A 57,671-nucleotide genomic window follows, 5' to 3' on the forward strand; every position below is an offset into this window, starting at 1 on the left:
AAATACATATAAAAGAGCCTGAACATACAATGACTCGGCGTCCAGGCTCTTTTGTTACGTCTTTCAATCTGTATCCGTTATTTAGAATTTCGTACTTCATATACAGCTTTATGCTTTATTTAGAAAGTTATCCTTGTAGAACGTCATGCTATATGTTTCATTTAAAACTGCCTACTTTGTTGAAAGTTCCGCCTATCGATCGTAGATCGTACTACAATATCAACGTCATTGATCTACATTGATCTACGTTTATCGATCTACATTGATTGATTCGATCATTTGGTTCAGGCGACTGTTCTTCCATGTTCAATCCGGCCGTTCCAGCAAATAATAATAGATTAGACACAAATGGCATACAAACTGCTCATGTACATCATTCAGATCAAAGCCTGCAATCTCGCGTATACGCTCCAGTCGATATTTAACCGAATTACGGTGAATAAATAACTGTGCCGCTGTATCCATCAGACTGCCGCGACTTTCCAAATAAAAGAACAGCGTGCGTAGCAGATCACTATTATGCTCCTCATCATATTGCTTGAGCTTGCCCAGCTTGCGGTCAAATAGCTCACCAAAGCCGCGCTCATCCACCGTCGCCCGTAACAAATGATAAATCTCAATATCTTTATAGGCTGTCATCGCCCCGCCGCCGCTTAAGCGATTGGAAATAGCTAACGAATGCCGTGCCTCGCTGTAGCTCTCGTGAATATCCCATAGCCAGGTCGGACGCCCAATACCTGCACGATATCCGGTCAGCCTCCCCTGACGATCGTCCAACCAGCCGCCCACAATAGTTGTCCACGGAATTAGCTCCTGCTTGCGTCTGACTTCATGCTCATCCGCAGCAGCCGGCGTTGGTAAAAATAAGATCGCACGATTGCTACGAAACTCCACATGCGGACGCACACCATAGCGCGCTGCCTCTGGCTCTAACAGCTGACTGATCCATTCTTCTTCAGGCGCGGTCTGTCCTTCAATAACGACCACTTCCCATAGCTGTGATGGGTCCATACCGAGCTGACGTCCACGCTGTTCCACTTCATGACGCGGCGGGGTCGGTGGTGTCATCAGCTCATCGATAAAGTTCCCACGCAGCCGATGTCCGGTATCCATAATAATCCGGTTACGCATCAGTTCCAGCGCCAGTACAAGTCTGGCCTGTTCGATACCGGTCTCCTCCAGCGTATCCAGCGTTTCTTTGTCGACGATTAATGTGGCTACATTCCGCCGGTCGACCTGAATCGTCCGGCGTAGCGGATGAATCGCATGTCGATAATCCCAGCCTGCTGGAGAAGCGACAATCGTTGCTCCACCGTTATCGATAACGGCAACCGGTGCTTTCAGCAAGCCGGACACGTGATCGTTCACCGCCTGAATACCGATATTTTCAAGCACCATCGCCGTCAGTTTGCGATACACATCATCCGAATGCTGCTCGGTTACTGCTTGCCGGCTCGTAATGCGTGCTGTTACCGCCTGAATAAGCGGTGTGTAGTTTGTACCATCCGGCAATTCCAGCACTGGAAAACTATACTTTTCACTTGCCTGCACTACTTCCAGCGGCAGTACAGACAAATATCCATCCGGCTTAATCGCCAGACCTGCCGCTCCTAACTCCGCCAATATTTTAATCATATGAGCGAGACGTGAAGGCTGATCACGCAAACTATATCCGCTCGTCATTAGCAGCATACCAGGCTTTACTCCATGTTCCGGCTCTGGCAATTCTAATATATCGATAAAATGTACAGATCGCTTTAGCCCCTGAGCACCGCTAATGACGCAAGCTCCTTGCATAATCGGTAGCTGTAGCAATTCACGTATGGTCATTTCTGTCGTTGTCATTGTTGTTCACCGCCATTACTTCCATTCATTCCAACTTGTTTATTCATTCATTACCAATTGTTTCACTTCTATTGCTAGTTTAGGCTCATTTGCTAGTTCGGGTTCATGGTCAGTACAGGTTCGGATTCAGCGTCCGTCTACCAGTTCTCCTGCACGCATAACGAGACGATCATCCAGATACACGTCCGGCTGCTTCACGACGATATCGATATGTACGCCTGCGGCAATCGTTCCACCAAACGTATTATTGCTGCCAAAAGCAACATGAATCGTACCGTACACTTTTTCATCCTCCAGCACTACACCGGTAATACGTGCCTTATCATTCGTCCCAATCCCAAATTCGCCCAGCATCCGGCCCTGATCATCACCGAGCATATGCAGCAGATCTGTACCGAGTCCACCTTCCGCAGCAACGAGACGACCATGCTCTAATGTTAGTAATAGTGGCTGTTCCAGCGCCCCCAGACCTGCTACTGAGCCATCTGCAAGCAGCTGACCGGAAGCTGTACCTTCCAGCGGTGCAATATACGCTTCACCTGAAGGCAGATTACCCGATTCACCCGGATTTAAATACAAACCTGTACTTGGTACACCTTCACGATTTTCAATAGAAAAGCTCAGCTCATAACCATCCTTCTCAATCCGCACGGTGGAAGCGTCTGTAAGCAGGCCTGTCACTCGCTCCGTCAACTTCTTCACTTCCGCATAATCTGCCGTAATCGCACCATGAGTGAACATATCCTCCGTAATGCCAGGCATCGTCGCCACACGGGCACCAGCTGCTGCCGCCTGCTTGCGCGCTGCTGTATGGGTTAACGAATATCTCGTTACACAGACAACGACCGACGCATTCATCATTGCCACCGCAACCGAAGCAGGCGGCTCCTCGCCTGAGCGACTGCGTTCTTGCATAACAACCAGCATCGATTCGGCACCAAGACGCTTGCCGCCCTCATACAACGCCTCTGCCAGCTCTTTACGACTATCATCTGTCACGACGACAAGCGATTCGCCTGCCTGTAAGCCAAGACAATCCACCAGTACATTTTTGCTGATCTCAATTCGTTGTTCGTTCATCGTTCTCCATCCTTTACATTCAGGTTAGGTCCATTCCTTAAGTGTATCATAACCGCTTTCGCTTCGCTGTCCAGCTGTTTCTATTGCAATTTTAATGTAAACTTTTTTAACATATTACTCATTAAAATACGATAAAATACGAATCAACCCATTATAAACAACAAATAAAGTGAATTATTATCACATAAACTTAAATATATATTGTAGTTACTATCATTCGCTGTTAAAATTACGACTATCAAAATCCAATAAATGGGGGAACGACTTTGAAAAAACCATTCATGTCATTATTACTCACACTTATTTTTGTCATGTTAGCAGGCTGTGGAACACCGCCATCCCAAGACGCCGCATCAACAACAAGCGGAGCGAGCAGCAGTACAGAAACAGCAACGACAGATAGCGTACCGATCAAATTTGCTACCGATGCATCTTATGCACCGATGGAATTTATGGATCTTGATCAGGTCAAAGGCTTTGATATTGATTTCCTCGATGCGGTGATGAAGCAAGCGGGCATGAAGTATGAAGTGTCAAATACAGGCTGGGATACGATGCTCGAAAGTGTTCGCCAGGGCACTGAATATCAGGCTGGCATCTCCTCCGTATCCATTACCGCTGATCGCAAAGAAAGCTATTCGTTCTCCCTCCCTTATTTTGAATCGACCAATGTGATCATGGTCAAACAGGGGAGCGATATCAAATCCGCACTCGATCTAAAAAATAAAAAGGTCGCCGTACAAAACGGCACGACCGCAGATATTCTCATGTCCGGCATTATGGGCAAAGATAACAGCAATTTAAGCCGTTTTGAAAGCAATGCTCTTGCCCTACTGGAGCTGGATAATGGCGGTGCCGACGCCGTCGTTGCGGATATCGCCATCGTCAACGAATATATTAAAAATAATCCTGACAAAAAACTGGTCAGCATTAGCGACTCCAAAAACTTCAATTCCGAATATTACGGTATCCTGTACCCGAAAGACAGTGAGCTTAAAGCTAAACTTGATCCTGCGATTCAAACGATTATCGACAATGGCACCTACGCGGAAATCTATAAAAAATGGTTTGGCACAGAACCGGATCTGACCCATCTGAAAGCAGAGATGGCTAAAGGCTAAAAGGAGCAGCGCGATGAGCGATTTTCGGATTGATATTATTTTGTATTACATACCGCTCCTGCTCAAAGGCACATTGCTGACGATTGGCGTGTCCATCGTTAGCATTTTGCTAGGTTCGGTGCTAGGGCTGATCGTTGGCTTTGGGCGCATGTCCAAGCATGCGTACTTTAGACTACCGGCAGCCTGTTATATTAACTTCTTTCGCGGCACTCCGTTACTCGTACAAATTTTGCTCGTTCATTTTGGCGTCGTGCCGCTGCTGATCGATCGGACAGATGTGCTCTTTGCCGCGATTTTATCGCTCACGCTCAATTCGGCTGGGTATAGCGCTGAGATTTTCCGCGCTGGTATTCAGTCGGTGGAAAAGGGACAGACCGAAGCGGCACTGTCGCTGGGCATGAATCGCCATCAGACGATGCGCTATATTATTTTGCCGCAAGCGATTAAACGGATGATCCCCGCCTTTGGCAATGAGTTTATCGTACTCATTAAAGATTCTTCTTTGCTAACGATTATCGCTGCTAAAGAGCTGATGTATTATGCGAACCTGATGCGCGGACAGTATTTGCGTATTTGGGAGCCATATTTGACAGCAGCGCTCATTTACCTCATTCTTACCTATTCCCTGAGCAAACTGCTAGGCTGGTGGGAACGCAGAATGAACCAATCGGAACAGCATTGATGCGGTCGGTTGGATTGTCTATTATCCATTAGATCGTGCATACAGTGTAATAGTATGTAGTCTATACAAAACAAAAGCTCTAAGTATGGGCAGGATATGATGAATGCAACGCAAAAGCTCCAACCTATTGTTGCAGGTGTATGAATATAACCTGGCAACGTATACGTTGGAGCTTTTTGACCTGCCTGCCTGTTTGCTTGTTTATTTGCGTAGTATTATTCAATATGTGATTGTCTGCTATAACGCGATATTCAATATGTGATTGTCTACGATAACAGAATAGTTCAGCATCACTTATGCTATAGTAGCCGAATAAATTAGTATAAGTAGATCGTTCATTCAATCCAGCAGTAATACCGAAGGTAAGCTGCCTGAATAATGACGTAACCACGTATACAGCTGACCGGTACGTCCAAGCATTAATCCCGGGCTAAAGGCATCGTGGGCAACTCCATTTGTCCAGCCTGTCGTACACAGCTCATGACGATACCTAGCGAGCCAGTCTACAATCGTAGCTTCAATTTGCTGACGTTCCTGTGCAAATACGCCACTACGAGCGATTGTTGCCAAAATATCGACATTCCCCATCGTACCATGACAGAGCGAATTTCCCTGCCTATGAGATTGCCCGTGTAGCAGCATATCAGATAGCGACTCCTTCATCCAGTTTGGCGTCACTACCCCGTCCGTCAAATCGGCAATCTGGCTCCGTCCAAGTACGATTCCGGCTGAACCATGACACCACATCGGAGCTGAACAGTTCTGACGGTTATTGCGATTGTCCAGCCATTGCCCGGTCGTTTTACAATACAGTTGATCCTCATAAGCAAGCGCCTGACGGATCGTATCCAATATAGCTTCGTCCTGTTCGATGTGCGCCACATAGGTAGCTAACGCATACGCAATGCCTGTAATCCCATGTGAAAATCCGGCAAGTGGCTTTCCTGTTCCTGTATCTGGCAGCCAGTAAGCATGCTCCTGCTCAATGATTGCACGTTGACACAATTGTTGACATACACGCTGTGCGATGTGCTTAGCCTTAGGCATTCCGGTCGATCGGTACAGATTCACCAGCACTTTCAGTACACCTGCCAGTCCACCCATAAAGTCATTGAATGGAATCGAAGGTAGCTGCTCAGCCAATCCATCCAGATACGTATCGTATAATTGCTGCTGCTCTGCTTCGGTGTACACTGACAGATGACGAAGCCGATTCACATAATACATATAACAGGTGGAACCGTAAAAAGCCGAATAGCTATCTTTATATACATTGAGCGGATACATATGCCGAATCGAGCGATCGATATCCGCTACCATTTCCGCTGCCTGTTGATCGGCAAATACTTCCGCATAAGCCGCATAATACAAACCCATCCCTGCCAATCCATTGTATAATCCGAAGCCCATCGGCCCTATCGTATGCTGTCCATCTGGCATTGAGACGACCGACAACCATTGTGCATGATCTTTCACATCTAGCCGTTGTGCTGTAATCAGCTCGGTTTCGTGCTGAATAAATGCTGGAATTGATGCTGTTATCGGCACAGTCGAGACGTTGCCCCAGCGCTTTCCGATATCAGTTTGCTGGTGAACCGGATTAGGCTTAGGCTTCGCCTGTTGATTCGCTGCCATCACACTCATGGACATGCTGATCAGCTGCACCTGCTGCCTGATCTCCGCTTCATCCATTTGGGTCAATCGTTCCAACACCTCATCGCTGGCACTTTGATGCAAAATATTTACCGGCACCGTTTCACCTGTCCCCGACCAGAGCTGGCGTGAAGACAGTTTCGTGAAAAAGTACGGAATATCTCCATCCATCATCTCTGTTAACTCGAATGGGAAAATGGCTTCAAATGCATCATACCGTACATACGCATTGCCAATAAACGACAGCACACGCTGACGCTCTGCTTCAGCGCTCAGATAACGCGGATGATACAGCGCCTCCAAATACGTACTGTACAAATAAGTCGGTCGCATAATGATCCGAATCTCCGCTTCCGCATAACGCTGCATCAGTACAGGTAAGTACGGATCACTCCTGAGCCATGTTAACGTATCGGCAAAACTTTCGATCAGCATCGATTCATACTCATACGCGTGCTGAACAGCACCATGATAAACGGGCATATTGCCATGACTGCTCATCTCTTCCGTTTGCCGTTGTATCGCTATACGGTCGGTTCCGATATGCACGACACGCTCCTGCTCGATTTGACGTTTATTCACATCGGTCAGTGCGCCAATATGATGCATACCGCGCTCATCGGCAAAACAGGTATAATCGAATACAGTCGTTTTTAAAATGGTGCGGTTGACGAGACGTGATACATCCAGCGTAGGATGACTGGCTTGCGTGTCGGTTGTAAAGCTGGGACTGCCCTGAAACAATGTTTCCAGATCAATCAGCACTGGATTTGCCCCGGCAGCAATTACATTCTCATAATGAAAATCCGAGCCTTGAAAAGCATACATAAACGCAAGCTGCATCCCAAACTGTGCATAAAACTGCGATACTTGTTCTAACGAAGAGCAGGGCTGTGATTGTACGTATTCCTGCCATCCATATGTACCGCAATCGATCGATACCGGCGCACGCAGCTGCGTGCCGCGCGTCTGATTCACATGCTCGATCCATTGTTGATAAAATAAATCCACTCCTAGCGAGCGCGGCTTGTAGAGCAGTCGGGACGAACCGATATCGAGGATCGCCACACTTTTGCCCTGCTGATGATCGTCACCGGCACCTGTGCTCAGTCCGTTTAATGAACCGGACAGATTAAACGTATGAAAAAGCTGCTCATATTGCTCGGTAAATCGGGCAATAATATGCAAATGAAAGATAATAAATTGCTCGGTCATCCTGTGCAGCAGACGCTGCAATACCGGATAACGACTCATCATCTGTTCGATCGTTACCGTGTTTCGCAAACTGTCAGCAAAATAGTCATAGTATTTGGAGTCCGAATATTCATCGTATTCGTCAAATGTTTGATGAAACTCGTAGATCAGCGTTTTGCCGATCATTCGATACAGCTTGTGTTTGTAATGGATCATGATGGAATGCAGCAATAGTTGCTCATCCAGCCTCCGTTGATCGAATTGCTGTAGTCCGGCACGAATCCGAACATATACAGGTTGCATATAATAAGCAGCCACTTCTTTAAAATAATCCTGTTCATCAAACAGCGATGCCGGTATAGGTTCAGCTTGATCGTTCAGCAACAGCACGTTGAACGAATCTTTGATCGGTTTCATCATCATTGCCCCCTTCGTTCCAAATAAATGACTATATTCCTGACAATATACAAATGAAAAAATGTACAAATGAAAAAAGGAAGGAATACCACCATCCCGTATTCCTTCCTCTGGTATTCATACATACCGATTAGCCGTTACAGGATTCGACGATGGAAGCGCAGCGAGTAGTTGGGCAAACAGCCAGCGATACCGGAATAATAGTAGGCGTGATAGCGTTTGGTGTTGCTTCCGCACCACCTGCCAGCTCTTGCAATTCCTTCTCAGACACCTGTGCGATCATCAGCTCTTGTTTTTTCATTGTCATTTCCTCCTTGTTAGTTAGGTTTTTGGATTATGGATTAGATTGAACATGAACATACAGAACAGCCGATCTTTCCTTACATCATTTGACCGTTTACCGCATCACCCCCTTTCAGTAAAGTGCCTGTACGATGTGACTCCTGTGCCGATACACGCCGCAGCTTCCCATCTGCCAACTCATACACATGATCGGCATGTTCCAGCCAGCTTTGACGATGTGTAATCGAAATAATCGTCATCGGCTTCGCATATAGATTACGTAAAATGGTCGCTTCCGTATCGGCATCCAAATTGCTAGTGCCTTCATCAATGAGCAAAATCCGCGGCTTTTTGGCTAATACACGCGCGATCGCGATGCGCTGTCGCTGTCCACCGGAAAGGGTTACCCCATTTTCACCAATAACGGTGTAATAGCCCATCGGCATATTGACAATGTCGTCATGGATACAGGCATCTTTCGCCGCCTGGACAATGTCCTCCATACGTGCGTGCTCATTGAAATAACGTATATTGTTCAGGATCGTATCATTGAACAGATGCGTATCCTGCACTAGATAACCGATATACTCGCGCAGCGCGCTCAGATTGATCTCGCGACTATTTGTCGCTCCGTAATGAATGCTGCCACTAGCTGGCTCGTACAGTCCAGCTAGCAATTTGAACAGTGTCGATTTGCCGCTGCCAGTTTTGCCGATCAACGTCACTTTTTCAAATGGATGGATATCCAGATCAACGCCGTTTAACTCGTATTGCTTGCCATTATGACTGAATCGTACATCCCGTAACTGAATGACATGTCGATCCGGTTGAAATGGCAAGGGTTGATCCTCATTCAAGCGTTCTTCCTGCTCACCGATAATATGCTCAACCCGATTAATCATTTCTTCCACCATTTTGACCGATTCCAGACTACCGATAATCGAGCCAAGCGGTGTCATAAAGCGACCCGCAATATTGGCAAAGGCAACGAGTGCACCAAGTGTCAGTCCATTGCCCGGTAAGCCTGCCATGCCGATCACAAGAATGCAAAGTGGTAAGGACAGATTGATCGAATTGGAGATCGCACCCAGCATGGACGAATAATTCATCCGTTTCTCAAAATGATTCAGCTGCATGCCAAAGTTGTCCTTGAGTTGCTGTTCAATCGGTTCGGTTCGGCCAATCGTTTTGATAAAACCAACCGACCGAAGCACTTCGATTAATTGCGCCTGAAATTGCGCCTGACTTCCGACTTCTTGCTTCGTAAAGGTTTCGATTCGGGGCAACAAGTACATCGTGCTTACAATTTGCACGATCGCACCCGCCGCTACGATCAGTGACAGCGTTGGCGAATAGGCAAGCATGACGATGAAAAATGTAACCAGTAAACTAATATCGAGCAAAAAGGTAGCAGCAAGGCGCGAGATTACTTCGCGTATAACTGCAATATTATAAATTCTCGCTGAAATATCGCCGGTCGAACTCGATTCAAAAAACTTCAGCGGCATCACAAACAGTTTACGCAGCACTTTCTCAGTCAGCGCCCGGTTAATGTGCAGCTGCAAGCGCACGATAAACCTCATGCGTAGTAGCGATAATCCAAAAAACAAAAACAGAGACATCACGACGGCTGCACCGAGCCAGGGAATTGACAACTGTTGCTGCTGTTGTGACGAATCAATCACATACTGGGTCAGAAAAGGCGCTGCCAGATTCAAAATCTGAAATACGATCGTTAGCAGCATAATATGCACGATAAGTGGCTTATTGCCGCGCAAATACGTCCATAGCTTGTACACCAGTCCATGCTTGCGTGATCTCTTGCTCGTTGTCTGTGCCTGTCCATCGTCCGCTACGACGATCTCTTCACTCATTTCAAGCGTGACACATACGCCGCTATACGAATCCATAAACTGCTCTGGCGACATATCGATTCTGCCGGATGATGGATCAATGATCGTGATCTTCTGCTCGCTATAACGCTCCACGACGACAAAATGATTATGATTCCAGTGCACCATCACCGGCCCGATCTTGACCAGCTGGGCAATCTCCTCCACGGTTGGTAAACGATATGCTTTGAGTGCATAACCACGCTGCGCTGCCGCTTGCTTTAACACCGCAAGACTAGCTCCATCGCGTCCTAACAGCGATTGATCCCTGCGAAATTCAGCCGTCTCGATCCGCTTTTTACGTAATCCGCTTGCCAGCATCGCCAGACAGGCAATCCCGCAATCGTATTGATTCAGTTGTAAAATGACGGGTAGTTTTCTCGCAAATAATGGCATAGGCTTCCTCCTACTCCGATAACGGTGTATCGGTCATACCACTTAGCTCCAGATCGAGAATATTGGGCAATTCAGGATGGCTAGCATACAACATGCCGTAAGCAATACCGGCGAGTCCAAGCATCAGATTCGGCGTTTCTACTTCATTGCCGACACCACACTGGTATTTGGTACGACTGTGAGCACTTTCGATAATTAGATTTGTGCCCACATTGATCCATTCAGGCTGATTCGTTCTTTGTCCGTAACGGATTAGGATCATCGCATTGCCCATATCGCCATGACATAAACTTTGCTCTCTGCCAAAGCCATCATGCAAAATGTTAGGCAATGCCATCTGCTGATCATGTACAGCCTGTTGAGCGACCGCAGGATGAGTGGACTCTGCTAGCTGCAAACGGGATAGCAAAATCCCAGGCGAGCCATGACACCACGCCGATGTAGCTGCTTCCTCTACAGGCTTACGCAGATCATTCCAGTTTCCATGACTGCAATGCGCATTTTCAAAATTCATACCTTTTTTAATGATCATCTTCAATTCGTTGTTATCGGTATGATTTTGCCATAATTGCAGGGCATAGATCATACCGGCATTCCCATGCGAAAATCCAGTTAGTGGTTTTCCGGCAATGCCTTCCCATGTAACCTGCTGTTCATCCACATGAATCGCCTTGTCGACCAGGTAGGCGGCACATTGTTCTGCCAGCTCTCGGAACAGTGGATCATGCTCAATTTCGTACGCGCGTGCCATCACAGCAAGTGCACCGGAGCTACCACCGATCAGATCCAGTTCATGATCATATGGCAATAGCTGTGGAATAAAAGCGGCTAATGTACGGGCAGACTCATAAAAACGACGCTTGCCTGTCATTGTATAAAAGTTCAGCAGCGTGTACACCATCGAAGCGATGCCAGAATAGGCTCCAATGGAAATCCGCTCTCGATTGTCTGCTGTGATTTCCAGCGACGTATACCGCTCGATTACATCATCCATCATATGCTCGGCACGCTGTAGGTAATCTTCTCCTGCACCGGTTTTCCATAGAGCCAGATGGAGTAGTGCCATGCCGGACAATCCATCGTACATCGAATCGCCCATAACCGATAACTTCCATTGCAATTCCTCTACGCCGACCGGCATCGTATTCAGCCACGCATAGGTTGGTTTGCCTGCGATACAGCTCTGATACGCGCGTGCATGAATATAATCGGTTAACTCCACTGCCTTTTGACGCAGCTCTATGTCATATCCTGCCGCAGGCGGTTGTGTATAATCGCGATACTGCTTGCTCACAAATTGCTTGAGCACCGTTTGCTTTTGCTCCTCCGCTGCCAGCATGGACAGTTCAATCACTTGCAACTGAAAATCCATATCCTCCTTAGACAGACCAGCCACACGTCGCTGCACCATCTGTAGTGGAGACTCCTGAAAATAGTGACTGATTTGTTTCCCTTTCGCAGTATACACATGAGGCTCATGCAGACGAATGCTAAAATACGGAATATCATTATTCAGCAGATCGGCAAATTCATACGTGACCAGCTTTTCAAAATCGGCTCGGCCTCTAGCATCTTCCCAGATTTTCGCCAGAAATACTTCACGGTCAATCGAGTTGTGCAGAAAGCGTGGATGAAAACTCAGCTCCAGCAAGGATGCATATTTGACCGTAGGCTTCGGGATAAATCGAATGACGGCATCGGCACCTTGTTGCTCGATTAACTGGCATAATGCTTGCTTGTGACGATGCAGCAATTCATACATCATCGTGAATCCTCGTTTGAGCTGCTTTACATACTGCTTCGGATTGATCGCTTTCGTTTGCTCCAACGAAGGCTGGTTATAGCTCTCCTCGGTTTCGGTGTAATCGCGCTCCACCTGCATATGCGCGGTTTTGACATGTTTTAGCTGTGGTACTTTGAGGATCGACTTCGTTTTCCCCTGACGACCGATTCCGCTAATATCCGCTTTGCCTGCAAACAGGAACGGCAACAGTCCCAGTGCACGTACCGATTCATTTAACTGCTTTTCGGCTTGCTGATAAGCTGTAATCGCTTCTTGATCCCGTTCATACATCGGATGAAATAAAGATTCCAGATCAATCAGTACCGGCTGATCACCGTGAGCGATCAAATTTTCGGAATGAAAATCAACCGCTTGCAGTGTATACAGTAACGCCATCTGTGCACCCATGCGTGTGTAGAAGCGCTCCACCTGCTGCTCATTCGTACAGCCTTGAAATGAAATATATTGTGCCCAGCCATAATGCTTGCGTGCCAGTACCGCTGGTGCCTGCAATTGCAAATCCGGTTCGCCAGACATTTCGTTTGTAAATTGAATGATCTTCTCATACAGCTTATCGATCGACAGATTGCGTGGCTTGTAGATCAGCTGTCCACAGTTTAAAATAAGCCGGGTAACTTTGCGTCCATCCGAGTGAGCATCGCCCATCCCCATTTCGATATCCCGTATTTGTACGGGGGTGGAGCTGGAAAGTAGACCTGCAATCTGCTCATAATCTCGTTCAAAGCGTGTGAACAATTCATTTAGAAACTTGCGATATTTGCGTATTTCTCCGCCAAGTGCTCGAAGCAGCACCGGATACTTTTCAAAAAATTGTTCGATATAAGTTTGATCCTGCAAACATTGGCGATGATAATACTGGTATTGCTGCTCCGGTGTAGCTCCTAGCAACTTCCCCTGTTCGCGGTTCATATTCAGATCAAGCACAAGTGTACGATACGATATTTTAAGGACACTTTTCTCTAGCTGCTCCATCATCCGCTGCCGGAGCTGAGCGACATTTTCCAGTCGCTCCTCGCCAATGCCGGAGAAAGATAACAGATGTGAAAAGTATGCGGTTATTTTCAAAGCAAAGGTGTGAAACATAATATTGTCGTTAATTTGATGATCTTGAATGTGCTGTGAAGCAATCGCCTGCTTGAGTTGCTGAAACACGTTCATTTTGAACCCGGTCGTATGTAACCCGGTGCGATACAATTGTTTGACCTGCTCCAGATCGTTCATTAACATCACGTGCTGAATACTTTCTTCGGCGAGTGCTGTATTTTGCTTATAAATTAATTCCAGGTTGCGATCCAGCAATTGGATTTCTGCATCTGGCAGTTGTGGCCCTTTACGTTCTTTGCTCATTAGCAGGTTGGTCATAGTTGTCATCCGATTCACATCCCCTTTGGTAGAAAAGGGAGATGTGTTCATCTCCCTGCGTTATGGATTGTGCTGGTGCTCATGAATGTATTCGTCCTTTACTTAACAGAAACAAGTATGTGTTGGACAGAGACCGCATTCCCAGGTCAGTGTACAAACATGTCCGTCATTCCCCTGAGAAATACCTTGCGCCTCTACACCGCCGTTCAGCTCGCTCAGTTCAATTTCATTCAGTTCCATTTCCAGATTACCTGCGAAATCATACCATTGTTCTTTCATCAAAATCCCTCCAGTTCATTTTTTGGGAATTATGTTTTCGACATCCATATATTCCCTTGAGAACATCATAAACGATACGTTTCGTTCCGTCAGCGAAAAGGTATTTTCGGAATAACGCCTTTAATTTGCGGTTTTCCGAAGCGATCCGATGCGGAACACGCAAAAAAAAGCAGTGTCCGCAGACACTGCTCCTGTTCGTTATTATTGCAGCATGCTGACGGGCAGCAGAGAATATCGTTTTGCTTTAATCAATGCCTCGGTTCTTGATTTGACGCCCAATTTATTATATACACCGGTCAGTACATACTCTACGGCACGCTGACTGATGAGCATTTTGGCAGATAGCTCTCGGTTGGTTAGCCCTTCTGCCACGCCCATCAGGATGTCCTGCTCGCGCTCGTTCAACGTAATATCACGTAATGGTTCCGGTACATCTTCAATGTCCTGCTCACTAATGCTGATTTCCTGTCTTCGTAATTGCTTGAATAAATATGTAGGGATCAATGTATCCCCCTGGATCGCGCATTCAATCGCTTTAACCATCTGTTCTTCAGGTAGAGACTTGCTAATAAACCCACAAATGCCGATATTGACCATCATATTAAAATGCGTGGCGATCTCGAATCCGGTATAAATAATAATTCTAGCTTCAGGGTTATACTCCAAAATAAGCTTTGCCAGTTCCATTCCATTCAGTTCAGGCATATATAAATCAAGCAGAATCAAATCGTAGGGCTGATGCTGATTCTGCAAATGTTCCATCACCTGTCCGCTACATGAGAGCAGCGTCACTTTCATCGTACCTCGTCGTTCCAAAATAGCTTTTGTTCCCTGTGCGACACCGATATGATCATCAACTAAGAGAATATTCACGAAATGATTCCTCCTTCAATGTCTATGATGTGTACGAATCCCGCGGGAATTCACATTTAAAAAGTAGACCTTCATTGATAGTGGAAGCGATCACATGAGTTCCATTCATACTTTTAATGCGTTCTTTTATGCCAGTCAGTCCAAAATGATTTTGCTGTTGATTCACTCGATCCCAATCGATTCCAATCCCATTATCTTCATAGACTAGCAGCATACCATCTTCCTTTTGCACTAAGCTCAGCACAATATATTCAGCCTGTGCGTGCTTGGCAGCATTGTTCAGCAGCTCCTGAGCAATACGGTACACATTAATGTTAAATACTTCGGAAAATTTCTCTTCGCGCTGCACCCGGCAAATCAACTCGATCTCACAGCGATTCCGACTTCGATATTGATCGACAAGTAGCCGTAGACTTTCCTGCAAACTCAACTGTTGCAAAAAAGGCGGACTTAGATCAAAGCAGCGATCTCGCAAATAGCCGATATTCCGCTGCATCTGTTCATGCAATTGCTGCATATCCTGGTTTTCATGACGATGATGTTCGATAACGCGATTCATATGAATCAGCTCTTGAATCAAATAATCATGAATATCGTGCGAAAGCTTTTTCCTTTCCGCTTCCGAAATCGAAAAGAGCATTTGCGCGACAGGTGGCGGCGAATGGATCGAAGTCGCATGCGTATGAATCCATTCATCCACATGACTGTGCACAAGTAGCCGATTGTGCAGCAGCAGCTGTACATGGTAAGCAAGCAGCGAAAAATACTGTTCTGCCGCCGCATCAGGGCGCTTAATATCCGCTCTAGCACAATACAAATAGTAGTGCTCCTGTAATCCTTCACCAACCGACATCGTCCAACAATCCTCTGCATATCTCCATTCTCCGCGCTGCAAAGATACAAGTAGGGAGCGCTCAAATGAAGGCGGTGGATGTTGAAAATGCTGCTGCTGTTTATTATAAATAGCGATACAAATGTCCTGCTCGGCTAAAATATCCTTCATCTCATCTCGCAGCAGCTCCACGATTTCAATCACGGTCGCCAGCTGCTGACATTCCTCTACAAAGTGAAGCAACCGCTGTCCATGTAAGCCGGGGCAAATGATCTGTTCTCTTGCTTTCTGCGTCAGCACGACTACGACCCAGAGGGTAGCAAGGACAATCGTGAACAGGAGCAGGGAATAAACCGCATTCGTAGACGGTGCAGGATATAACATGAATAGCGTGATCGCCACCATCCATCCTATGCCCGCCACCTGTGCTGAACGAATCAGAATAGTATTCCCCATCATATCACCCCGTTCATTAGAGTTGGAAAGCTTACATGCTGCTCCATATATACGCCGCAAACAGTACAATATAGACACCAAACGATACCGTCATCCATTTTACCGGCTTTCTGGACAGATCCAGAATCCCTTTAATTCCACTATTCAAGATCATGCCAACAAAGATAAACAATGTGCATGCCAGTGCCAGCATCGAAAGTACAAACAATACAGCTTCCATCGTACTCATCCTTTCTTACATTCTAGTTTTGTGCGAATACACATACAGACCGGCAAGCGAGATCGCTACATAAGCAAACATAATGATCGCACCGCTCGCTGACAGCAGCAGACTGGAATAGCCCATACTTTGCTCCACAATTTGAATACTAAAGCGGTAAATAAACGAAAATGGAAAAGCGATCGACACATTGCTGGCCAGCAAAATCGTCATTACCATAAAGGCAGCCACACCACTAACCATTACGACAATAATGTTACGGCTCACAAATGCGATCAGTGCAGCGACCGGAATCGTTAACAAACTCAGTGTCGTTGATGTAAAAGAAGTTAGCGGCAATTTCCAAAATTCAGAAGCGTTCATGCTACTGCCGTACACAGCAAACAATGTACCGAGATGAATAATATGGTTGATTGCAGATATAACAAACAACACGACAAAGGCGGCAATGAGCTTGGACATAATCAACTTAAAGCGTGGATACGGATACGACATCCAGTTCAATACCGTTTTATTTTTGAATTCTAAGTAAAAGTAAAAGCCGGAAAAGATAAAGATAACGGTCGGAAACAATACCGAATATTGATTGAAAACAAACATATAAAATTTAGTCCATGTCTGTTCTCCACCCATCGATAACAGGCCGATGCCATTGATTATAAAAGGCAGGAAGCTTAGAAAAAAGATCACATACAGTGACTTCAGACGCTTCAGCTTCATAAACTCATTGCGCAGCAGCAGATTCATAGCGATACTCCTTTGCAAGCAATTTCAAATACAGGTCTTCCAGCGATAAGCGATATCCTTCCAGCTTCTGTGCATTCGCTCCCAGCCCAGTCACATAATGACGCACTTCGGTCAGCGGCAGCACAGAAATAAATTCCACATACTCCGGGCCTTGTGACAGCATATGACTGGCAAAATCCATAATCGCTTCGACTTGTAGACCACTCGTCACAGGTAAGCGATACAGATGCATTTCCTGCGTATTTTTGACAAAGGCAGATTCGAAAATGATTTTGCCTTGATTCATAATGATCAGATCATCCGCCATCAGATTGATTTCGCTTAGCATATGACTGGAGATGACGATTGTCGTGCCATTGCGTATCACTTCTTGCATCAGCATTTCTCTCACTTCCTTGATACCATAAGGATCAAGTCCGTTGGTCGGTTCGTCTAGTAACAATAAACGAGGTGAATGTGCAATCGCTCTGGCGATACCCAGACGCTGCTTCATCCCGAGTGAAGTTTGTGAGAATAGCTTATGTCGATGTTCATATAGACCAACTTTGCGCAGTACGTCATCCACTTCTTTCGTTCCTTGCTGATGTAGATACCGCAGATGCAGTTCAATATTTTCATGTAAAGTCAGGTTATCGTAGAATCCCGGATATTCAATAATGCTGCCAATCGTTTCGATCAATTTGGCATCCGGCTGTTCATACAAATTACTGCCCTCAAACCAGACACTGCCCGCACTAGGTGGGAAAATACCAAGCAGCACTTTGAGCAATGTCGTTTTTCCTGCGCCATTCGGACCGAGCAAACCGTAAATACGACCTCGTTCTAGCTGTAAATTGATATCTTGCAAAATCGGTTTGCCTTTGATGGATACGCCCAGTTGTTCGGTTCGTAACGTAACGTTCCGTTCTGTCATACAATCCATCCTTTCTGTGAAGGTATAACTTTACTTTACCTGCCGTAGTTTAAAAACAGCGGTAGCTTCAGTTTAAATTTCGTTTAAACTTGGCTTAGCACCTCACATATGAGTACAGCAAACATGAATACAACCAATATGAATACATCTCGCATGAGTACAACCACTATGAATACATCACACATCAGCACGCAAAAAACGGAGACTACTCGATGTGAGCCGTCTCCGCCTGTACAGATCTTTATTGATTGGAATTTTTATGGAATGAACTTCTATTGAACGGATTTCTGTTGAATATACACTGTCGTTCCTTCATCATCACTGTCGATCATGCAGATAAGATTCATCTGTGTACACATCATATCGATAATCGACATGCCAATCCCGGCACCTTTACGCGTCGATTGCGAATGAATGCCTGGCCCACGGTCACGAATCTGGATCGCCACGCCAGAATCCGTCATGATCGTCCCAACAAAAACATACCTTCCCTGCGCAGCATGCCGCCGTACATTTTGGAAAATGTTGTCCAGCACACGGCGCAGCCATAGTTCATCCACTTCCCACATCACAGGATGCGCCAGTTCGATGTCGACTGTAAACTGATCCTGTTCAAATACTGGATACCATGCGCTTAGCGAGGAACGCAGCACTTTGATCACATCGGTTGCTTGCATCCGAAGCGGTAGCTTGCCTGCCGCCAACAGTGAAAAGGAGGACAGATTATCGATCAATTCACCAACATAAGCGACTTTATCGTTGATCACATGTACCGACTGTTTGGCTTTGTCTGTTAGGGGCTGCTCGCTCAGCGTGAACGTATGACCGCGAATAACCGTTAACGGTGTGCGCAAATCATGCGACAAATCCGCAATCAATTTGCGCCGCAGCTCGGTCTCTTCCGATTCCTTCTGCTTACTCTCCCTTAGCTCATTCACCATTTTGTTAAACGAATGCTCGACCTGACCTAACTCATCCTCATACTTCACATCCAAATTGCGTGGAATGCCATCTTCGTCTGTTTTTTGCATATGCTTTTGCAGCGTCACCAATCTCTTCTGAATGCGGGCAAAAAACAACCAGGAGCTGAATACAAACAATGCACATACAAAAAAGATACCGAGGAACCAGAAGTGAGCATAACGATCACGCGCAATTTCCCACTGCGAACCGATAATCGAACGCGGCGTTTCCAAATACGCATAACCGCTCGCCTCACTGCCCTGTACATACGCTGTCAGCACCAGATGATTCTGATTCGCCTGCTCATTCCAGCGTATCATCTCACTCACATTAAGCGGTGCCTGTGGAAGCTTCAGTTTATCGGAAGACGCATATAAAATATCTCCGCCATCACTAATCCAGGCAATCTCAGAATAGCGATAATCCTGGGTTTCCCGAAAATGAGTAATGATTTCCTCATTCGATAAGTTTCTCCAGCTGGCGATATCTTCTTGCCAGCTACTTTTTAATTTATCCGCTTCATAATAAATATGATCCTGCTGATTGAGCACATACGTTAACGTCATATAATATACAAAATTCACAAGCAGAAAGGCGATCGGGAAAAAGAGCACCGACAAAATAATATGCAGCAAATACTTGGTCGATAGCTTCATCTTCATTGTTTGATCCGATAGCCGATTCCACGAATCGTCTCCACAATCTCAGGCTCATTCGGATTGTGCTCGATCCGCTGTCGCAAATAACGAATATGCACCATTAACGTTTTATCGCCTTCGATATAAGGTTGCTCCCATACGTTTTCGTAGATCTGCTCTTTGGTCAAAATCTGATTCGGATGTCGTAGCAACAGATCGAAGATTTTGAACTGCTTATCCGTCAGAAAGATTTCTTCCTCGGTTTCTTTGTTGACGATCCGTTTCTCCTGCCGATAGATAAGCAGATGCTTCAATTCCAAACCATCCGCCTCATTTTTGTCAAAACGGCGCAATAGCACTTCAACGCGGGCGACCATTTCTTCAGGATGAAACGGCTTGGTCATATAATCATCGGCAAATTCCAGTCCTTTTAGCTTATCCTCAATGGCAGTACGCGCGGTCAGTAAAAGAATCGGCAATTGCGGATTGAGTTTCTTTAACCGCTGCCCGACAGTAAATCCATCCAATCCCGGCATCATAATATCGAGGATGACCATGTCGGCGTCATCCACATGCTTTTCATATTCATAAGAGGAAGTTAGCCAGACCGCTCGATGCCCCCGTTGCTTCAACATCTCACTTACAAAGCTACCAATTTCAAGATCATCTTCTATGTATAAAATATGGCTCATATTCGTTCTCCTTTCTGTGATATGACACAGGATACCGAACTAGGGCTTGTATGCAAACTGTTGTTGCGGTTAACATGGCAACAATTGCCGTGCTTGGATTGCCAACGGGGTTTGTACGCAAACTGTTGTTAGGGTTAACCCCGTTATCGGTCGTAAGCCACAACTACCACGTTAATGTTTGTACGCAAACTGTTGCTAGGATCAACACCACTGCGGCTTACACAGTTTGTACACACACCTTAATTAAAAAAAGCTTATACCAGAAAGGATGTTATTGCAAATAATGCAAAATCCTTCCGGTATAAGCACTCTTGAATTTATCGTTGCATGTATACATGCTCGATCCGCATCATACGAACCGATACTACCTAATTGCTATATCGTATCCTCAACCGATCAGTACCTTTTCCTCTGGATAGCTGTACTTGGTCGGTTTATTGTTGCGTGCCAGTGCAAATGCTAAAGCAAGCGGACCAAGACGCCCGATATACATCGTAATAACGACAACCAGCTTCCCTTCTGGCGATAGATGCGGCGTCAGCCCCATCGAGGAGCCAACCGTACCAAACGCCGATACCGCTTCATAAAAGACCGCCAGAAATGTCGCACTGGAGCCATGTTCGGTAATCGTGAGCATGATCGTTAATACCACCACAATACCGAGTGAAATCATAATGATCGCCAGCGCGCGAAAAGCCGTATCAAAGCTAATTTTACGGCGAAACGCATGAATCTCAGAACGTCCGCGTACAACGCTGTACAGACAGAGCAGCAAAATCGCAAACGTATTAATTTTGATCCCGCCGCCGGTCGAGCCGCTCGCCGCTCCGATAAACATCAGCATAATAAATACAAACTGCGTCGCTGCCATCAGTCCGCCAATATCGACCGTATTGTAACCTGCCGAGCGCGGCATGACGCCCTGAAATAGCGCCGCCCATATTTTATCACCCAGACTGAGCGGTCCCAATGTTGCCGGATTGTTCCATTCCGCAATCATCACAAATCCAAAGCCGAACAATGTCGCAATGAGCGACGAGATCAGTACAAGCTTCGTATTAAGCGAAAATTTATCCCAGCGCCGTTTACGCAAAATATCGGTCACAACGATAAAACCAAGTCCGCCGATCACAAACAGCGTAATAACGACCGTATTCACAATCGGATCGCCTACATGCTGGGACAGACTATCTGGCTTCAACGCAAAGCCGGCATTATTAAACGAAGAAATCGCATAAAATGCGCCGTAATACCAGGCCCTTTTCCAACCCAGCTCTGGTGTCCAGTGCAGTGCCAGCGTAACCATCGCGACCGACTCCAACACAAAGGCAATCGAGAAAATATTCAGGGACAGCTTGACCAGACCTTGCGTGGATACCGCATTGGTCGCCTGCTGAATGAGCAGACGCTGCTTCAAGCCAATCTGCTTACCGAGCAAGACGGCAAACAGGATACCGAATGTCATAAACCCCAGTCCGCCGATCTGAATCAATATCATAATCACAACCTGCCCAAACACCGAAAAAGCAGTCCCTGTATCAATGACCGCCAGCCCGGTCACGCACACCGCCGATGTTGCCATGAACAGCGCGTTTAACCAGCCCACCGAATGTCCATGTGCCCCTGAGATTGGAAGCATAAGCAGCACCGTGCCGATTGCAATCAGAATGGCAAAGCCCATTGGAATGAGCCTTGTCGGATGGACAAAGCTCTGCATTTGCCGGTTCATCCGGCGCACGGCTGCGTTTCTACCAAAGCCTAGCATGTTTTACATTTCATCCTCTCAATGAAACGGACATCGACCTCCGCCCGTTTGTGTACTTTGATCGTTCTTGTTTACATTCACTGTTACATTCATCGTTGTATTCCTATTCGTATCTATATCTACATCCACTGTACTCCGCTCGTACAACCGCTCCTGATAGAAGAAGTTCGGTGTGACGATCCGGTTCGGATACGGACGATGGAAAATATGCGTTGTTGCCGGAGACAATGGCGGAATCAGCCATGTCCAGTTGCCAGTCACTTCACGCCCTGCCGCTTCTTCGCGTTCCTCAAATTTACGGAACTGCGTGGCAGCGGTATGGTGGTCAACGATGCTGACACCTGCTTTTTTGTAGGAGTATAACACAGCCGCATTCAGCTCGACCAGCGCTCGATCCTGCCATAATGTGGCTTTGCTGGACGTATCCAGCCCCATGATGCGTGCCATATCTGGCAGTAGATTATACCGATCCTCATCCGCAAAGTTGCGTGCGCCGATTTCGGTACCCATATACCAGCCATTAAACGGTGCAGCTGTATATTGAATCCCGCCGATATTAAGCCGCATTTCTGACACAATGGGAACAGCATACCACTTCAATTCCAGCTCTGTAAATGCCGAATAATCCGCATGCTCCATCGGTACTTCCAGCACATCCTCTGCGGGAATATCGTACAGCTGTGGCTTGCCACCGTATTCGCTAATGACCAGCGGCAACACATCAAAATCCCCCTGTTTTCCCGTCCAACCAAGCTGTTGACATAACTTTGTAAAATCAAGCGAAGCCGGATCACCCACGATGCCGTTATCTGTCTCATATCCAGCATACCGGATCAGCTGATGATTCCAAATGCGTACTTCATTGCCCTGTGGATCACGCGGACGGAAGATTGTAATTGTAGGACGAATTTTGCCACCGTTGGTCGCATAGCGAATATGCTCTACTAATTCCTCTGCTATGTTATCTGTTCCATGCACATGACGCGCATCACGCACGTCCAGCTTATCCCAGAATAAACGTCCGATACAGCGATTGCTGTTACGCCACGCCATTTTTGCGCCGTGTGCTAGTTCTTCCGCGGTGTGGGTGTAGGTGCCCGTTGTTTGGATCGCTTCGTTAATGTCGGCTAAACGCTGCTCGATCTGTGTAGCGTCTTTGCCAAGTTCTGTATAACATTGTTGGATAAATAATTCTGCTTGCTGTAAAAGCGGATAAGAGACCGCCATACGTTCCACCTCATTTTATATTCAGACCTGTATCCTGTAGATCCAGACCTGCACAAGTCATATCATCATACGCCCAATTAAAGCTATCAATTAGTAAGTTGTTCTCTATTAACTGTAAAACAACATATATATCAAATAACAAGTATACATTCGACAATCTTGTGAAAAACGAATGTTAATTTTGATAAATACATCTATACGCATGAACAGGCTGCGCTAGTTTGTACGATCTACATCATCAATATGTGCAATCAGTTACTAGCTACTATATGTACATACGCAAAAAACACCCGTTAAGCCTTCATACAGGACTTAACGGGTGTTGAATGATTATAACCGAGCTTATGAATTAACGTCCCAGATACGCGTTCAGCATCCAAGCTGCTTTTTCAATATCAGCACGAATACCTGTCAGCAGGTCAGCGGTTGGGTGGTCGCTCAGCTGCTCAGCCAGACCGATCGCTTCGCTCATTTCGCCGGACAGTGTTGCATAGTCTTCGATCACTGCACTAACCATTTGGTTTGCAGACTCGCTACCTGTCGCTTCCAGCAGCGTTGCAATTTCCAGTTGTTCTTTCAATGTTGCGACCGGACGGCCGCCGATTGCTAGCAGACGCTCTGCTACATCGTCCATATGCAATGTTGCTGCATCGTACAGCTCTTCGAATTTAGCGTGCAGGGTGTAGAAGTTCTCGCCTTTTACATACCAGTGGAAGTTGTGCAGTTTAGTGTAAAGAACAGACCAGTTTGCGATTTGTACGTTCAGTGCGTTATAGAGGGCTTCCAGTTGTGTAGTCTCAGATGTATGGGTTTGGTTATTTACTGTTGTCATGATAGGTTCCTCTTTTCTTTATTTTAAATTTAGACTTATTCTAATTCCTGATTTAATAATAGCAGATGGAATTGAATTTGACCAGTCTATTTTCAAAAAAAGTTTAGTTATACGCTGCTAGCGGAGACAGCCATACGGTGCCTGTGCCGCGATACACATTGACCAGACCTTCGCCAGACGCAGCAGAGCCGATTTTGGTTTTACCGGATTTCTCCACGGTAAACTTGAGCGTGTTCGACCACATCATCGCAAAGTTACCGTCCACTTTTAGCTCATCATTTTCCAGCTCGACCACGACCGTTTCCTCTGCCGGTACAGGTGCTTCCAGTGCGAGTATGCCTTTGCCTTTTGCCGTCATATTGAATAGTCCTTCGCCACCGAGTGCTGCGGAGGAGAAATTACTGCGTGCAGTTACGCCGATCTGGAGTGATGTATCACAGGCGAGAAACAGTCCATCTTCGATCACTACTTCATCATTGTCCACATCGATTAGCCAGATATAGTTATACGTCGGCTCCAGCATAATGGTGCCTGTACCACGATAATGTGGCTTGACGGTGCCCGTACCACTCGCTGCTGATTTGAACATACCGCTCACCAGTCCGCCAATCCCGTTAATCCCGGTCGTCATTTCCATCCGTCCGATCGTATATTGCATCGCGCCTGCTTTCATCATAATCTCGCTGTTGTTTAGCTCGATCATAAGCTGCTTGCGCCGCATATTGCTTTGTGACATATAATATTGAGCGGTAGCGTCCATGACCGATGTACAGCTCAAATCCTTTATGTATTCCAGTACGGTAAAGCCACCCAGTTTCTCGCGAATAACCGTATTGCTGTTGTCTGTTAGATTGTTGATTCTAAACCCCATTTGAAAGCCTCCCTTGTTATAGTAAAATGTGTTGTTGTCTTAAAATCACTTCTCTTTTCACAGCGTGGTAGAAAATCACTAACACTGGAAGCAGTAAGATATTTTGCTGCGCAAAAATCGCTTTTCATTTCACCTCGTGTTAGAAGATCGCTAACACTAGAGCAGTAAGATATTTTGCTGCGCAAAAATCACTTTTCATTGCACCTCGTGTTAGAAAATCGCTAACACTAGAGCAGTAAGATATTTTGCTGCGCAAAAATCGCTTTTCATTTCACCTCGTGTTAGAAGATCGCTAACACTAGAGCAGTAAGATATTTTGCTGCGCAAAAATCACTTTTCATTGCACCTCGTGTTAGAAAATCGCTAACACTAGAGCAGTAAGATATTTTGCTGCGCAAAAATCGCTTTTCATTTCACCTCGTGTTAGAAGATCGCTAACACTAGAGCAGTAAGATATTTTGCTGCGCAAAAATCGCTTTTCATTTCACCTCGTGTTAGAAGATCGCTAACACTAGAGCAGTAAGATATTTTGCTGCGCAAAAATCGCTTTTCATTTCACCTCGTGTTAGAAAATCACTAACACTAGAGCACTGACTGTATTGAATCTTAGAGCTGCTATGCCGATTGAATCGACACAGCAGCTATCCTTATCTTAACCAAAACTTTCTGATCAGGAAATATACATTTTTAGCCCTAATCACATCGACAGCGTTCGACCGTTTCATTTGTATCGGAATCATGTTTCTTTTATTGAAAGCGGTTACTTTAAAAAGGCGCTCCTTTTTGTCTAGCGCTTTCGATTCAGAACGTGACCATTAGCCCTAAAAGCGCCAGCAATCCTTGCCAAAAGCGTAAATTGACTAGTATCTATCTTTTCTCATACTATATAGAAGCGAGTTCATCTTGGACGAAACAACATGTATACTCTGTCACTTATTTCATCATTGTTCATTCAGTCTAATCGTGTCTGCCTGTGTGCAGATACACATCCAAAGGAGGTCCATTCGTGGATATTATTTCAGCCATTATTATGGGTATTATTGAGGGGCTTACCGAGTTCCTGCCGGTATCCAGTACAGGGCATATGATCCTGACTGCTTATCTGCTCGGACTTAACGAGAACTCCGAACAGGTCAAAACCTTCGAGATTGTCGTCCAGCTCGGTGCCGTACTCGCGGTCGTGGTACTCTACTGGCGCAAGTTTATCGATATTCTGATGACGATTCCAGACGTATTTCGGGGAAGGGTCAAGCAAGGTAACGGTATATCCGCACCCCGCCGCCTGAATATTTTACATATTGCGCTTGCGATGCTGCCGGCAGTCGTTGTCGGTCTGCTGCTGCACGATGTCATCAAAAAGTATCTGTTCGGCCCACAAACGGTTGTGTACAGTCTCGTGGTCGGCGGCTTGCTGATGATCTATGCGGAATGGCGCAAAGGCCGGAGCGCAGGCGAAATGTCGGTTGACGATATTACGTACAAGCAAGCATTTGGTATCGGTCTGTTCCAATGTCTCGCTCTGTGGCCGGGCTTCTCACGCTCAGGTTCCACGATCTCCGGTGGTATTCTGCTTGGTGTATCACATACCGCAGCCGCTGAATTTACGTTCCTCGTGTCGGTACCGGTCATGTTTGGTGCAACCGGACTTGATCTGTACAAAAGTGCACAATACTTGAGCATGGACGACTTTGGCTTTTTTGCAGCCGGCTTTATCGCCGCCTTTATCGTCGCGATGGTCGCGATCAAAACGTTCCTAAGCTTACTGAAACGTCTGTCGTTAACTGTGTTTGCGGTATATCGCTTCGTACTGGCGATTATCTTCTTCATCGTGCTTGCTTCGTAATCCCTTTGTACATTCGCAATCCTTTCGTAAAGGGTTCGCTTATGTTAGGAAAGCTCAGGTATTAATGGAGCTTTATCCTGCATATCCAGCGCACTGTATCCAATGCAAAGTCTGCCCTTCGGGCAGGCTTTTTTATATGTTGCAAGCAGCATAAACCGCTCAAATACAGAAAAAGTATCATTGTCACATACGGATACAATCGTGTTTACCTTCCACTAACCAACCGCATAATCATTCATATGCAAACATGAATATAAAAAAATTGATGTGCTTTTGAAACTTGCTGCGTTACAATACGTATACACGATTAGCTGCGCATTCGGCGTTGACCGATGCGTCTTTTCCGGCAGAAATGAACACCTGCGGTGTTTGCACATTGCCGGTTCATCCGTATGTCTGCGCTCTAGCATACGGCAGATGGATGATCGCTGTACGGCTTGTCTACGTCCACATCTAATGGATCGGCAGACAGGACTATCAAAGGACGGATATACCGTCATTTAAATGGGAGATGCTCATTGGACAATTTACCTTCACGAAGGCGGCAGATGAGTGCGTTTGCCTTCGGTCTGATCATTTTTATGTTTTATGTGCCGTTTCAGTCGGTAGATGAAACAGATTATGATTTTGCTGTAACGAACGGAATCACTCCGGGCGCATCCTCATCAGGACATGCACGCTTTGTGCATGATGGTGGCGATACACCGGAACCGAGCGGCGGTATTTCGCTTAGCGTTATATTTAGCCTCGTTCTGTTATCCGCATTAGATCGCACTCATCTGCTTTCCTGCATACCTCTCCTGCTTAAGCGTTTGCTACTAGCAGCGCTGAAGTACCGGTCGAATTATATGGATGTTCCACAGATGATCCACATACGATAGCGATCATCTGTTAGAACGCTTTGCCGCCGCTAGCGGTGCTTTATCCATTCATGAATCGGTGCGTACACCAGTATCATTTCCTTGCTGTATAGTAAGAACACTTGATGCTTTGCCTGTACGCGGAGGGAGAGAATTTTTTTGACGGACAGTGGTATTAATATAGGACTAAATTTAACGCTTTTTATTATTTTGATTGTTATGACTGCCTTTTTCGTAGTCGTTGAGTTTGCAATTGTAAAGGTACGGAGTAGCCGCATCGATCAATTGATCGCTGAAGGCAACAAAAATGCTCGTTATGCCAAACAGGTTATCTCTAATTTGGACGGTTACCTGTCAACATGTCAGCTGGGGATTACGATTACCGCACTCGGTCTCGGTATGCTTGGGGAACCAACGGTTGAAGCCGCACTGGAGCCGTTGTTCCATGATATGAACGTTCCGGCAGCGCTGTCTCATGTGCTGTCGTACGCAATCGCTTTGATTCTGGTAACGTATTTCCACGTCGTTGTTGGTGAATTGACACCGAAAACGATCGCACTGCGTAAAGCAGAAATGGTCGCGCTATATACGGCTCGTCCGATCATTTTATTCAACCGTGTGATGTACCCGTTCATCTGGATCTTGAATGGCTCTGCCAATCTGCTGCTGAAGCTGATCGGTCTGCGTCCGGCAAGTGAGGGCGATGAGGCGCATAGTGAGGAAGAGCTGCACATTCTATTGAATGAGAGCTATGAGAGCGGCAAAATCAATCAGAGTGAATATGGCTATGTTAGCCGCATCTTCGCTTTTGACGAAATGATTGCCAAAGAACTGATGGTACCGCGTACTGATATGGTCTGTCTGTTTACCGACAAAACGCCAGAGGAAAATCGCGAAATTATTCGCCGTGAGCAATATACACGTTTCCCGGTAGCCGAAGGTAGCAAAGATAATATCGTCGGTATGGTCAATACGAAGCAATTTTTCCTTGCCGCCGAAGAAAAGAAAGATCTGAATGTCGCTTCACTCATTCATCCGGTCATGTCGGTATCGGAGACGATTCCGGTCAAAGATCTGCTCAAACGGATGCAGCGTGAAGGCACACATATCGCGATTCTGGTCGATGAATATGGCGGTACATCCGGTCTAGTTACGATTGAAGACATTCTGGAAGAAATCGTCGGTGAGATTCGTGACGAATTCGATGCCGATGAAGAAGATGAGATTCAGCGTGTGGAAGAAAATCGCCTGATCGTAGACGGTAAAGTATTCATCAATCGTGTGAACGATATTTTGAATATCGAGCTGGATGATGAAGAACTCGACACGATCGGTGGCTGGTTGTACGGTCAACGCCCGGATCTTCCAGTGGGCGCTGTGTATGAGTTTGAAAATCTAACGATCCGCGTACTCCGCCGTGGTGTACGTCGTTATCGTAAACTGGAGATCACCCGTCATTCTGTAGATAATGAACAAACAGCAGATGGCGAGCATACAGAAGATTAAACCCCATTGTAAGTTACTTAATTGAACCGCCCGTATCCCCATCAGGATACGGGCGGTTTGTTATCTAAGAACTTAGCTATTGCATATTTATGTTTCATTATATACACAAATTAGGCGATTGGTACTTGGTTAAGCCATTTTACTTTGTGTATTTATGCAAAATTTTAATTATTTCCGCAGAAAAGTAACTAAGCACCTTAAAAATTAGGGAAAAAGACCGATATATACATTGGATCACCAAAATATCGGGGGAAGAGAGGGTGATTGCGGTTCTTTTACAATTGCATAGGCTCATGGTGATACCACATTACGAATAAGAGTGAGGTTTAGAATGAAATTATCAAAACTTCTTCTGCGCAATGCTAGCTTACTTGTTTGTCTGGCATTAACCATGAGCAGTACTAGCATTACAACTGTATTTGCAGATAGCTCAACTAACAGTACGCCTCCTAGCTCTAGCGCACCTAGTACATCGAATTCTAACAACAATACAGTTACAGTAACGAGTCAAACTTACCTATCACCAGAAATTGATCGAAGCTTTGCACCTGTATTCCCAACGATCAAAGAAGGCTCGACGCTAGGCGATAATGGTACAGCTGTTTCCACTCTAGTCGGTAATAGCATTACTGTGAATCGGAGCGGTGGTCAGGCTGCGATTGCTGTCATTGGCACAACCGGATCAGGCACATGGGAAATGCAATACAGCGCGAATGGCACATGGTGGAATATTAGTCCGGGCGGTAATGAAGCAAGTAATACCAACGCGACTATGATCAGACCGGGTGAAAAGATTCGTTTCCGTCCAGCGGTAAACTGGAATGGAACGGCAACGATCACCTATCGTGCATGGGATATGGCGAATGATCCAGGTGCGAACCAATCCACACGGACGATACTGGACGTATCTACGAATGGAGCAGATACTAACTACAGTGCACAGACACAAACAGCTTCTATTGTCGTTACACCGGTGAACACCCCACCTAATGTCATCTTCCCGATCACACCGAAGACACTGACATTTGATGGCTCCACCAAGTATATTAATATGCCTGCTGTAGATTTGCCGTCAAATTTCACGTTTGAGACATGGGTAAAAAGCAGTAATCCTAGCTCAACATGGAACCGTATTTTTGATTTTGGTAACGGTGAGGCTAGCTCAAACATCTTCCTCGGTTATGAGAATAATAGCGGGAAAATGATTTTGATGAGCTATCGTGGTTCATCCGGTCTTTCCCTCACTACGAGCAATGTATTCCCTACCAACACCTGGGTGCATGTAGCGACTGTAATTGATGCTCAGGGCAATGCCTCTATTTACTGGGACGGTGTTCTTCAGGCATCTGGCAATATCGGAGTTACAGAACAGATTACCCGCACGAAAAACTTCGTTGGTCGCAGTAACTGGGCTCAAGATGCGTATTTCCAGGGACAATTGCGTGATATTCGGATGTGGAATGTCGCCCGTACCGCGCAACAGATTAATGATGGTTACAAAAACTTGCTTTCCGGCAAGGAAGCGAATCTGTTCACGTATTTACCAGCGATTGAAGGTAAAGGCACCGTACTCAGTGATACGAGTGGACATTCGAACTCCGCCGATATTATCGGAGCACAGTGGGTCGATGATCTGTCCGTACCGCCAACCTCAACGATGCTACAAAATACGAACAGCAGCACCGATTTGAACGGTACGAAAGTAACCGATGTCGACTTTAATGAAACGCCAAATGCTACGATGACCGTTACACTGGATACGTACAACGGTGTCGTAAATGTGGATACGAGCACATCGGGCGTAACCGTCGTGCAGGGCGGCAACAATCAGGCGAGCATTACACTGAGCGGAAGTATGGCGCAAATTAATCAAGCATTGCTACCGCTACAATATGTGCCAAATCATAATTTTAACGGTATCGATAAGCTGAATTTCACCGTCAATGACCAGGGCAATACCGGTGAAGGCGGACCAATGACTGCATTCAAAACGGTGTATTTGAATGTCATTCCAGTCAATCAAGATCCGACCATCTCTGCCGTTGCGGATCAACATTTGTTCGTAAATCAAAGCACCAAAGTGCTGCCATTTACCGTTTCGGATTTTGAAACCGATGCAAACGCGTTGACTGTAACCGTAACTTCCAGCGATACGCAGTTTGTACCGATCAGTGGAATCGTGCTCGGTGGCTCAGGTGCATCACGCACGGTGAAAGTGACACCAACGCTGGCTGCGACTGGCAGCAGCACGATCACACTCACCGTAAGCGATGGCAAAAACACCAAATCCACTACATTCGTCGTGTCAGCAAGCGTCGATCTGGATGGATCGCTTGGAATCATGCCAACACAAGGTCCATTGACCAAATCGCCAGGCGACGTGCTTCCACTGGATGCGATCAGCTCGATTCAGACTGACCGCGTCGTAGCACTCGTTGATGGAAAGCAAGTGGAATTGACGCTTGCGAATCCAACCACGTATGCACAGGATGGCTTCAAAGAATGGAAAAACACAACCTATGCTCTTCCAGCTACGATCTCGTCCGGTGTGCAAACCGTTGTCTTCCAGGGTTTGTCCACGAACGGAACGATTACCGAAACAGAGAAGAACAAACTGCTACAAAACAATACGTTCCTGCTGCTCAAAACACCTGTTGCGAACACAACCCAGGCTAGCGCTGTAAGTACAAGTGGCGCGACACTGGATGGCACAGCTACCGAAGATGGTGGCACGCCAATCACCGAACGCGGTTTTGTGTACGCTACGAATAATCAACCTGTGATCACGCAGGATACGAAGGTCGTCGCTACACCGAGTACGGGGACAGGCAATTTCAGCGCTCCTATTACGAATCTGAGTGCGAACCAGACTTATTATGCGCGCTCTTATATCGTAACTTCGCAAGGTACATTTTATGGAAATACAATTTCCTTTACGACACTGAATGTAGCTGCTGCTAGCACGACACAAGCGAGCAACATAAGTACAAGCGGTGCAACACTGGAAGGTGTAGCGGTGGCAGACGGCGGCTCACCAATTAGTGAACGCGGCTTTGTGTACGCTACAACGAATCAGCCTGTAGTAGGACAGGATACCAAAGTCGTTGCAGATTTAGGCAACGGTACAGGTAACTTTAACGCTCCAGTCACTAACCTGAGCGCGAGTACAACCTATTATGCACGTGCCTATATCGTCAATGCGCAGGGCGTTGTTTATGGAAATACGATTTCGTTCCAAACGCTACCTAAAGCGTCAAGCGGCGGCGGCGGTGGCGGCTCTAGCTCTACACCAGTCGTTACACCGACTAAGGTTACACCAACGATCATTGATCCTGTAACAGGCAAAACAGAAACGAAAACGACGCTGATGCAAGTGATCGGACCGGATCTGAAAGCTAGCGGACAGCTAGTCGATGCCAGTGGTAAAGTGGTCGATGCGAATGTGGCATTGAACACAGACGGCAGCTTTACTGTACCGGCGACATTGCCTGCGGGTTCGTACAGCATGATCGTACAGATCGCTGCTCCGAACGGGCAAATGCTAGCTGGAACAAGCGCGAAGCTCAAAGTCGACAATCAGGGTGGCGCAACGATGACGTATGATCTGGTCGATCCATATGGAACGATTAAAGACGAAGTCACCGGTCAACCGATTAGCGGAATCAAGCTTCAGATTTATTGGGCGGATACCGAGTTGAACCGCTCGAAAGGCAGAACACCGAACACACTAGTTGATCTGCCAGAATTACCTAAGTTCATGCCAAACCAGAACCATGTTCCACAATGGTCGACAGCGAATGGTGAATATGGCTGGATGGTATTCGGTAACGGGGATTATTATATCCTCGCTCAACGTGATGGTTACGCTCCATATGATAGCCGTCAGGATACTCGCTCCGAACAGCATGGCGCAGATAGCTATGTGAAAAACGGCATTATTCACGTCGGCTCTGAAATTGTGAACTATGACTTCAATTTGAAGCCGAATGTGGCCTCTGTTGTACGCGAGCCGTATATGCGCGGTTATCCAGATGGCAAGTTCTATCCAGAACGCGGCTTGAGCCGTGCCGAGCTGGCTGCTATTCTAACGCGTGTACTGGCACAAAATGCTCCTTCGCAGGCTGATATTGCATTCAAAGATATCGCTTCTACGAAATGGGCCAACAAATCGATCCATACGTCCACCGAGCAAGGCTGGCTAAAAGGCTATCCAGGCAACAAATTCCAGCCTGCACGTGCAGTCACCCGTGCAGAATTTGCACAGGTACTGGCGAATATCAGTCAGTGGAATATGGACGAAAATGCAACGATCACCTTCAAAGATGTGAAGAAGCACTGGGCTTCCGATGCAATTGCCAAAGCGGTTAATCACCAGATGCTTAGCGGTTCTGCGGATGGACTGTTCCATCCAAACGATCCGATCACTCGTTCCGATGCGATCACAGCATTCAATCTATTGTTTAACCGCCAGCCTGCTGCACAAATGGTAGCACCGGTATGGCCAGACGTTCCGACTAGCTATCCAAACTATGCCAATATTATGGAAGCATCGGTACGTCAGACGACCGAATCCAGTCAGCCTTAATTCAGCATTCCATATTGGCTAGGCTAAGTAATGGATCGATGAAGTAGTGAAATGAGGTAGTACATGTTCGCTATTCGATGCGGTAGTGAAATGAAGTAGTACATGTTCAATGTTCGATATTCGATGCGCTACGATGATGACTGCCTTTAAACGGCGTCCAGTCCTGATAAAGATAACTCGGACATCAATGCTATCCATCGTCGAAGTCGAATAGATACCATGCAAAAGGCTTCCTTCAGCAATAACTGAAGGAAGCCTTTTTGTATATCAAGTACACGCCAACGAGATGACAATCGAAACTTTACAACTGCACTGGCTCGCGCAGCCATCGTTCCTATCTGTTCATCGTCAACGTCATCTGCTTATTCACCCTATACTTCCAGCCAACTACTTCATGTGCTTATTTAACGCACACTTCCAGTCGGCAACACATTCGGCTGTTCGCCACGCATCAGACTGCCCCATTTTACATATAGACGATACGCCTTACCGCTATCCAGCAATGCTTTGGCATCATACACACCCTCTTCAATAGAACCTGAGCGCCCTGCCAGATAGAGACGATACGCACTGTTCAGCAGCACCTGATTAAAAAAGGCTTTATCCGCTTCGCCTGCCAGCACTTGCTCGGTCACACGAATCTGCGTACTGGCTGTCCACTCCATCTCCGGTACCGACATATCGAGAAAATACGCTTCCGGATCGATAATTTCCAGCCGTGCTTCACCATGCTCCACCGCGTATGTGCGTGTCGGTCGATCGATAAACAGATCCTCCGACCCTTCCGGTCCTTGCACAATAAAGGCGCGTTCATAATCAAGCCGTAACACTAGACGCGACATCCGCTCGAAAAAGGTATTGTGGAACACCCCGTAAACGAGATACGGGGAATGACTATAATTCATCATCTTCTCTGCCGTGTTCAGCACGGTACGTACACCGATCTGCTCACGCAGCTCACGTAGTTCGCCCAGCGGCGGACACCATTGCTCTGCTGCAACAAACAGCAGTCCTGTCTCATGGCCAGCATGCAGCGCCTGCTCGCGCGTTAGAGAGGCGGTATCCACACCCATCTGACGTAGCAGTACAGGCAGGGTAACGCCCCATTTGGGCGGTAATGGCTCGCTGCCATGCAATGTGACCGGAACCCCTGCCGCTGCCAGCACAAACGATGTCGCAAAGCCAGCAATAAATGATTTGAGCCTTCCATCATACGGGCCAGCACAGTCAATACCGCCTTTTTTAAACGAAGCTCGCCACGCCATCTGTCGGCATACATCTACAAAAGCCTGCATCTCGTCTACATTTTCCATTTTCATACGTTCTGCCATAAAAAAAGCACCGATCTGCACATCGGTCGCCTCGCGATTCATGATCATGCTCGCCACATGAAGTGACTCTTCATAGGTCAGGTCTCGTGAGCCGCGTTTGCCGCGCCCGACTTCCTTCAGTATCTCGGTCATGTTCATGTCTGGTTCCTCCCTGCTCTACGATTGCAGCAATTGATGTGCTTTGACGATGGCGGTCGCTACATCAACCATCCGTTTACGTTCATTCATCGCTTTTTTGCGTAATAGATCATAAGCTTCCGCTTCGGAAATTTGTTTCATATCCGCTAAAATACCCTTTGCCATATCGATCCATTTACGTTCTTCCAACCTGGATTGCAACTGCTTGCGTTCGTTCATCCATTGTTGCCGTTCCATACATTGACGTGCAGCAAAATGGAGTGCCCAGTGCAGCTCACGATCACGCATCGATGGGGTCAAAATGCCGTCGATCGCGATCTCGGTCTCACATGCTTGCACCGATTCGGATGCGGTATCCAGACTGCACCACCATAACATCGGAATCGGTCTGGATTGGGACAACAGCTTCTCCCAATCGGGAATATCTTCAATCGGTAGATCCAAAATAGCTGCATCGGCTTCACCTAACATTTTTAAAACAGCAGTGGAACTGTCATCTCCATCGGCGACCAGCACCTGATAACCGTTGTTGCCCAGCAGCAGCTCAGGGTATACCATGCCTGACGCAATCTGATCCGGATCGTAGATGTTCTTTTCCATTCGGATAATGAGTAACGAACGCATTATGCAGATGCTCCCTCCTGTCGGCTCTATCCCTATCCTGTAGTGCAATTGCTAATTGCTATCTTCTATTCTGGTACATTATTTGAGCAAGTTAACGTTAGAGCGTTGTTTGAACGTGATTCGACTGTTATTTGATTACTTCGGATCATGTTCAGATCATTGTAAGCTTGCTTTAATAAATAAACAGCTATTAATGATATATAATCTAACACAAAATCCGGTACGATAGATACTATTTTGTAGACGATTTAAGCATTAATATACGAACAATACATTGTAATCGCTTCATTAATATAAAGGAATAGCTAGTTATAACGCTGTTTGCAGACGATAATGTCCTGATATTTTTCATGTAAACATAATTAACCTGCAATTTCAAATAAAATTTTTATGTTATTTATATTGACATGAAAATCAACTTCTTTTATAGTTAAGCCTATATTCAAGCAACGACAAGGATACAATGATGTATCCATACTGGACGGCAATGAAGCCTGTCCCAAGCTTGTTCGCGACCTGTGTACGTATGTGCACGCCTGTCTGCGACTAGCGCGGGACAGGCTTTTTTTATTGATCATACCGAATGATTGCCGTATCGCACAATAGCGCAATCATCATCATGGATAGCATGCTTATTACGTGGAGGGAGAGATACAGATGGAGAATAGAAAAAAGCTGGTGCTGGTAGGTAACGGGATGGCGGGTGTGTGGATGCTGGAGCATTTGCTCAAGTTGGCACCACAGAAGTATGACATTACGATCTTCGGTGCGGAGCCGCATCCGAACTACAACCGGATTTTATTATCGACCGTACTTGCAGGTGGCGCTGGAATAAACGATATCATCATTAACGATCTGGACTGGTATCGTGAGCATGGGATCGAATTGTATACAGGCGATACGGTGACTGCCATCGACACCCAGCAGCAGCTCGTGCGCTCTGCCTCCGGCAAGCAGGTTGCCTATGATGAGCTAATTCTGGCGACCGGCTCCAGCGCCTTTATTCTGCCTGTAGCCGGTGCAGATAAAGACGGTGTGATCGGTTTCCGCGACATTAAAGATTGCGAAACGATGATGGAAACCGCCAAGCAGTACAAACGGGCTGCCGTGATCGGTGGAGGTTTGCTTGGACTGGAAGCGGCGCGTGGCTTACTCAACCTCGGTATGGACGTGACTGTCATTCACATCAATGAGCATCTGATGGATCGGCAGCTTGATCGTCCGGCAGGACTGATGTTACAGCAGGAGCTGGAACAGCAAGGCATGCATTTTCTACTAGGCAAACGTACCGTGGAACTTACAGGTAAACGCCGCGTTACGGGTGTACGCTTTACCGACGGGACAGCGATTGATGCGGATCTGGTTGTCATGGCTGTCGGTATTCGCCCCAATGTAGAACTGGCCGCTGCGTCTGGCTTACGGGTCAATCGCGGCATCGTCGTAGACGATTATATGCGCACGAACGTACCTGGCATCTCCGCGGTTGGTGAATGTGCAGAGCACCGCGGTATCGGCTACGGATTGGTCGCACCGTTGTATGAGCAAGGCAACGTACTTGCTAAGCGCCTTGCAGGCATTGATACACCACCTTATGAAGGCTCTGTCACTTCGACCAAGCTGAAAGTATCCGGTGTGGATGTGTTCTCGGCTGGCGTATTTCAAGATAGTGAAGACACACGCGCACTGCGCATGCAGGACGATATCGATGGCATTTACAAAAAACTGGTCATTCGTGATGGTCGCCTCATCGGTGCCGTACTATTCGGTGACACAAGCGATGGCGCTCCCCTCTTTTCCCTCATTAAGAGCGGTGAATCGGTACAGGGGCGTGAAAAAGAACTGCTCACCGGACAGCCTGCTGGCGGCGCTACCGTCTCTCCTTTACAACGTCTGGAAGCAATGGCAGACGATGAAATCATCTGCGGCTGTAACGGCGTAAGCAAAGGTGCGATTGGTGAAGCTGTTATCGGCAAAGGTTGCAATACGATGAAGTCACTCAAAGCCTGTACGAAGGCATCTGCTTCCTGCGGCGGTTGCGCACCTGTCGTCGAAGGACTTTTACAATTGTACGCAGGCGATCATGCAGGCGTGGCGGTTAAAGAAGGCATTTGCGGTTGTACGTCATTGGATCGCGATGAGATCGTATCCGAGATCAAGCGGATGGGGCTTAAAACAGTCAAAGAAACGATGAACGTACTCGGCTGGTCCGAGCCGGAAGGCTGTTCCAAATGCCGCCCGGCATTGAACTACTATCTCGGTATGCTGTGGCCGGGTGAATATGAGGATGAGAAGGAATCACGTTTCACGAACGAGCGCTATCATGCCAATATCCAGAAGGATGGCACGTATTCGGTTGTACCGCGTATTTACGGCGGTGTCACCTCTCCAACTGATCTGAAAAAAATCGCCGATGTGGCTGAAAAATACAATGTACCACTCGTCAAATTTACCGGCGGACAACGACTCGATCTGCTCGGTGTCCGCAAAGAAGACCTGCCGCATATTTGGGAGGAACTGGACATGCCGTCCGGTCATGCTTATGGCAAAACACTGCGTACCGTCAAAACATGTGTCGGTGACACCTTCTGTCGTTTCGGTACAAAGGATGCGATGGGTATGGGCATTCAGCTGGAAAAAGCGTTTGAACGGATGGATGCTCCAGCCAAAGTAAAGCTAGCGGTATCTGGCTGTCCGCGTAACTGCGCAGAATCAGGCATCAAAGATGTTGGAATCGTCGCGTTGGATGGCGCATGGGAACTATATGTGGGCGGTAACGGTGGCGTGAAGATTCGTGCAGGCGAATTGCTGTGCACGGTCAAAACCGATGATGAAGTAATGGAATGGACATCCGCCTTCCTGCAATACTATCGTGAGCAAGCACGCTGGAATGAACGTACAGCAGCATGGATTGAGCGTGTTGGTTTAGAGCATGTGCAAGAAGTGCTCGCAGATGGCGAGACGCGTGCGGCGCTGATGGCACGTTTGCAGGAGACACTTAGCTATACAAGCGATCCGTGGCAAAATATTATCCAGAACGACGAGCTGCGCAAAAACTTTACCGATCTGAACGATTCGGCAGCACTGGCTGGCACATCGCCATCCGTACAATAAACGAAGGAGGAATACGATATGAACCGATATCACGTTGCCCATATTGCCGATATAGATGTGAAAGGTGCACGCCGTTTTACTTTAGGCGAGCTGGAAATCGCCCTGTTCCGACTGAGTGACGGATCGATTCAGGCGGTGGAAAATCGCTGTCCTCACAAGGGCGGCAAGCTGTCAGAAGGGATGGTATGCGGCTCTACTATTCATTGTCCACTGCATGATTGGAAGATCGATCTGCGCAGCGGTAAAGTACAGGACCCGGACGATGGGTGTGTGACCACATTTGCGGTAGAAGTGGACGAACATAACGGTAGTGTGTATGTGCTGCTGCCTGCTACGCAGCAGCTTGCCTGAGTTCGGAAATGGGCATAACCCGATCCATTTCATCCTATTTCATTGAATTCAATCCTTTACGTTCCAAACATACCGTTCAAACGATGTAATTCAGTCAGGACAATCGGATAAGCGAAAAGCAACATCGCAAATACCTATATCCATACAGCAACCAAAGGAGGACATGCAGATGAGCCAGGTACAGGGAATGGTCAGTATCGTTGGAGCAGGGCCCGGTGATCCAGAGCTGATCACCGTCAAAGCACTCAAATGTATCCAGCAGGCCGATGTGATCGTATATGACCGTCTAGTGAGCGAGGAATTGCTATTGGAAGCACGTCCAGAGGCACGCCGGATCTATTGCGGCAAAGCGCCAGGCTTGCATCATATGAGCCAGCAGGCCATCCACCGCACACTGCTTCAGCAGGCAACGCTCGGCTTGCATGTCGTCCGTTTAAAAGGCGGCGATCCACTCGTATTCGGACGCGGCGGTGAGGAAGCTCTGTTTCTGGAACAGCACGGTATCCGCTATGAGATTGTGCCCGGTGTGACCGCTTCGATTGGCGCAGCAGCAGGTGCGGATATTCCACTGACCCATCGCGGCATCGCCACCTCCTTCGCCTGCGTCACCGCCAGCCAGTCGGCGGACAATACGAACCCGATTCGCTGGGATTTGCTCGCCGGTAGTGTCGATACACTGGCGATTTATATGGGCGTCAGCCAGCTTGATTCCATTTGCAGCGCATTAGTGCAGCACGGACGCGCTGCTTGTACCCCTGTCGCATTGATTGAAAATGGGACGACGACAGCCCAGCGTGTGCTGACCGGGACATTAACGGATATTGCTGCCATTGCTGTACAGGCAGAGCTGCGTAATCCTGCATTGATTATTGTTGGTGAAGTGGTGCGTGTACGTGAGCAGTTGATGGCGATGAGGCGGCAGGCAGAGATGCAGATGGGATTACAGGAGCGGATTGGGTAAGACATGTGTAGACGTTAAATAAAGGATCGTTGAAATAGCAGTAGCGATCATTAATGAAAGTAACCATAGATGGATAACTAAAAGGTAGACCTTCATAGGGAGGTCTACCTTTTAGTTTATACATGCAATTGGTATTGTAGGAGACGCTGTTTTAAATGAACCGATGGCTTATTGTTAGATTTGTCCGTTTCTTTGAAGCAAGACTGTTAACCTTGCAATAATTATATAACAACGATACATTCTGTGTAAGGAGTTGAACGCATGGCTATTTTACAAGACACCATACAACAGCATACATATATCGAATACATTCCTATAGATCACCGAGTAGACGAACTTGAAGGCAGCCAGCTTTGTTTTACCTATGTAGAGCAAGGAAAAGTAGTTTACAAACAACGATTCGGTTGGACGAATCGAACCGTGCACGCATTTATTCATATGCTGCAATACTTCCCACTACGCCAATATGACGGCTACTTTTCCCACTTTGAAAAGCATCTGGAAATGAAATGGAGCCATAATGAAGAGCACGATCACTATACTATACAGTTTATCGATGCGGATATATCCATGACGATCCAAGCCGGAAAAGAGCAACTGATCACTTTTGGACATCAATTTCAGCAACAATGGCATCAATCTACAGTGATCGAATGATCATCGGATCAGATGAACGATGCGATGGTCAGCAAATGAGTCAAATATATAACAGAAATGTGGAATAGGGAGTCCGAGGATGGGGATCTTCCACAATTTTCAATTAATCACACCTCACTTGCCCTTGCTCAGCTGGGCAACACCAAAAGGCATCTCCAACGTCCAGCGCTACCCTATTTTCAAATTAAAACAGAGTTGCTGATTGTTGAAGATGCCTTTATCGTATTGTTCACTAGCTAGCGTCCATTAATACCGCGCCGGTGCCGCCTTTTTCGCCAGTTCAATCATATAATCCGCAAATGCTTCCGGATTCGTATCATACACCAGATTGACCGGACGGCCATCGGCCTGTTCTACCGTTCTGCCTTGAGACTTGCCGTCTGGAATGACCACACAGTTCATCGTCTTTTTGCTCACCAGCTCTGGCTTACCGATCGACAGGGTTGTCAGTACATCCCAGAAATAATACGTGGAGTTGTTTTCCATATGCACAAGCGGCGGACAACAAGCGTAACAGTTGCCGAGGAAATCTACGCCTTCATAGCGACGCTCGGTTGCCCAGCGCTTACGGATTTTCAGATCGAGCGGTACTTTAATTGTGCTTTCAAGAGCCACCAGGTCGATCTCGATGCCGCTTTGCCATACACGATATGCCGCTTCCGGGTCCCAGAAAACGTTCCATTCTGCTGTACCGTCATGCTCTGGCTCGTCGACATTACCACGTTCAAAGCCGCCACCCATCCAAACGAGCTTTTCAATCTTGTCTTCGATCTCTGGCGCTTCGTCCAGTGCACGAGCGAGGTCAGTTAATGGACCGGTGAATAGCAGCGTCGTCTTCCCTTCTGTCGCCAGTAGCTGACGAATCATATGACGATGCGCAGGCAGGTCAGACAGCGGTGCTTCCATCGTGCCGGACTCATTCAGAATCGGCAATGCGTCCACGTAGAACGTATGCATACGCCATGCTGGTGGGAATGGATTTTTACCGCGTGAGTTCGATTTCGCTGTTTCTGGAACGTTGTTGCCATGTCCGAAACGATCAATAATTTTACGGCTTGCATCGGCACCTGGCTCCAGATAACCGTCTGCCGGAATAACCGATACACCGGTCAGTTCCACATTGTCCATTTGCAATAGCATAAACAGCGATACCAGATCATCGACACCGGCATCATGGTTAAAATATACGGATTTCATCTGTGACATATTGCTCGATTCCCCCAATATATATGCTTTATCTAACTGTGACTCTGATTGATACGGATTATCTACCAAAATAGACACCACCGCGGCATCGCTCAGCACAGCCTGTGCATTTCCATCTTCTATTATGAGGGAAGGCAGAGCGATGTTCCACAGTCATTTACTGGAAAACGAAATTGCGCAGCAGATGATATCCTTTTTCAGGAGTGTAGTTAACGATTATATTCTTCATCCTTATATTCTTCATCGTAAACTATCATCTATAGGTGAGTATGCTTCATATTAAAGATGGCTATCCCTGCAAAATGAAGTTCGCCCGCAAACCATCCTATTCCTTAAAAATCAATCTGTTTCACAGACTATCCTATTTCTCCAAACCTATCCGCCAAAACTCTGCTTTTCTAAAAATCATTTTATCTACGGATCATTCGTCACTCAAAATCCAACTCATCCACGGCAAAGCAGCGATTTTATTCAGCCGGCTTATTTATAGAAAATCAATTGCTTCATCCGTCAGGCTCACCTATGGAAAATCAACTGCTCCATCCGTCAGACGCACCTATAGAAAATCAGCTACTTCATTCATCAGACGCACCTATAGAAAATTAGCTACTTCATCCGTCAGGCTCACCTATAGAAATCAACTATTTCATTCGTCACCCTCATCTATCCACGTATACACGCCGATTACTCCACTGCCTGATCCCCGATCAAAAAGGTCAATTTACCCGGCAACACCGCTAGCTGCGCAGGTGTTTGCAAATAAATCTCACCATCTGTATCCGCTGGCATCGGCTTATCGGTACGAAGCTCCAGACGCGATGTACGAATGTATTCGATATTGCTATTTTCCGGCTTCCAATTGTCCGGCGATTTGCGACTTAACAACTCACGCAGCAGCGGCAAGCCAGCTTCACGGATCACGAGCACATCGAGCAAGCCATCCTGTAACGCTTCATCTGGAAATGGGAGCGGATTCGTGCCCAGAAAGCGTCCATTTGCCGCATAGATCATCACCGCTTCACCAGACAATGTCCCTTCATCATGCTCCAGCTCAAACGAGAACGGCTGCGCTGTTCGTACCGTTTGCAATGTGCTTAGAAAATAACCGATTTTACCAAATGCGCCCTTAATATCCGCATTAATATTTTGCGACGTTTCCGAGATGAGACCGATGCCATAAAAATTCGTGAAAAAGTGACCGTTCGCCGTCCCGATGTCCAGCGTGCGTGTTTGCCGTTCATTCAGCACTTCAGCTGCTCGCGCTAGCTGCTGCGGCATCGCCAACGCACGCGAGAAATCATTGCATGTGCCGCCTGGCAACACACCAATGACAGGCGGACGTTCCAGATCCGCCAGCCCATTAATACATTCATGTACCGTACCATCTCCACCTAAAATGTACAGCACATCGACTTCTTCACCATACTGACGGCAAAGTTTTTTCGCTTCACCCGGTTCGCTTGTACGTCTCACAATCAGTTCGGGTAGTTCCACCGACAGTATGCCCAGCACGGTGCCAAGCTGTACCGTATCGACCGAACCGGCATTACCGTTATAGATTAACATTCCTTTTTTGTACATGATCTGACCTCCATAGATAACGTAAAATGAACAAAGTACCTCTGATGAAAATCAATTTTTTTGTGATTTTACGATATTAGCGTATATTTCGGTTGCCTTATTGCGATATAATGTTAATTGCTCGGTAAATTTGGCTTTTTTGCAAAAAATCGAAACAATTTTAAGGTTTTTTGGGTTTGCGTGTCTTTTTTATGCTATAATTTATATAGGTAGATTATCATTATTAATTTAAGATAAACGTTTGTTGAATAGTTCGATACAGCCGCTTACCGGTTCAGCATGTTCGCCTATGAAACACCCTATTACACCGGTAACCCGGTACGTTTGCTGAATATAACGATCTCCGTCATACCGGTCCGTACTCCCGCTTTGTTCCTCTGTCACATGGCTGCACTACCATTACGACGTATCCATGTTCGATCCGGCAACAGGGAGCCGGAGCTTAACGCAGCGCTTATGGAATTAATCAACAATCCTACCCAAACTATTCTGGAAAAGAGGATTGTGCATGCCAAGAACACACCGAAGAATGAGCCTTAGTCAATTGCTCGCAAAGTTTGTCTTCATCACGACAGGCGCCGTCTTGATGGCGGTCGCCCTGGAAATCTTTCTAATCCCCAATAGCGTGATCGATGGTGGTATTACCGGTATTTCGATCATCCTGTCCGAGCTTAGCGACATTCAGCTTGGTATTTTCATCTTTGTTATTAACGTACCGTTTCTGGTCATCGGCTATAAACAAATCGGGAAAACATTTGCTTTTTCCACGTTATACGGCATCGCCGTCATGTCTTCAATGACCGCTTACCTGCACCATGTACCCGCACTGACCGATGACAAAATGCTTGCCAGTATGTTTGGCGGCGTTATTCTCGGCTTCGGGATCGGTCTGGTCATCCGCTTTGGCGGCTCGCTGGATGGCACCGAAATTGTTGCCATTTTGCTCGCCAAAAAGTTCCACATGCCTGTTGGACAGATCGTTATGATCATCAACGTGTTCATCTTTACCGCTGCCGGATTCGTATTCGGCTGGGATTCAGCGATGTTTTCCATCTTCACGTATTATATCGCTGCGAAAGTGATGGATATTGTCGTCGAAGGTTTGGAAGAATCCAAATCGGTAACGATTATCTCGCAGGAATACGAGGAAATTTCGCAGGCGATTATGGATCGTCTCGGACGCAGTACGACGTTCATGTACGCTAAAGGCGGTTATTCCGGTGAAGATACGCAAATGATCTATTGCGTCGTCAGCCGTTTGGAGCTAGCCAAGCTGCGTACGATCGTCAACGATATCGACCCGTCCGCTTTCCTTGCTGTTGAGCATGTGAGCGAAGTGATCGGCGGCAATTTTGAGAAGAAAAATATTCACTAAGCGTGCTAGCCTTATCGGTACCGAGCAAGCTTGTATAATGTATACCTTATTACCCATAACCCAATAAAGGGTTAATCTGATTCACGATAAAGAAGCTTTTTCTCCAGATGAGAAGAAGCTTCTTTTGTTATAATGGTTAAACTACATGCTGTTCAGCATGAACTCCTCCAGCCAACAATAAGGGGACGAACTCAAGTAAAACATCGAAAATCTAGCGATTAGAAATGAAGACAGATTCCCGATGTTCCAAAATAATAAGATATTATTTAAAAAGACATGCGATCCTAATTCAAAAAAAAGCATGATAGCCTATCATGTTATATCGTCGATTCGATCTTCTGAACAATCGGTATGTACATAGCATTCATAAGGAGGAAACATCCATGTCGAATTCAGATTCAAATTCATTGCCGCGCCCGACTCATTTGCAGCTTGCGCCAGATAGCGCAGCGATACGTGCGTTAGTTCAGGCAGATCCGGTACTGGGGCAGCTCATTAAGCAGATTGGGCCGCTGGAAATTCCGCTGCGCAGTGATCCGTTTGTGTCGCTGGTGTCGTCGATTATTTCGCAGCAGTTATCGGTGAAAGCAGCCGCAACGATCTGGAAGCGTGTGGTAGAGCTATGCGAAGAACAGGTGAGTCCAGCGACGCTGGATCAATTTAGTGATGAACAACTGCGTGCAGTCGGTGTATCGATGTTCAAAATTCGCTATATTCGCGATCTGTGCCATCATGTGCAAGCGGGATTACTGCCGCTGGATCGTTTGGATGAGCTTTCCGATGAAGAGGTGCTGCAAGCCCTTGTTGCCGTCAAAGGGATCGGACGCTGGACAGCGGAAATGTTTCTTATTTTCAGCCTGGGACGTACCGGCATTTTATCGCATGGCGACGCGGGTTTACAGCGTGCAGCGCGCTGGCTGCATGAGATGGAGGAACGCGAGGATGGGAAATATACGCAGCAGCATGAGCTGAACTGGAGCGCTTATCCGACCGCTGCATCGATTTATTTGTGGGAAGCGATCAATATTGGCTGGGTCGATTCTGGTCATAAGTTAGCTGACTTTGCTAGCGTGGATACAGCTAATACAACTATTGATCCAGTTATGGATACAGCTAGTAAGCAGCCATCTGATCCACCATCGTGAACAGCGCTGGAGAGTACAAACGATTCAATCGATATCGCTTTACACCTGACTACTTCATATCATGATCGCTGGATATCGTACAAATCTACATATCACGAGGTAAACTAACCATTCACCTCGTTAAATAGTGAAGTGGCAACGGAGAATACACAAGCGTCTCTCCATCCTTTTCCAGCTTGACTATAATCGCAAAATCCGCGCCACCGCTAACATCCCCACGGGGCAAAGCCATTATCATCGGCGGACAACGCAGCACAGCAGACGTTTCCACTGCTCCAGCATCAGCAAGCGCCAGTGCCAGCAGTCCGTCAATCTCTCGATACAATACATCCAATTCGCCAATACAATGCGTATACTTTCCTTGAGACTCATCATATTTACGTTTCAGCTTCGTTTTGTATTCTTCTACCTCATCAAAACACAATTCCCAATCCAGCGGATAGAGCGAATGCCCTAACGAATACACATGGATATTCCGCTGTCCGTATGGAATCGTGCTGCCTGGATGCTCTTGTTCGCTCATAGTTTGGGTCTCCTTTTGTATATGCTTTTAAATACTTTGAGTGCTTTTAAATGCTTTTAAATTCTCTTAAATACTCCTAAATGTTCTTAAATGATCCTGAATGATCTTTAATTTTCTTAAAGTCCTTTAAAAACTCATTAAGTGCTTGGCTCTTGGCTGGCTTTAAGTTGCCTCAGTATAGTGCAGCATCCGCTCCAGGCAGAGAACATGCCAGCGACCTCCGGTTAAGCCGGAATCCTTTGAATGGGGGAAAGTAGACGGATTCCGGCTTAAAGGTCGGTCTTTTGGCATCGTTCTCTACCTTCCGCTACGTGCTGGTATGAGTATGCGTGCGATTGATATGCCAATCTAATGTGGCTGTAATACATATGTAGTGGAGGTACTTTAGTACATGGTATAGCAGTTTGAGCTTGTGCAGCTAACTTTAGTACATGGTATAGCAGTTTGAGCTTGTGCAGCTAACTTGCCGCATTTTTCATTGCAACTTGAGAAAAGGAACGAAGTGGAGGGACGACTCATAATGGTATCGCCTTCCTAACACAACACGGGTTCAATAAAAAGCGATTTTTGCGAAGTAAAGTATATTACAGATTTGGAGGGGGGAATCTACATTTAAGCCCAATCCGTAGATTCCCACCTTCCACCGGAGTCTGTTCTCCTTATTCCTTGCCTGAGTGCTTGTTGCTTAACATCAAAAGGATATCGAGACGCTCAATAACAAGAAAGGTTTAAACAACTATGATGCCTTACGTAAGCCAGAATTTTTCCGAATCAAGCTCAACCGTTCAGATCAAATTCGAATCAAGCTCAATCTTTCGGATCAAGCTCAATTTAAATTTAAACTGAACTTTCAACTTGAAATTGAACTCGAACTTGCACATTCAACCGTTCAGATCATATAGCACAAACACGCCCCCATACCTCACCCAGCCACCTCGTCAGCAAACTGACTATTATACAAATCAGCATAAAAACCATTCTGCTCCAGCAACTGATCATGCGTCCCCTGCTCGATCACTTCGCCGTGATTCATGACCAGAATCAGATCCGCGCCGCGGATCGTGGATAAGCGGTGAGCAATGACAAAGCTCGTGCGATCTTGCATCAATTCATTCATCGCTTGCTGGATCAACACTTCAGTGCGGGTGTCTACGCTACTTGTCGCTTCGTCCAGAATAAGAATCGACGGATCAGCTAGAATCGCGCGTGCGATCGTTAGCAATTGCTTTTGCCCCTGTGAAATGTTAGACGCTTCTTCATTCAGTACGGTATCATATCCTTCTGGCAATGTACGGATAAAATGATCCGCTCGCGCCGCTTCCGCTGCTTGCACGATCTGCTGTTCGGTCGCCCCTTCGCGTCCATACGCGATATTATCGCGAATCGTACCGCCAAATAGCCATGTATCCTGCAATACCATCCCGAATAAACTTCGCAACTCGCCGCGTGCCATTTCCGTAATATCGCGTCCATCGATACGGATCACGCCGCCATTTAACTCGTAAAAGCGCATCAGCAAATTGATGAGCGTTGTTTTGCCTGCACCAGTCGGCCCAACAATAGCCACCGTCTGTCCAGCATGAACTTGAATATTCATATCGCCAATGAGCAATTGATCCGGCTTATAGCCAAATTGCACATGTTCAAACGTAACATCGCCACGCACACGAGACAGAGCAGATACATTGCCCCATTGTGGTTCTGCTGCCTGTTTGAAGCCAGCGTTCACATCGGTAACCGCAGTCTCCCTTTCAGATTGTGCATGGGCAAACTCCGCGCCGGATGACTGTATACTGGCGCGTTTCGCTTTCGACGTAGCCCTTTTGCCCTGTGCTTGCTCAGTTCCTACAGTTGATCCTACAGCTACCGCACTTGTACCTTCACCCAACGCAGGCTGCTGTTCCTCCTGCTCATCCAGCACTTCAAATACCCGCTCTGCCGAAGCGATCGCCGACTGGATAATATTCGAGATATTCGCCAGCTGTGTGATCGGCTGGGAAAATTGGCGAGCATATTGGATAAATGCCTGAATACCACCAATCCCGATACTGCCGCGTGTGACCATGATGCCGCCGACTACGCAGATCAGCACATAACCGATATTACTCACAAAACTCATCAGCGGCATAATCGTTCCCGAAATGAATTGCGCACGCCAACCGGAGTTGTATAGCTTTTCATTCATTTCATCAAATGTATGCAGCGCTTCCTTTTCACGTCCAAATGCTTTCACAATCTGATGGCCGGTATACATTTCTTCTACATGTCCATTTAATTGACCGAGCGCCGCCTGCTGTCCGGCAAAATGCTTTTGCGAGCGGCGTGCTACAAAGATCGTCACGATCAGACTGAGCGGAATCGTCAGCACTGTGATTAGCGTGAGCAAAGGACTGAGCGTGAGCATCATAATAATTACCCCAACAAGTGTTACGGCAGACGTGATCATCTGCGTCAAACTTTGCTGGAGTGTGGTGCTAATATTGTCCACATCATTTGTTACCCGGCTCAGCACTTCACCGTGGCTGTGACGATCATAATAGCTTAGCGGTAAACGCGTCAGCTTTTGCTTAATTTCACGGCGCATCTCGTACACTGTATTTTGCGTCACCGATGCCATCCAGTATTGCTGAATATACGAAAATAAGGCGCTAAACAGATACAGTCCACCCAATATACCGAGCAGCTCGAAAATATAGTGGAACCGAATCGCTCGCCCACCGCTTACGCTGTTAAATAGCTCATCTGTCGCCATACCGAGCACACGCGGCGAAAAGATAGAAAATAACGTACTCAGTAATGCTGCGATTAATACGCCAAGCAAGTGTAGCCGATACGGACGCAGATAGCGTACTAATCGTCTGAGCGTAGCCTTGAAATTTTTCGGCTTCTCACCTGGCAATCTCATGCCCATACCTGGAGGGCCACCCATCGGGCCACCGCCTGGCGGACGTCCGGAGGGTCTGCGATTGTTATCGTTACTCATGCGCTCTCCTCCTCCGACAGCTGTGACGATACGATCTCACGATACACATCGCTAGTTTGCATTAATTCATGGTGTGTACCGATGCCGGCAATCTCGCCTTCATCCAGTACGATAATCTGATCGGCATCACGAACTGTACTCACACGCTGTGCAACCATCAGCACGGTAGCATTCACCGTTTCCTGTTTTAAGGCTGCGCGCAGTCGGGCATCGGTTTTGAAGTCGAGCGCCGAGAAGCTATCATCGAAAATATACAGCTCTGGCTGCCGTACTAATGCGCGTGCAATCGACAGACGCTGCTTCTGACCACCTGACACATTGGAGCCGCCCTGCGCAATTTCGGAATCGTAGCCTTCCGGCATCCGTGAAATGAATTCATCTGCCTGGGCAATCCGAGCGGCATGCACCAGTTGCTCCTGCGAAGCATCCGGTTTACCATAGCGAATATTATCCGCTACGGTGCCGGTAAACAGCAGTGCCTTTTGCGGCACATAACCGATCCCTTCGCGCAGTCGTTCCTGCGTCAGCTGACGTACATCATGTCCATTCAATCGAATCGCGCCAGCACTCACATCGTAAAAGCGTGGAATCAGATTGACCAGCGTCGATTTGCCTGATCCGGTACCGCCAATAATCGCCGTCACTTCACCACGACGCGCTTGAAAGGAAATCCGTTTTAACGCCGGCTGTTCCGCACCTGGATAATAAAACTCGACTTCATCAAACGCTAACACCACATCGCGCTGAGAACTGCTTTTCGCCTGATCTGCATGACTAGCTTGCAACTCCATGCCTACCGTTCCCGCTGCATTTGAGCTTGATCCAGACACAGAATCGACCGGATCAACGATATCCGGCTGCATGTCCAGCACTTCATTGACACGCGCCGCCGATGCCGAAGCACGCGGAATCATAATAAAGATCATCGACAACATCAAAAAGGAAAACAAAATCTGTGTTGCATACTGTACAAATGCCATCAGATCGCCTACCTGCATATGCCCATAGCTAATCTGAAAACTACCAAAGCCCACGATACAAATGATCGATATGTCCAAAATCAACATCATCATCGGCATCATTAGCGCCATCAATTTATTCACACGGATCGCCGTATCCGCCAGATCACGGCTGGCACCGTCAAAGCGTACATTTTCATAACGATCACGGTTAAAGGCACGAATAACACGAATCCCGGTCAAATTTTCCCGAATGACCATATTCAAGCGATCCAGCTTTTTCTGCTGTGCTTTGAATAGAGGGAATCCACGTCGTCCGATCAGCCAGATCGTGAGTCCCAGCACTGGAATGACCACGATAAAGATCAGCGACAATTGCGCCTGCTTCGATACCGCCATAATAATACCGCCCAGCATCATCAGCGGTGCCATCAACATCATCCGCAGCATCATCGTCAACACTTGCTGTAATTGCGTAATATCGTTAGTCGTCCGTGTAATAAGCGACGCGGTACCGATCCGATCAAATTCTTGCAGCGAAAAATGCTCCACATGCGAAAACACCCGACTACGCAAATCGCGTCCAAACCCGAGCGCTACACGCGCAGAGAAATAGCTGGCTGTAATGGAGCACACCATGCCGAGCGCAGCAAAAAGAAGCATATACGAGCCGATACGCCAAATGTACGGTGTATTGCCATGTGCGATCCCCGTATCTACAATATCAGCCATTAATGTAGGTAAAAACAGCTCTGACATCGTTTGCAAAAAAGTCAGCAATAGAATAAAAACTGCGACCCCATAATAAGGCCGCAGTAGACGGAGCATCCTAGTCATGTTGACCATCCCCTTTGTGGGTAGGCTCCAGCGGTTCAAATACTCGCTCTTCAAAATATTCATATACACGTCCAAGCAGTTGTGCCAGCTTCCGACTATCTTCTTCTCCCAAATAATCGACAAGCCCTTCAAAAGAGCTTTTGAATACGGACAGCGATTGATCCATAATGGCTTCGCCTTTATCGGTTAATGTGACGCGAACAGCACGGCGATCGCTCGGGTCCATATTGCGCTCAACCAGGCCGTCATTTTCCATACCTTTAATCAATTGCGTTACAGTGGGAGACGTCACGCGAAGCATACGGCTAAGCTCGGAAACCTGAATGCCACAGCTTTTGCAATCTTCCTGATTGCCAATACAGATCAAAGCCATAATTTCACTTGGCTTATGACCAGCTACAGGCTTCTGCCGCCAATCCGCTTTACGAAACAAACGGAACGCTCGCAGCAGTTCCTCGCCCATTGGCGATATTCCTTCAAATTTTACATCTTCCACATTTTTCACCCCGAGATTCAATCACATTTTGTGTAAGCAAACTATTATTTAGCATGACTATTTATTAGGTTATCTAATTTTATAACTTGAAGTAATTCTTTGTCAATCATTATCTATTATAATACCACTACTTTCGCGTATTTTAAGCCTATTCTTATAAATTAAGACGTTTCATTTCGTATATTTTCATAACGGATTGCTTTTAATTTACCACTGGATATTAAAATTGTTAATTTTTTGTTAAGAAATGTTCTTTTTTACGTTTTTGAGTATTTTTTTATCCTAAAAATGTTAAAAATCTCTTCAGATTTACGATAAGTATATAGAGAGGATTTGCAGCAGCATGCAAACCTCGTACAGATTAAAGGAGGTCAATCCAATATGAAAACCAACAGCCTGCGTTCGCCCTGGCGTCGATCCGTCAAAACTAGCGTATGCGGCTGGCTCGCCGTTCTGTTATTGCTCCCTTCAGCTCACATCTATGCGGCAGAAATCACTGCACGTCACGAACAGGTTGGTCAGGATACGTATCTTGGCGGACAATACTTGGAGCTAGGCATTACAGAAAGTGGCACACTGGGTACATCTACCGCAAGTCCGGGCGGTTTCCATCCCGGTTCATTGCGTAAAAGTATTGGCCTGAACACCGACAGTGATGGTTATAATACCGGCAAGGATATGAGCAGTGGCGATTACGTCCTGCCAGGCAGTCCATCGGAAGGCTTTATCGTCGGCTACAAGCAAACCCCGTCAGACGCCAGCCCCAAAAGCTTTATCAATGAACAGCAAAATGGCAATATCGATATCCCCAGCACGACCCAAAATATCTCCACCGATGATCTGCTCGCTGCCCGCACGGTCGGGAAAACTTGTGATCAAGCCCTCGGAGTTAATCAAACGATCTCATTCAAACCAGGCGATTCCTTCTATAAAACGACCATTACTCTTACTAACCCCAGCGTGACTAACTCGGTCTACGATGTTCACTATATGCGCTTCCTCGATCCCGATATGGATGCCGATCTAAACAACGACAACAGCACAATCAACTGGGTTCCTTCCAACCCACCTTATGATGCCGATGCGATTGCCATTGCTATGGGTAGCGCTAGTGATCATGTGTTTATGTATGTAGCCAGTGATCCTCGTGCACAGGCTTCTGTAGGCTATAGCCGTGATCCGTATAGCGCGCCTGCGTTCAAAGCAGAGAGAGCACAGCGGACGGATGCGAAGCTTGCCGATGATTGGCTGACATTGACTTTTAATGCGGGCAATCTGAAGCCAGGCGAATCGACGGAGCTAGTCTTTTACAGTAGTGTAAACCCGAATATGAATGCTGCACTTGCCGCTATTCATGCGGACTACCAGACTGCACCAGAAGATATCCCAACCGACCTTGTCCTGTCTGGCGATGATCTGACATGGGATATGAAGCCAGGTGCCAGCGCAGGCCTGCTGACAGCAACAAGTGCTAATCCAGAAGACAGCTTTATTTATAGCCTTGTTACTGGCGAAGGCAGCGAAGCAAATAGCTACTTTGACATTGAGAACAATCGACTGGTGACCGCTGCTTCACTTGTGCGCGGTGTATCCAGCTATCCGGTACGTATCCGTGTAACCGGACCACAGGGCGGCACACTGGAAAAAACATTTACGATCCGTGCTCATGCACCGGAAAGTAGCACGGAGCTTACATCCTTATCACTTGAAAATGGAACGCTGCAACCGAACTTCAAGCCAGATGTAACGATGTACCATGCCACTATGAATGCGGACGCAAGTGCCATTACTGTGCAAGCTAGCGTATATGATCCAGATGCGACACTGTCTATTGACGGCGTAACCGTTACCGATCAAGTGTATGGCACACACAGCTTCATCTATACAGCACCATTGACCGATGATCTGACTGATGTGGCGCTAAAAGTGACCTCACCGAGTGGTCAGAGCAAAACGTATACAGTTCAAGTCATTCCGGCAAGCCTGCAAGCTGAGCCTGAACCTGCATCGGTTTCTGATCCAACTGCACCACAGAAAAATACAGATGAGTTTACATCGAATCCACTTATAGGCTCAGAGCAACTAGCACCAACAGGCTCAGAGCCATCCACTACTGGCGATAACAACCATGTCGTAGCAGCGACACCTGTCGTATCGACCACACCAACTACACCAGCAGACGATACGTACTTGCCACTGGTAGCACCACCGCTGACAATCACATTCCCATTCCTGCCAGAGCTACCTGTCGATCCATTGACAACAATTCCGGTGCTCATTAGCGGCGGTAGTGGAAGTAATGGCGCAGGCGCTTCCAGATTGGACGATATCGTCACCGATAGCGCAGCTACATCTGCTCCAATCGTAGCACCAGCTGGAACGACAGCTCCTGCTACAAAAACGAGCAAAACAAACGCTACACCTGCAAGCACTGTAAGTTCCAAAAGCTCAAATAAAGGCTATATTCAAGGCTACCAGGATGGCACATTCCGTCCTGAGCAAAAAGTTACACGTGCCGAGCTAGCTGTAATGCTGGATCGCCTGATCGGTAGCAACACCCAGACAACAGGTGAGCTGGATTTCAAAGATATTCCAAACGCCTACTGGGCTGCTTCCGGCATTGGACTTGTACAGCAACAGGGCTGGATGAAAGGTTATCCAGATGGCACATTCCAACCCGGACAAGCATTGACACGCGCTGAGCTTGCTTCACTGATCGCACGCTGGAAAGAGTTGGACAGCACCAACGCTTCCACTTCCGCTGCGAACGATATACCCGGCAACTGGGCAGCTTCGGACATTAACAAAGTTGTCGCTGCTGGCCTGATGAAAGGCTTCCCGGACGGCCAATTTTATCCAAACCAACCGGTTACGCGTGCTGAGATCGTAACGGTGTTGAATCGTATTCAGACCAATACACCACCTGAATCGGTCAAAGGCTCAAGCAACTGGGCCGATGTAACTCCGCAGCACTGGGCGTATGCCGCAATTAGTAAAGCTTCGGAGTAACGTTTGGAACGAATACCGCGATTGGAGTAAAATCATAGATAAAATAAATCCCCTTATCGTAAACCATCATAAGCGTCTAATAAGCGCCAGATTGATGGAGTGGATAAGGGGATTTTTCATGTTATTTTATCGATTAGCATATTGTGTCACCGAGCACAATTAATATAGTTATATGCTATTTATAATATCCACGATTTCTTTCTTCGCTTGTTCAACTTCTGGCAAAGGTGCAGGGATGACAGGAAATACATGAATCATATTCGGATATTCATAATAATTGATGTCTATACCTTGCTGCTCCGCCATATCTTTGAATTTTCGGCAATCAGCTAAAAACAACTCATGCGTGCCAACAAATAATGTGATTTTTCCTAATCCTTCGATGCTTCCATAGATTGGACTTAACAAAGGATCGGTTAAATCCGTCCCACCTGCATATGCCTTTGCCGCTGCCACCAAAAATGGAGTGCCTAGCATCGGATCAACGCTCTCCAGTGCTGAAATGTCAGGGTTGGACATCGAAACATCGAGCCAGGGTGACATTAATATTATATTACCTGGCTGTGGTATTCCTTTTTCTTTGAATAGCTGTGCCAATGCTAAAGCAAATCCTGCCCCGGCAGAATCGCCCATCAAAACAATTTGATCTGGATTGATCTTGCCAAGCAATTGTGTAAATATAGCCGTCACCTTATCAAACGATTCTTGATATTGGTAATTAGGTGCTTTCGGATAAATAGGAACCGTGATCGTGGCGCCTGTTTGTTTGGCAACATGCTGCAAAAATAACCAGTGCTCATCTAAAGGCTGAGATACATACGCTCCACCGTGAAGATAAAAGATATGTTTGCCAGATGGATAGCCTTCTCCCTTGAGGATATAGGTATCTATGTCATATATCGTCTCTTTCTCAAAACCTCTATTTGCATTAATATCTGCTGGTAATTCATAAGGCTGCTCATTTTGAATTCGAATCTGTTCAATAATCATAGGAAGATTATTTTCATCATTTAAAAGAGCTTTGCGTTGTTTTAACTCCTGTAATTTCTCTTCCATCATTCTCATGTCCATTATCAAAACTCTCCTTTATCGCCAATCTTTTGTTTGTGGCATTGTTAGCGCACATCGTTTATTTGCCGTTTCAATAAAGGATTGAATGGTAGACATTCATAGACAGGTTTGAAGTTTGAACAATTCGTATCCCCTCTATGCTGCGTCGTGGTCGTCTTGTTCGATGTACTGGATGATGATCCTATCTATTCCCATTGCTCGTATTTCAGCTTGATGTTTTCCGCAGAAACAAAACCTTTTTGCAGCAGTGGATTAGGGACGCTACGATTATACTTTTTAATCTGACCGTTTAGTTCTTCGATCTGCGCTTCCCATTTGCCTGTAGTCGTATGAGCAGGATTATCGTCCATGTGTTCAATCAGATCTTTCATACCCGCCCGAATTTGCTTTTGCAGCTCTAACCACGGTGGCAGGTAATTCGCTGTTTTGAGCACGGAGTTTAACACATCGCCATCCGGCACATCAAGCGGCTTGCCTGTTCCTTTTAGGTTATCCATCCCACCTTTGGATGCATAATCATTGAAAATATCATCCAGGTGATTGGCCGAACCGAGCTTTTTCGGTGTGAGCGGCTCGGTTGGTTTATCGTTATAGTTCATTTCATATTCCACCTTTCGTATGGCGTTAGAATCATGACGTCGTCGGCGTTTACAGTGAAGGAGGATATTGTATATTTCGAATGGGAAGGTAGAAATCCCTTTAAAAAATTAACTTTTCTTGAAATTATGTAATATATTCTGTTCCATCCCCATTACGTTTATGGAACGATTGGTTTGAATGTGTAAGGAGGATCATTCGTTCTTTCTCTTATTGGCTGGCACATATTAAAAAGACTGACTATAGCTAGCTACAGCTTCGTCAGTCCTTTTGTATTGCGCTTTATGCTTATTTGAACAACAATTTCTGTCTGTCAGCTTCCATTGATTGTACTTCTTATTTTACTTCCTCAGCTTATCCTCTTCGCCATCCTCAATCTTCGATCTTCAATCCCTCACCCATCATCTTCAATCCTTAACTCTTACCGACTAACCCATAATCCTCAATCTTTCCACTCTGGCGGTAGTAACTGAGCATATGGATTTTGCAGGAAACGATCGTCGACTAACATCAGCAGACCGTGATCCTGTTCAGTACGGATCAATCGTCCACCGGCTTGCAGCACTTTGTTCATCCCCGGATATACGTAGGCATAATTATACCCGCTATGTCCGCCACGGCTGAAATGTTCGCGAATTAATTCGCGTTCGGGACCGATCTGCGGTAAGCCGACACCGACGATGATTACGCCGGTGAGTCGGTCACCTGCCAGATCGACACCTTCACTGAAAATACCGCCCATTACAGCGAATCCGGTTAATGTGCGCTCATTATCCGGACGAAATGCGGCCAGAAATCGGTCTCGTTCTTCCTCAGCCATACTCGATTGCTGAACCAGTATATCTGTATTCGGCTCCAGCGCTTCAAATGCTTCTAACACATCGCG

At 46.6% G+C, this 57,671-nt stretch carries 43 protein-coding genes (1 of these 43 running past the window's edge); 14 read left to right on the forward strand and 29 right to left on the reverse strand.

The features are described from left to right. Window positions 1-306: 306 nt before the first annotated feature. A complete protein-coding gene (locus tag AAHF22_RS11725; RefSeq protein ID WP_347325188.1) occupies window positions 307-1,845 on the reverse strand; it encodes a PucR family transcriptional regulator in 1,539 nt (512 codons plus the stop codon). 126 nt (window positions 1,846-1,971) lie between these two features. Continuing rightward, window positions 1,972-2,925, reverse strand: a complete 954-nt coding sequence (locus AAHF22_RS11730) for an aminopeptidase (RefSeq protein ID WP_347325189.1) — start codon at window positions 2,923-2,925, stop codon at window positions 1,972-1,974. Window positions 2,926-3,191: 266 nt separating this feature from the next. On the opposite strand from AAHF22_RS11730, the gene AAHF22_RS11735 reads away from it, so the two are divergent. From AAHF22_RS11735 to AAHF22_RS11745, 3 genes are all read left to right on the forward strand, one after another. Next, window positions 3,192-4,046 (forward strand): basic amino acid ABC transporter substrate-binding protein, encoded by an 855-nt coding sequence (locus AAHF22_RS11735; protein WP_347325190.1) that lies wholly within the window; start codon window positions 3,192-3,194, stop codon window positions 4,044-4,046. 13 nt (window positions 4,047-4,059) lie between these two features. Next, a complete protein-coding gene (locus AAHF22_RS11740; RefSeq protein ID WP_347325191.1) occupies window positions 4,060-4,728 on the forward strand; it encodes an amino acid ABC transporter permease in 669 nt (222 codons plus the stop codon). A gap of 103 nt (window positions 4,729-4,831) precedes the next feature. After that, complete coding sequence (locus AAHF22_RS11745; protein WP_347325192.1) at window positions 4,832-4,990, forward strand: hypothetical protein; 159 nt, start codon at window positions 4,832-4,834, stop codon at window positions 4,988-4,990. Between the two features lie 77 nt (window positions 4,991-5,067). On the opposite strand, the gene AAHF22_RS11750 is transcribed toward AAHF22_RS11745, so the two are convergent. From AAHF22_RS11750 to AAHF22_RS11825, 16 genes are all read right to left on the reverse strand, one after another. After that, window positions 5,068-7,992 carry a type 2 lanthipeptide synthetase LanM family protein gene (locus AAHF22_RS11750; protein ID WP_347325193.1) on the reverse strand — a complete coding sequence of 975 codons (2,925 nt, stop codon included), beginning with the start codon at window positions 7,990-7,992 and terminating at the stop codon, window positions 5,068-5,070. Window positions 7,993-8,122: 130 nt separating this feature from the next. Next, entirely contained in the window at window positions 8,123-8,293 is a 171-nt protein-coding gene (locus AAHF22_RS11755; protein ID WP_347325194.1) for a class II lanthipeptide, LchA2/BrtA2 family, read from the reverse strand. A gap of 79 nt (window positions 8,294-8,372) precedes the next feature. After that, window positions 8,373-10,562 (reverse strand): peptidase domain-containing ABC transporter, encoded by a 2,190-nt coding sequence (locus AAHF22_RS11760; protein ID WP_347325195.1) that lies wholly within the window; start codon window positions 10,560-10,562, stop codon window positions 8,373-8,375. A gap of 10 nt (window positions 10,563-10,572) precedes the next feature. Next, entirely contained in the window at window positions 10,573-13,737 is a 3,165-nt protein-coding gene (locus tag AAHF22_RS11765; RefSeq protein ID WP_347325196.1) for a type 2 lanthipeptide synthetase LanM family protein, read from the reverse strand. A gap of 93 nt (window positions 13,738-13,830) precedes the next feature. Beyond that, on the reverse strand, window positions 13,831-14,007 hold the full coding sequence (locus tag AAHF22_RS11770) for a plantaricin C family lantibiotic (protein WP_347325197.1): 177 nt from the start codon (window positions 14,005-14,007) through the stop codon (window positions 13,831-13,833). A 201-nt stretch (window positions 14,008-14,208) separates the two neighbouring features. Next, a complete protein-coding gene (locus AAHF22_RS11775) occupies window positions 14,209-14,880 on the reverse strand; it encodes a response regulator transcription factor (protein WP_347325198.1) in 672 nt (223 codons plus the stop codon). 22 nt (window positions 14,881-14,902) lie between these two features. Then, the gene (locus AAHF22_RS11780) at window positions 14,903-16,168 is read right to left on the reverse strand and encodes a sensor histidine kinase (RefSeq protein ID WP_347325199.1); all 1,266 of its coding nucleotides are present in this window, start codon (window positions 16,166-16,168) and stop codon (window positions 14,903-14,905) included. A 31-nt stretch (window positions 16,169-16,199) separates the two neighbouring features. Continuing rightward, window positions 16,200-16,388, reverse strand: a complete 189-nt coding sequence (locus tag AAHF22_RS11785; protein ID WP_347325200.1) for a Mas-related G-protein coupled receptor member D — start codon at window positions 16,386-16,388, stop codon at window positions 16,200-16,202. 15 nt (window positions 16,389-16,403) lie between these two features. Further along, entirely contained in the window at window positions 16,404-17,135 is a 732-nt protein-coding gene (locus AAHF22_RS11790; RefSeq protein WP_347325201.1) for an ABC transporter permease, read from the reverse strand. Beyond that, window positions 17,113-18,048 (reverse strand): ATP-binding cassette domain-containing protein, encoded by a 936-nt coding sequence (locus tag AAHF22_RS11795; RefSeq protein ID WP_347325202.1) that lies wholly within the window; start codon window positions 18,046-18,048, stop codon window positions 17,113-17,115. The genes AAHF22_RS11790 and AAHF22_RS11795 overlap by 23 nt, the downstream gene beginning before the upstream one ends. A gap of 272 nt (window positions 18,049-18,320) precedes the next feature. Continuing rightward, entirely contained in the window at window positions 18,321-19,673 is a 1,353-nt protein-coding gene (locus AAHF22_RS11800) for a sensor histidine kinase (protein ID WP_347325203.1), read from the reverse strand. Further along, window positions 19,670-20,341 carry a response regulator transcription factor gene (locus tag AAHF22_RS11805; protein ID WP_347325204.1) on the reverse strand — a complete coding sequence of 224 codons (672 nt, stop codon included), beginning with the start codon at window positions 20,339-20,341 and terminating at the stop codon, window positions 19,670-19,672. Before AAHF22_RS11805 ends, AAHF22_RS11800 begins: the two co-directional genes overlap by 4 nt. Before the next feature lie 388 nt (window positions 20,342-20,729). Then, entirely contained in the window at window positions 20,730-22,106 is a 1,377-nt protein-coding gene (locus AAHF22_RS11810; RefSeq protein WP_347325205.1) for a TrkH family potassium uptake protein, read from the reverse strand. A gap of 18 nt (window positions 22,107-22,124) precedes the next feature. Continuing rightward, window positions 22,125-23,333 (reverse strand): nitric oxide synthase oxygenase, encoded by a 1,209-nt coding sequence (locus tag AAHF22_RS11815; protein ID WP_347325206.1) that lies wholly within the window; start codon window positions 23,331-23,333, stop codon window positions 22,125-22,127. Between the two features lie 349 nt (window positions 23,334-23,682). Next, on the reverse strand, window positions 23,683-24,165 hold the full coding sequence (locus AAHF22_RS11820; protein WP_347325207.1) for a Dps family protein: 483 nt from the start codon (window positions 24,163-24,165) through the stop codon (window positions 23,683-23,685). 103 nt (window positions 24,166-24,268) lie between these two features. Beyond that, complete coding sequence (locus AAHF22_RS11825) at window positions 24,269-25,036, reverse strand: AIM24 family protein (RefSeq protein ID WP_347325208.1); 768 nt, start codon at window positions 25,034-25,036, stop codon at window positions 24,269-24,271. A gap of 1,006 nt (window positions 25,037-26,042) precedes the next feature. On the opposite strand from AAHF22_RS11825, the gene bacA reads away from it, so the two are divergent. The 4 genes from bacA to AAHF22_RS11845 all read left to right on the forward strand — a co-directional run bounded on the left by bacA (window position 26,043) and on the right by AAHF22_RS11845 (window position 33,830). After that, complete coding sequence (bacA, locus tag AAHF22_RS11830; RefSeq protein WP_347325209.1) at window positions 26,043-26,879, forward strand: undecaprenyl-diphosphate phosphatase; 837 nt, start codon at window positions 26,043-26,045, stop codon at window positions 26,877-26,879. 518 nt (window positions 26,880-27,397) lie between these two features. Further along, the gene (locus tag AAHF22_RS11835) at window positions 27,398-27,760 is read left to right on the forward strand and encodes a hypothetical protein (protein WP_347325210.1); all 363 of its coding nucleotides are present in this window, start codon (window positions 27,398-27,400) and stop codon (window positions 27,758-27,760) included. Window positions 27,761-27,898: 138 nt separating this feature from the next. Then, a complete protein-coding gene (locus AAHF22_RS11840) occupies window positions 27,899-29,245 on the forward strand; it encodes a hemolysin family protein (protein ID WP_347325211.1) in 1,347 nt (448 codons plus the stop codon). 331 nt (window positions 29,246-29,576) lie between these two features. Continuing rightward, complete coding sequence (locus AAHF22_RS11845) at window positions 29,577-33,830, forward strand: S-layer homology domain-containing protein (RefSeq protein WP_347325212.1); 4,254 nt, start codon at window positions 29,577-29,579, stop codon at window positions 33,828-33,830. Window positions 33,831-34,234: 404 nt separating this feature from the next. On the opposite strand, the gene AAHF22_RS11850 is transcribed toward AAHF22_RS11845, so the two are convergent. Both AAHF22_RS11850 and AAHF22_RS11855 read right to left on the reverse strand, forming a co-directional pair. Next, a complete protein-coding gene (locus AAHF22_RS11850; RefSeq protein ID WP_347325213.1) occupies window positions 34,235-35,299 on the reverse strand; it encodes an anthranilate phosphoribosyltransferase in 1,065 nt (354 codons plus the stop codon). 18 nt (window positions 35,300-35,317) lie between these two features. Then, window positions 35,318-35,923, reverse strand: coding sequence for an ANTAR domain-containing response regulator (locus AAHF22_RS11855; RefSeq protein WP_347325214.1), 606 nt, complete (start codon window positions 35,921-35,923; stop codon window positions 35,318-35,320). A gap of 657 nt (window positions 35,924-36,580) precedes the next feature. On the opposite strand from AAHF22_RS11855, the gene nirB reads away from it, so the two are divergent. From nirB to AAHF22_RS11875, 4 genes are all read left to right on the forward strand, one after another. Then, window positions 36,581-39,034, forward strand: a complete 2,454-nt coding sequence (nirB, locus tag AAHF22_RS11860) for a nitrite reductase large subunit NirB (RefSeq protein ID WP_347325215.1) — start codon at window positions 36,581-36,583, stop codon at window positions 39,032-39,034. A gap of 18 nt (window positions 39,035-39,052) precedes the next feature. After that, on the forward strand, window positions 39,053-39,385 hold the full coding sequence (gene nirD, locus AAHF22_RS11865) for a nitrite reductase small subunit NirD (protein ID WP_347325216.1): 333 nt from the start codon (window positions 39,053-39,055) through the stop codon (window positions 39,383-39,385). Window positions 39,386-39,554: 169 nt separating this feature from the next. Further along, window positions 39,555-40,346: a uroporphyrinogen-III C-methyltransferase gene (gene cobA / locus AAHF22_RS11870; protein WP_347325217.1), complete on the forward strand. Its 792-nt coding sequence runs from the start codon at window positions 39,555-39,557 to the stop codon at window positions 40,344-40,346. Window positions 40,347-40,607: 261 nt separating this feature from the next. After that, window positions 40,608-41,003, forward strand: coding sequence for a hypothetical protein (locus AAHF22_RS11875; RefSeq protein ID WP_347325218.1), 396 nt, complete (start codon window positions 40,608-40,610; stop codon window positions 41,001-41,003). A 246-nt stretch (window positions 41,004-41,249) separates the two neighbouring features. Here the strand turns inward: AAHF22_RS11875 and AAHF22_RS11880 are convergent, their stop codons facing one another. Then, window positions 41,250-42,209 carry a nucleoside hydrolase gene (locus AAHF22_RS11880; RefSeq protein ID WP_347325219.1) on the reverse strand — a complete coding sequence of 320 codons (960 nt, stop codon included), beginning with the start codon at window positions 42,207-42,209 and terminating at the stop codon, window positions 41,250-41,252. 684 nt (window positions 42,210-42,893) lie between these two features. Further along, the gene (locus AAHF22_RS11885) at window positions 42,894-43,790 is read right to left on the reverse strand and encodes a diacylglycerol/lipid kinase family protein (protein WP_347325220.1); all 897 of its coding nucleotides are present in this window, start codon (window positions 43,788-43,790) and stop codon (window positions 42,894-42,896) included. A 508-nt stretch (window positions 43,791-44,298) separates the two neighbouring features. Here AAHF22_RS11885 and AAHF22_RS11890 point away from each other — a divergent pair. Both AAHF22_RS11890 and AAHF22_RS11895 read left to right on the forward strand, forming a co-directional pair. After that, entirely contained in the window at window positions 44,299-45,165 is an 867-nt protein-coding gene (locus AAHF22_RS11890; protein WP_347325221.1) for a YitT family protein, read from the forward strand. Between the two features lie 383 nt (window positions 45,166-45,548). After that, a complete protein-coding gene (locus AAHF22_RS11895) occupies window positions 45,549-46,310 on the forward strand; it encodes a DNA-3-methyladenine glycosylase family protein (RefSeq protein WP_347325222.1) in 762 nt (253 codons plus the stop codon). Between the two features lie 112 nt (window positions 46,311-46,422). Here AAHF22_RS11895 and AAHF22_RS11900 read toward each other — a convergent pair whose 3' ends face one another. The 4 genes from AAHF22_RS11900 to AAHF22_RS11915 form a co-directional block, all read right to left on the reverse strand. After that, complete coding sequence (locus AAHF22_RS11900; protein WP_347325223.1) at window positions 46,423-46,833, reverse strand: hypothetical protein; 411 nt, start codon at window positions 46,831-46,833, stop codon at window positions 46,423-46,425. Window positions 46,834-47,755: 922 nt separating this feature from the next. After that, a complete protein-coding gene (locus AAHF22_RS11905; protein ID WP_347325224.1) occupies window positions 47,756-49,816 on the reverse strand; it encodes an ABC transporter ATP-binding protein in 2,061 nt (686 codons plus the stop codon). Continuing rightward, entirely contained in the window at window positions 49,813-51,612 is a 1,800-nt protein-coding gene (locus AAHF22_RS11910) for an ABC transporter ATP-binding protein (protein WP_347325225.1), read from the reverse strand. The genes AAHF22_RS11905 and AAHF22_RS11910 overlap by 4 nt, the downstream gene beginning before the upstream one ends. Then, a complete protein-coding gene (locus AAHF22_RS11915; protein ID WP_347325226.1) occupies window positions 51,605-52,108 on the reverse strand; it encodes a MarR family winged helix-turn-helix transcriptional regulator in 504 nt (167 codons plus the stop codon). Before AAHF22_RS11915 ends, AAHF22_RS11910 begins: the two co-directional genes overlap by 8 nt. A 381-nt stretch (window positions 52,109-52,489) precedes the next feature. Here AAHF22_RS11915 and AAHF22_RS11920 point away from each other — a divergent pair, with 381 nt between their 5' ends. Next, window positions 52,490-55,117, forward strand: a complete 2,628-nt coding sequence (locus AAHF22_RS11920) for an S-layer homology domain-containing protein (RefSeq protein ID WP_347325227.1) — start codon at window positions 52,490-52,492, stop codon at window positions 55,115-55,117. Between the two features lie 168 nt (window positions 55,118-55,285). Here AAHF22_RS11920 and AAHF22_RS11925 read toward each other — a convergent pair whose 3' ends face one another. From AAHF22_RS11925 to AAHF22_RS11935, 3 genes are all read right to left on the reverse strand, one after another. Continuing rightward, entirely contained in the window at window positions 55,286-56,188 is a 903-nt protein-coding gene (locus tag AAHF22_RS11925) for an alpha/beta hydrolase fold domain-containing protein (RefSeq protein ID WP_347325228.1), read from the reverse strand. Window positions 56,189-56,373: 185 nt separating this feature from the next. Then, window positions 56,374-56,787 (reverse strand): DnaJ family domain-containing protein, encoded by a 414-nt coding sequence (locus AAHF22_RS11930; RefSeq protein ID WP_347325229.1) that lies wholly within the window; start codon window positions 56,785-56,787, stop codon window positions 56,374-56,376. A 440-nt stretch (window positions 56,788-57,227) separates the two neighbouring features. Further along, on the reverse strand, window positions 57,228-57,671 hold the 3' end of the coding sequence (locus AAHF22_RS11935; RefSeq protein WP_347325230.1) for an ATP-dependent DNA helicase. It continues 1,839 nt past the right edge of the window; 444 of the gene's 2,283 nt are visible here — the last part of the coding sequence; its start codon lies beyond the right edge, outside the window — the gene reads right to left on this strand; it ends in the stop codon at window positions 57,228-57,230.

This window comes from Paenibacillus wenxiniae, assembly GCF_039822605.1.
GTDB lineage: Bacteria > Bacillota > Bacilli > Paenibacillales > Paenibacillaceae > Saccharibacillus > Saccharibacillus wenxiniae.

Bases quoted from the DNA above. Each gene is read 5' to 3' on its own strand.
- AAHF22_RS11850 (WP_347325213.1), bottom strand. From the start codon at position 35,299: ATGAACATGACCGAGATACTGAAGGAAGTCGGGCGCGGCAAACGCGGC.
- AAHF22_RS11880 (WP_347325219.1), bottom strand. From the start codon at position 42,209: ATGTCACAGATGAAATCCGTATATTTTAACCATGATGCCGGTGTCGAT.
- AAHF22_RS11855 (WP_347325214.1), bottom strand. From the start codon at position 35,923: ATGCGTTCGTTACTCATTATCCGAATGGAAAAGAACATCTACGATCCG.
- AAHF22_RS11845 (WP_347325212.1), top strand. From the start codon at position 29,577: ATGAAATTATCAAAACTTCTTCTGCGCAATGCTAGCTTACTTGTTTGT.
- AAHF22_RS11745 (WP_347325192.1), top strand. From the start codon at position 4,832: ATGCAACGCAAAAGCTCCAACCTATTGTTGCAGGTGTATGAATATAAC.
- AAHF22_RS11820 (WP_347325207.1), bottom strand. From the start codon at position 24,165: ATGACAACAGTAAATAACCAAACCCATACATCTGAGACTACACAACTG.
- AAHF22_RS11790 (WP_347325201.1), bottom strand. From the start codon at position 17,135: ATGAATCTGCTGCTGCGCAATGAGTTTATGAAGCTGAAGCGTCTGAAG.
- AAHF22_RS11925 (WP_347325228.1), bottom strand. From the start codon at position 56,188: ATGGACATGAGAATGATGGAAGAGAAATTACAGGAGTTAAAACAACGC.
- AAHF22_RS11725 (WP_347325188.1), bottom strand. From the start codon at position 1,845: ATGACAACGACAGAAATGACCATACGTGAATTGCTACAGCTACCGATT.
- AAHF22_RS11900 (WP_347325223.1), bottom strand. From the start codon at position 46,833: ATGAGCGAACAAGAGCATCCAGGCAGCACGATTCCATACGGACAGCGG.
- AAHF22_RS11760 (WP_347325195.1), bottom strand. From the start codon at position 10,562: ATGCCATTATTTGCGAGAAAACTACCCGTCATTTTACAACTGAATCAA.
- AAHF22_RS11765 (WP_347325196.1), bottom strand. From the start codon at position 13,737: ATGACAACTATGACCAACCTGCTAATGAGCAAAGAACGTAAAGGGCCA.
- cobA (WP_347325217.1), top strand. From the start codon at position 39,555: ATGAGCCAGGTACAGGGAATGGTCAGTATCGTTGGAGCAGGGCCCGGT.
- AAHF22_RS11920 (WP_347325227.1), top strand. From the start codon at position 52,490: ATGAAAACCAACAGCCTGCGTTCGCCCTGGCGTCGATCCGTCAAAACT.
- AAHF22_RS11885 (WP_347325220.1), bottom strand. From the start codon at position 43,790: ATGTACAAAAAAGGAATGTTAATCTATAACGGTAATGCCGGTTCGGTC.
- AAHF22_RS11875 (WP_347325218.1), top strand. From the start codon at position 40,608: ATGGCTATTTTACAAGACACCATACAACAGCATACATATATCGAATAC.
- AAHF22_RS11750 (WP_347325193.1), bottom strand. From the start codon at position 7,992: ATGAAACCGATCAAAGATTCGTTCAACGTGCTGTTGCTGAACGATCAA.
- AAHF22_RS11800 (WP_347325203.1), bottom strand. From the start codon at position 19,673: ATGAAGATGAAGCTATCGACCAAGTATTTGCTGCATATTATTTTGTCG.
- AAHF22_RS11795 (WP_347325202.1), bottom strand. From the start codon at position 18,048: ATGACAGAACGGAACGTTACGTTACGAACCGAACAACTGGGCGTATCC.
- AAHF22_RS11895 (WP_347325222.1), top strand. From the start codon at position 45,549: ATGTCGAATTCAGATTCAAATTCATTGCCGCGCCCGACTCATTTGCAG.
- AAHF22_RS11805 (WP_347325204.1), bottom strand. From the start codon at position 20,341: ATGAGCCATATTTTATACATAGAAGATGATCTTGAAATTGGTAGCTTT.
- AAHF22_RS11905 (WP_347325224.1), bottom strand. From the start codon at position 49,816: ATGAGTAACGATAACAATCGCAGACCCTCCGGACGTCCGCCAGGCGGT.
- AAHF22_RS11930 (WP_347325229.1), bottom strand. From the start codon at position 56,787: ATGAACTATAACGATAAACCAACCGAGCCGCTCACACCGAAAAAGCTC.
- AAHF22_RS11730 (WP_347325189.1), bottom strand. From the start codon at position 2,925: ATGAACGAACAACGAATTGAGATCAGCAAAAATGTACTGGTGGATTGT.
- AAHF22_RS11785 (WP_347325200.1), bottom strand. From the start codon at position 16,388: ATGGAAGCTGTATTGTTTGTACTTTCGATGCTGGCACTGGCATGCACA.
- AAHF22_RS11825 (WP_347325208.1), bottom strand. From the start codon at position 25,036: ATGGGGTTTAGAATCAACAATCTAACAGACAACAGCAATACGGTTATT.
- AAHF22_RS11890 (WP_347325221.1), top strand. From the start codon at position 44,299: ATGCCAAGAACACACCGAAGAATGAGCCTTAGTCAATTGCTCGCAAAG.
- AAHF22_RS11815 (WP_347325206.1), bottom strand. From the start codon at position 23,333: ATGGCGGTCTCTTATCCGCTTTTACAGCAAGCAGAATTATTTATCCAA.
- AAHF22_RS11755 (WP_347325194.1), bottom strand. From the start codon at position 8,293: ATGAAAAAACAAGAGCTGATGATCGCACAGGTGTCTGAGAAGGAATTG.
- AAHF22_RS11810 (WP_347325205.1), bottom strand. From the start codon at position 22,106: ATGCTAGGCTTTGGTAGAAACGCAGCCGTGCGCCGGATGAACCGGCAA.
- AAHF22_RS11770 (WP_347325197.1), bottom strand. From the start codon at position 14,007: ATGAAAGAACAATGGTATGATTTCGCAGGTAATCTGGAAATGGAACTG.
- nirB (WP_347325215.1), top strand. From the start codon at position 36,581: ATGGAGAATAGAAAAAAGCTGGTGCTGGTAGGTAACGGGATGGCGGGT.
- AAHF22_RS11910 (WP_347325225.1), bottom strand. From the start codon at position 51,612: ATGACTAGGATGCTCCGTCTACTGCGGCCTTATTATGGGGTCGCAGTT.
- AAHF22_RS11780 (WP_347325199.1), bottom strand. From the start codon at position 16,168: ATGGGGAATACTATTCTGATTCGTTCAGCACAGGTGGCGGGCATAGGA.
- AAHF22_RS11740 (WP_347325191.1), top strand. From the start codon at position 4,060: ATGAGCGATTTTCGGATTGATATTATTTTGTATTACATACCGCTCCTG.
- nirD (WP_347325216.1), top strand. From the start codon at position 39,053: ATGAACCGATATCACGTTGCCCATATTGCCGATATAGATGTGAAAGGT.